Origin of the sequence: Celeribacter neptunius (assembly GCF_900113955.1) — a bacterium.
In the GTDB taxonomy this organism is placed as follows: Bacteria; Pseudomonadota; Alphaproteobacteria; order Rhodobacterales; family Rhodobacteraceae; genus Celeribacter; species Celeribacter neptunius.
The window spans coordinates 57672-112990 of the sequence record NZ_FORH01000009.1 but is presented as its reverse complement, the minus strand read 5'-3'; the positions used below and the strand labels follow the sequence as shown (position 1 = coordinate 112990).

At 61.9% G+C, this 55319-nt stretch carries 58 protein-coding genes (1 of these 58 only partly in view); 23 read left to right on the top strand and 35 right to left on the bottom strand.

What is annotated here, in order from left to right:
- A protein-coding gene (locus BM151_RS19260; protein ID WP_090062720.1) for an MlaC/ttg2D family ABC transporter substrate-binding protein crosses the window boundary here: on the bottom strand, positions 1–43 show its 5' end (the start). It extends 554 nt beyond the left edge of the window; the window shows 43 of its 597 coding nt (coding positions 1–43); it begins with the start codon at positions 41–43; the stop codon falls past the left edge of the window.
- The gene (locus BM151_RS19255) at positions 36–797 is read right to left on the bottom strand and encodes an MlaA family lipoprotein (RefSeq protein ID WP_090062718.1); all 762 of its coding nucleotides are present in this window, start codon (positions 795–797) and stop codon (positions 36–38) included. Before BM151_RS19255 ends, BM151_RS19260 begins: the two co-directional genes overlap by 8 nt.
- Positions 798–1056: 259 nt before the next feature.
- On the opposite strand from BM151_RS19255, the gene BM151_RS19250 reads away from it, so the two are divergent.
- The 7 genes from BM151_RS19250 to BM151_RS19220 all read left to right on the top strand — a co-directional run bounded on the left by BM151_RS19250 (position 1057) and on the right by BM151_RS19220 (position 7761).
- The gene (locus BM151_RS19250) at positions 1057–2796 is read left to right on the top strand and encodes a type I secretion system permease/ATPase (protein ID WP_090062716.1); all 1740 of its coding nucleotides are present in this window, start codon (positions 1057–1059) and stop codon (positions 2794–2796) included.
- Positions 2793–4100 carry an HlyD family type I secretion periplasmic adaptor subunit gene (locus tag BM151_RS19245; protein ID WP_090062713.1) on the top strand — a complete coding sequence of 436 codons (1308 nt, stop codon included), beginning with the start codon at positions 2793–2795 and terminating at the stop codon, positions 4098–4100. The genes BM151_RS19250 and BM151_RS19245 overlap by 4 nt, the downstream gene beginning before the upstream one ends.
- Before the next feature lie 42 nt (positions 4101–4142).
- A complete protein-coding gene (locus BM151_RS19240; RefSeq protein WP_090062710.1) occupies positions 4143–4610 on the top strand; it encodes a RidA family protein in 468 nt (155 codons plus the stop codon).
- Positions 4610–5368: a glycerophosphodiester phosphodiesterase family protein gene (locus BM151_RS19235; protein WP_090062707.1), complete on the top strand. Its 759-nt coding sequence runs from the start codon at positions 4610–4612 to the stop codon at positions 5366–5368. The genes BM151_RS19240 and BM151_RS19235 overlap by 1 nt, the downstream gene beginning before the upstream one ends.
- 69 nt (positions 5369–5437) lie before the next feature.
- On the top strand, positions 5438–6625 hold the full coding sequence (locus tag BM151_RS19230; protein WP_090062705.1) for a GNAT family N-acetyltransferase: 1188 nt from the start codon (positions 5438–5440) through the stop codon (positions 6623–6625).
- On the top strand, positions 6618–6920 hold the full coding sequence (locus BM151_RS19225) for a 4a-hydroxytetrahydrobiopterin dehydratase (RefSeq protein WP_090062702.1): 303 nt from the start codon (positions 6618–6620) through the stop codon (positions 6918–6920). The genes BM151_RS19230 and BM151_RS19225 overlap by 8 nt, the downstream gene beginning before the upstream one ends.
- Entirely contained in the window at positions 6913–7761 is an 849-nt protein-coding gene (locus BM151_RS19220) for a mechanosensitive ion channel family protein (protein WP_090062699.1), read from the top strand. The genes BM151_RS19225 and BM151_RS19220 overlap by 8 nt, the downstream gene beginning before the upstream one ends.
- A 58-nt stretch (positions 7762–7819) precedes the next feature.
- Here BM151_RS19220 and BM151_RS19215 read toward each other — a convergent pair whose 3' ends face one another.
- Entirely contained in the window at positions 7820–8308 is a 489-nt protein-coding gene (locus BM151_RS19215; protein ID WP_090062697.1) for a peroxiredoxin, read from the bottom strand.
- Positions 8309–8407: 99 nt separating this feature from the next.
- On the opposite strand from BM151_RS19215, the gene BM151_RS19210 reads away from it, so the two are divergent.
- The 3 genes from BM151_RS19210 to BM151_RS19200 are packed head-to-tail and all read left to right on the top strand — an operon-like array spanning position 8408 to position 10832.
- Positions 8408–9613, top strand: coding sequence for an NAD(P)/FAD-dependent oxidoreductase (locus BM151_RS19210; RefSeq protein WP_090062695.1), 1206 nt, complete (start codon positions 8408–8410; stop codon positions 9611–9613).
- The gene (rsmD, locus tag BM151_RS19205) at positions 9613–10173 is read left to right on the top strand and encodes a 16S rRNA (guanine(966)-N(2))-methyltransferase RsmD (RefSeq protein WP_090062692.1); all 561 of its coding nucleotides are present in this window, start codon (positions 9613–9615) and stop codon (positions 10171–10173) included. Before BM151_RS19210 ends, rsmD begins: the two co-directional genes overlap by 1 nt.
- Positions 10170–10832: an HAD family hydrolase gene (locus BM151_RS19200; protein ID WP_245781269.1), complete on the top strand. Its 663-nt coding sequence runs from the start codon at positions 10170–10172 to the stop codon at positions 10830–10832. The genes rsmD and BM151_RS19200 overlap by 4 nt, the downstream gene beginning before the upstream one ends.
- A 60-nt stretch (positions 10833–10892) precedes the next feature.
- Here BM151_RS19200 and BM151_RS19195 read toward each other — a convergent pair whose 3' ends face one another.
- The 3 genes from BM151_RS19195 to sfsA all read right to left on the bottom strand — a co-directional run bounded on the left by BM151_RS19195 (position 10893) and on the right by sfsA (position 13843).
- Positions 10893–11990, bottom strand: coding sequence for a TRAP transporter substrate-binding protein (locus tag BM151_RS19195; protein WP_090062690.1), 1098 nt, complete (start codon positions 11988–11990; stop codon positions 10893–10895).
- Positions 11991–12223: 233 nt separating this feature from the next.
- Positions 12224–13072, bottom strand: a complete 849-nt coding sequence (map, locus tag BM151_RS19190) for a type I methionyl aminopeptidase (RefSeq protein WP_090062687.1) — start codon at positions 13070–13072, stop codon at positions 12224–12226.
- Positions 13073–13138: 66 nt separating this feature from the next.
- Complete coding sequence (sfsA, locus tag BM151_RS19185; protein WP_090062684.1) at positions 13139–13843, bottom strand: DNA/RNA nuclease SfsA; 705 nt, start codon at positions 13841–13843, stop codon at positions 13139–13141.
- A 48-nt stretch (positions 13844–13891) separates the two neighbouring features.
- On the opposite strand from sfsA, the gene BM151_RS19180 reads away from it, so the two are divergent.
- Genes BM151_RS19180 through BM151_RS19170 form a run of 3 tightly spaced genes read left to right on the top strand, consistent with a single transcriptional unit; the run spans position 13892 to position 16329 of the window.
- Positions 13892–14632 carry a competence/damage-inducible protein A gene (locus BM151_RS19180; RefSeq protein WP_090062682.1) on the top strand — a complete coding sequence of 247 codons (741 nt, stop codon included), beginning with the start codon at positions 13892–13894 and terminating at the stop codon, positions 14630–14632.
- 3 nt (positions 14633–14635) lie between these two features.
- A complete protein-coding gene (locus tag BM151_RS19175; RefSeq protein ID WP_090062680.1) occupies positions 14636–15373 on the top strand; it encodes a GNAT family N-acetyltransferase in 738 nt (245 codons plus the stop codon).
- On the top strand, positions 15370–16329 hold the full coding sequence (locus BM151_RS19170; RefSeq protein WP_090062677.1) for an OmpA family protein: 960 nt from the start codon (positions 15370–15372) through the stop codon (positions 16327–16329). Before BM151_RS19175 ends, BM151_RS19170 begins: the two co-directional genes overlap by 4 nt.
- 98 nt (positions 16330–16427) lie before the next feature.
- Here the strand turns inward: BM151_RS19170 and BM151_RS19165 are convergent, their stop codons facing one another.
- The 5 genes from BM151_RS19165 to BM151_RS19145 all read right to left on the bottom strand — a co-directional run bounded on the left by BM151_RS19165 (position 16428) and on the right by BM151_RS19145 (position 21822).
- Complete coding sequence (locus BM151_RS19165) at positions 16428–17333, bottom strand: LysR family transcriptional regulator (RefSeq protein WP_090062675.1); 906 nt, start codon at positions 17331–17333, stop codon at positions 16428–16430.
- A gap of 424 nt (positions 17334–17757) precedes the next feature.
- Positions 17758–19776 carry an NADPH-dependent 2,4-dienoyl-CoA reductase gene (locus tag BM151_RS19160; RefSeq protein ID WP_090062672.1) on the bottom strand — a complete coding sequence of 673 codons (2019 nt, stop codon included), beginning with the start codon at positions 19774–19776 and terminating at the stop codon, positions 17758–17760.
- Between the two features lie 82 nt (positions 19777–19858).
- Positions 19859–20248 carry a hypothetical protein gene (locus BM151_RS19155; protein ID WP_090062669.1) on the bottom strand — a complete coding sequence of 130 codons (390 nt, stop codon included), beginning with the start codon at positions 20246–20248 and terminating at the stop codon, positions 19859–19861.
- Between the two features lie 27 nt (positions 20249–20275).
- Positions 20276–21049: a DUF6478 family protein gene (locus tag BM151_RS19150; protein WP_090062666.1), complete on the bottom strand. Its 774-nt coding sequence runs from the start codon at positions 21047–21049 to the stop codon at positions 20276–20278.
- A 146-nt stretch (positions 21050–21195) separates the two neighbouring features.
- Positions 21196–21822, bottom strand: a complete 627-nt coding sequence (locus tag BM151_RS19145) for a hypothetical protein (RefSeq protein ID WP_143093132.1) — start codon at positions 21820–21822, stop codon at positions 21196–21198.
- A gap of 174 nt (positions 21823–21996) precedes the next feature.
- Here BM151_RS19145 and BM151_RS19140 point away from each other — a divergent pair, with 174 nt between their 5' ends.
- From BM151_RS19140 to BM151_RS19125, 4 genes are all read left to right on the top strand, one after another.
- On the top strand, positions 21997–22902 hold the full coding sequence (locus BM151_RS19140) for a CPBP family intramembrane glutamic endopeptidase (protein ID WP_090062661.1): 906 nt from the start codon (positions 21997–21999) through the stop codon (positions 22900–22902).
- 76 nt (positions 22903–22978) lie between these two features.
- Positions 22979–23926 carry an acetyl-CoA carboxylase, carboxyltransferase subunit beta gene (gene accD, locus BM151_RS19135; protein WP_090062659.1) on the top strand — a complete coding sequence of 316 codons (948 nt, stop codon included), beginning with the start codon at positions 22979–22981 and terminating at the stop codon, positions 23924–23926.
- 35 nt (positions 23927–23961) lie between these two features.
- Positions 23962–25197 carry a bifunctional folylpolyglutamate synthase/dihydrofolate synthase gene (locus BM151_RS19130; RefSeq protein ID WP_090062912.1) on the top strand — a complete coding sequence of 412 codons (1236 nt, stop codon included), beginning with the start codon at positions 23962–23964 and terminating at the stop codon, positions 25195–25197.
- Between the two features lie 97 nt (positions 25198–25294).
- Entirely contained in the window at positions 25295–26323 is a 1029-nt protein-coding gene (locus tag BM151_RS19125) for an LLM class flavin-dependent oxidoreductase (RefSeq protein ID WP_090062657.1), read from the top strand.
- Positions 26324–26376: 53 nt separating this feature from the next.
- Here the strand turns inward: BM151_RS19125 and zapE are convergent, their stop codons facing one another.
- On the bottom strand, positions 26377–27480 hold the full coding sequence (gene zapE / locus BM151_RS19120; RefSeq protein WP_090062654.1) for a cell division protein ZapE: 1104 nt from the start codon (positions 27478–27480) through the stop codon (positions 26377–26379).
- A gap of 127 nt (positions 27481–27607) precedes the next feature.
- Here zapE and BM151_RS19115 point away from each other — a divergent pair, with 127 nt between their 5' ends.
- Positions 27608–28861 (top strand): MFS transporter, encoded by a 1254-nt coding sequence (locus BM151_RS19115; protein ID WP_090062651.1) that lies wholly within the window; start codon positions 27608–27610, stop codon positions 28859–28861.
- Here BM151_RS19115 and BM151_RS19110 read toward each other — a convergent pair.
- Genes BM151_RS19110 through mbfA form a run of 3 tightly spaced genes read right to left on the bottom strand, consistent with a single transcriptional unit; the run spans position 28853 to position 30950 of the window.
- Complete coding sequence (locus tag BM151_RS19110; protein ID WP_090062648.1) at positions 28853–29476, bottom strand: HAD family hydrolase; 624 nt, start codon at positions 29474–29476, stop codon at positions 28853–28855. The genes BM151_RS19115 and BM151_RS19110 overlap by 9 nt on opposite strands.
- Positions 29473–29931 (bottom strand): YaiI/YqxD family protein, encoded by a 459-nt coding sequence (locus BM151_RS19105; RefSeq protein ID WP_090062646.1) that lies wholly within the window; start codon positions 29929–29931, stop codon positions 29473–29475. Before BM151_RS19105 ends, BM151_RS19110 begins: the two co-directional genes overlap by 4 nt.
- Positions 29932–29972: 41 nt before the next feature.
- Positions 29973–30950, bottom strand: coding sequence for an iron exporter MbfA (gene mbfA, locus BM151_RS19100; protein WP_090062643.1), 978 nt, complete (start codon positions 30948–30950; stop codon positions 29973–29975).
- A 271-nt stretch (positions 30951–31221) separates the two neighbouring features.
- On the opposite strand from mbfA, the gene BM151_RS19095 reads away from it, so the two are divergent.
- From BM151_RS19095 to BM151_RS19085, 3 genes are all read left to right on the top strand, one after another.
- A complete protein-coding gene (locus BM151_RS19095; RefSeq protein ID WP_090062639.1) occupies positions 31222–31845 on the top strand; it encodes a TetR/AcrR family transcriptional regulator in 624 nt (207 codons plus the stop codon).
- Complete coding sequence (locus BM151_RS19090; RefSeq protein WP_245781267.1) at positions 31845–32135, top strand: I78 family peptidase inhibitor; 291 nt, start codon at positions 31845–31847, stop codon at positions 32133–32135. Before BM151_RS19095 ends, BM151_RS19090 begins: the two co-directional genes overlap by 1 nt.
- A gap of 315 nt (positions 32136–32450) precedes the next feature.
- Positions 32451–32810: a DUF2794 domain-containing protein gene (locus tag BM151_RS19085; protein ID WP_090062636.1), complete on the top strand. Its 360-nt coding sequence runs from the start codon at positions 32451–32453 to the stop codon at positions 32808–32810.
- Positions 32811–32827: 17 nt separating this feature from the next.
- Here the strand turns inward: BM151_RS19085 and BM151_RS19080 are convergent, their stop codons facing one another.
- The 3 genes from BM151_RS19080 to BM151_RS19070 form a co-directional block, all read right to left on the bottom strand.
- Positions 32828–33649 (bottom strand): C40 family peptidase, encoded by an 822-nt coding sequence (locus tag BM151_RS19080; protein WP_090062633.1) that lies wholly within the window; start codon positions 33647–33649, stop codon positions 32828–32830.
- A 9-nt stretch (positions 33650–33658) separates the two neighbouring features.
- Positions 33659–35041, bottom strand: a complete 1383-nt coding sequence (locus BM151_RS19075; protein WP_090062631.1) for a leucyl aminopeptidase family protein — start codon at positions 35039–35041, stop codon at positions 33659–33661.
- Positions 35042–35329: 288 nt separating this feature from the next.
- Positions 35330–35707: a hypothetical protein gene (locus BM151_RS19070; protein ID WP_245781266.1), complete on the bottom strand. Its 378-nt coding sequence runs from the start codon at positions 35705–35707 to the stop codon at positions 35330–35332.
- A 166-nt stretch (positions 35708–35873) separates the two neighbouring features.
- Between BM151_RS19070 and BM151_RS19065 the strand changes: the two genes are divergently transcribed.
- Positions 35874–36521 (top strand): carbonic anhydrase, encoded by a 648-nt coding sequence (locus tag BM151_RS19065; RefSeq protein ID WP_090062627.1) that lies wholly within the window; start codon positions 35874–35876, stop codon positions 36519–36521.
- 3 nt (positions 36522–36524) lie between these two features.
- Here the strand turns inward: BM151_RS19065 and BM151_RS19060 are convergent, their stop codons facing one another.
- From BM151_RS19060 to BM151_RS19030, 7 genes are all read right to left on the bottom strand, one after another.
- Positions 36525–36824, bottom strand: coding sequence for a hypothetical protein (locus BM151_RS19060; protein ID WP_090062625.1), 300 nt, complete (start codon positions 36822–36824; stop codon positions 36525–36527).
- A 36-nt stretch (positions 36825–36860) separates the two neighbouring features.
- Complete coding sequence (locus BM151_RS19055; RefSeq protein ID WP_090062622.1) at positions 36861–37076, bottom strand: hypothetical protein; 216 nt, start codon at positions 37074–37076, stop codon at positions 36861–36863.
- A gap of 366 nt (positions 37077–37442) precedes the next feature.
- The gene (locus BM151_RS19050) at positions 37443–39092 is read right to left on the bottom strand and encodes a mucoidy inhibitor MuiA family protein (RefSeq protein ID WP_177213230.1); all 1650 of its coding nucleotides are present in this window, start codon (positions 39090–39092) and stop codon (positions 37443–37445) included.
- Between the two features lie 122 nt (positions 39093–39214).
- Positions 39215–39415 (bottom strand): hypothetical protein, encoded by a 201-nt coding sequence (locus BM151_RS19045; protein WP_143093131.1) that lies wholly within the window; start codon positions 39413–39415, stop codon positions 39215–39217.
- A gap of 342 nt (positions 39416–39757) precedes the next feature.
- A complete protein-coding gene (locus tag BM151_RS19040; protein ID WP_090062613.1) occupies positions 39758–40780 on the bottom strand; it encodes an aspartate-semialdehyde dehydrogenase in 1023 nt (340 codons plus the stop codon).
- Positions 40781–40850: 70 nt separating this feature from the next.
- Positions 40851–41990, bottom strand: a complete 1140-nt coding sequence (locus BM151_RS19035) for a capsular polysaccharide export protein, LipB/KpsS family (RefSeq protein ID WP_090062610.1) — start codon at positions 41988–41990, stop codon at positions 40851–40853.
- Between the two features lie 79 nt (positions 41991–42069).
- A complete protein-coding gene (locus BM151_RS19030; RefSeq protein WP_090062607.1) occupies positions 42070–43266 on the bottom strand; it encodes an MFS transporter in 1197 nt (398 codons plus the stop codon).
- A gap of 263 nt (positions 43267–43529) precedes the next feature.
- Between BM151_RS19030 and BM151_RS19025 the strand changes: the two genes are divergently transcribed.
- On the top strand, positions 43530–43739 hold the full coding sequence (locus tag BM151_RS19025) for a hypothetical protein (protein ID WP_090062605.1): 210 nt from the start codon (positions 43530–43532) through the stop codon (positions 43737–43739).
- 169 nt (positions 43740–43908) lie between these two features.
- Here the strand turns inward: BM151_RS19025 and BM151_RS19020 are convergent, their stop codons facing one another.
- The 10 genes from BM151_RS19020 to BM151_RS18975 all read right to left on the bottom strand — a co-directional run bounded on the left by BM151_RS19020 (position 43909) and on the right by BM151_RS18975 (position 55151).
- Entirely contained in the window at positions 43909–44595 is a 687-nt protein-coding gene (locus tag BM151_RS19020) for a YjbF family lipoprotein (protein ID WP_177213229.1), read from the bottom strand.
- An 8-nt stretch (positions 44596–44603) separates the two neighbouring features.
- Positions 44604–46730 (bottom strand): YjbH domain-containing protein, encoded by a 2127-nt coding sequence (locus BM151_RS19015; protein WP_090062600.1) that lies wholly within the window; start codon positions 46728–46730, stop codon positions 44604–44606.
- Positions 46731–46827: 97 nt separating this feature from the next.
- Positions 46828–48726: a polysaccharide biosynthesis protein gene (locus tag BM151_RS19010; protein WP_245781265.1), complete on the bottom strand. Its 1899-nt coding sequence runs from the start codon at positions 48724–48726 to the stop codon at positions 46828–46830.
- 129 nt (positions 48727–48855) lie between these two features.
- Positions 48856–49470, bottom strand: coding sequence for a sugar transferase (locus BM151_RS19005; protein WP_090062904.1), 615 nt, complete (start codon positions 49468–49470; stop codon positions 48856–48858).
- An 88-nt stretch (positions 49471–49558) separates the two neighbouring features.
- On the bottom strand, positions 49559–50389 hold the full coding sequence (locus BM151_RS19000; protein ID WP_090062597.1) for an energy transducer TonB family protein: 831 nt from the start codon (positions 50387–50389) through the stop codon (positions 49559–49561).
- Positions 50386–50817 carry an ExbD/TolR family protein gene (locus tag BM151_RS18995; protein WP_090062594.1) on the bottom strand — a complete coding sequence of 144 codons (432 nt, stop codon included), beginning with the start codon at positions 50815–50817 and terminating at the stop codon, positions 50386–50388. Before BM151_RS18995 ends, BM151_RS19000 begins: the two co-directional genes overlap by 4 nt.
- Positions 50818–50820: 3 nt before the next feature.
- Positions 50821–51195 (bottom strand): ExbD/TolR family protein, encoded by a 375-nt coding sequence (locus BM151_RS18990; protein WP_090062592.1) that lies wholly within the window; start codon positions 51193–51195, stop codon positions 50821–50823.
- A 3-nt stretch (positions 51196–51198) separates the two neighbouring features.
- The gene (locus tag BM151_RS18985) at positions 51199–51879 is read right to left on the bottom strand and encodes a MotA/TolQ/ExbB proton channel family protein (protein WP_245781264.1); all 681 of its coding nucleotides are present in this window, start codon (positions 51877–51879) and stop codon (positions 51199–51201) included.
- A 154-nt stretch (positions 51880–52033) separates the two neighbouring features.
- Complete coding sequence (locus tag BM151_RS18980) at positions 52034–53980, bottom strand: MacB family efflux pump subunit (RefSeq protein ID WP_090062587.1); 1947 nt, start codon at positions 53978–53980, stop codon at positions 52034–52036.
- 1 nt (position 53981) lies between these two features.
- Positions 53982–55151, bottom strand: coding sequence for an efflux RND transporter periplasmic adaptor subunit (locus tag BM151_RS18975; RefSeq protein ID WP_090062585.1), 1170 nt, complete (start codon positions 55149–55151; stop codon positions 53982–53984).
- Positions 55152–55319 lie beyond the last annotated feature (168 nt).

The following is a 55319-nucleotide window of genomic DNA, read 5'->3' as shown; positions in this document are numbered from 1 at the left end:
GCCCGGTCAAGACACGGCGGCGTGTGAACCCGAAATCACTCATAGAAATCCTCATACAGGTCGTAAGTTGTCGTCTGATCCGCGGTCTCGGCACCGGCCACGATGGGCGTGCCGAGCTCATAGCGGCGATTGTCGAGATAGCTCAGACGCATCTGAGCGTAGCTGTCCGCGCTGTCATACAACACCGATTCATAGAGATCCGAATAACGATAGCGTGTGTCCGCCAGATCCGCGACCTTCAGCCCGGTCTTGTAGCTCGCTTCCGGGTTGCCAAGCAGATTGCCCACCGGATCGAGCACGATATCCACCACGACCCCCAGCGCATCGCGCTCGGTCGAAGGACCGTAAACCGGCAGCACCACATAGGCGCCTTCGCCCACCCCCCAAGTGTAGAGCGTCTGGCCAAAATCGGCATCGCGTTCCTCGAGCCCCATACCCGTGGCCGGGTCGAACAACCCGCCCAGACCGATGGTCGCATTCACCGCGAAACGCGCGGTATTGTGAAGCGCATCGCCGAGCTTGAGCTGTAGCACATCATTGACCACGACACCGGGGATGCCCAGCGTGTCGGAGACATTCGATAGCCCCTTGCGCACCGGATCGGGCACCACGGTGCCATAGGCCGTGGACACCGGTTTGATCACCGCCTTGTCGAGGGCGATATTGGTGTCATGCCAGCCGCGGTTCACCTCTTCATAGGGATCGTTGATCCCGTCGGGGCCAGGTGCGGCGGAACAGCCGGCAAGCGCCAGAAGCGCAACCAGGGCAAGGGGCCGGGACAAGTGAGCAGCAAGCATATCGAAAGACTTTCCAAACGGGCAGGACAGGACGGATCAAACGGGCGGGACAGATGGCACAGAGCAGATGAAACGGAACAGGCGGTGACAGGAGGAAATCAGCCCGCTATACCGCCAGATAATATTCCCCGGGCCAAAGCCCAATATAAATGCAATTTCTGATATCATCCTGTGACATAGATTCAACATATCTCAACCTGCCCACCCGAGAAATCCGGGCAGCCGTCACATTGTTCAGAAACCGAGTTAAGACACCGCCATGACACAGGAAGACACCCGTCTCGGCCAGAGAGAACTCTCCGGCGCCCGCCGCAAATCCCGCAGCCTGTTCTGGGCCGCCGGATTATTCTCGATCTGCATCAACATTTTGATGCTGACCGGGCCGCTGTTCATGTTGCAGGTTTACGACAGGGTGCTGGGCTCCGGCTCGGTCGCCACCCTGGTGGCCTTGTTCTCGATCGTTGCCTTTCTCTACCTGATGATGGGGCTCCTGGACGGGGTCCGGGCGCGCATCCTGTCGCGCATTGCCGCCCGTTTCCAATCCTCGCTCGAGACCCGCGTGTTTCACGCCGCGATGGTCAATGCCGCCCGCAAGCCGCGCGATCTCGGCAAGGCGCGGGCCCTGGACAATCTCACCGCGATCCGCCGTTTCTTCGGCTCGCCGGCCCTGGCCGCGCTGTTCGATCTGCCCTTTACGCCGTTTTTCCTGTTCGGCATCTCGCTGTTCCACCCCTACCTGGGCATTCTCGCGCTTTGCGGCGGTGCGGTGCTGGTCCTCGTCGCGCTGTTGCACCGTTCGGCCGCCAAGCCGGCTCAGGACGCCGTTATGCGCGCCGAATCCGAAGCCGCCCAGACCGCCAGCCGGATGACCAACGCCGCCGAAGCGCTCGCGGCGCTCGGGATGAAAGATGCCGCCTATCGCCGCTGGTTACGCCTGCGCAGTGCGGCGCTGGAGAAATCCGTGGCGAGCGAAGATACCACCCACGGCTTCACCGCCGCCTCGCGCGCCCTGCGTCTGTTTCTGCAATCCTCGATGCTGGCGCTCGGCGCCTGGCTCGTGCTGCAACATGCGGTCAGCCCCGGCGCCATGATCGCCAGTTCGATCCTTCTGGGCCGCGCCTTGCAACCGGTGGACACGCTGATCGGTCAATGGAACCTGTTGCAACACGCTCAGCGCGGCTGGGGCGATCTCGCCGAGCTTCTCGGCGCCAACCCGGCCGATGCCGTGCATACGGAATTGCCGCGCCCGAAAGCCGATCTGAAGGTACAACAGCTTTCCGTCGTCCCGCCCGGACAGCAGCAGGCCTCGCTGCGGATGATCTCTTTCGAGCTCGCCCCGGGCGAGGCTCTGGGCGTCATAGGGCCGTCCGGATCGGGAAAATCCACACTGGCGCGCGCCCTGACCAGCGTCTGGGCCCCGGCCAGTGGCACGATTCGTCTCGATGGTGCGAAACTCAGCCATTACGACAGCGAGGCGCTCGGCAGCTATATCGGCTACCTGCCGCAACAGGTGCAGCTGTTCGACGGCACGATCGCCGAAAATATCGCCAAGCTGGCGCTGGCCCCGGATGCCGAAGCGGTCGTCGCCGCCGCGAAAAAAGCCGATGCCCACAACATGATCCTGTCGCTGCCCGACGGCTATGACACGCCGGTCTCCTCGGCCGGCGGGCTGCTCTCCGGCGGGCAATTGCAACGCATCGGACTGGCCCGTGCCTTCTTTGGCGCCCCGGTGCTGGTGATCCTCGACGAACCCAATTCCAACCTCGACAATGACGGCTCCAAGGCATTGAACGCCGCCATTCGCCGTCACAAGGAAGAGGGCGGATCGGTGCTGATCATGGCCCACCGGCCCTCGGCGATTCAGGAGTGCGAAAAGCTTCTGGTGCTCGATGGCGGCGCCCGCCGAGCCTTTGGTCCGCGCGATGCGGTTCTGGGCGAGATGGTCAAGAACTCCAAGGAAATCCTGCGCGCCGCCCCCGGCAAAGGAGGCATCCAATGACCCCCTCCACGCAAGACTGGTCTGCCAGCCGCTATATCTGGTTCGGCGTCTTTTGTGTCGCGCTTTTGTTCGGCGGCTTCGGCGGCTGGGCGGTCCTTGCCCGCATCGATGGCGCCGTCGTGGCCTCCGGTCAGGTCCAGGTCGAACAGAACCGTCAGGCGGTGGCCCATCGCGACGGCGGCGAAGTCGCAGCGGTCAATGTGGCCGAAGGCGATCAGGTGGCGCGCGGCGCATTGCTGATCGAGCTGTCCGGCGAAGATGCGCGAAACGAAATCGCACAGGTGGAAACCCAGCTTTACGAATACCTGGCCCGTGCCGCCCGGCTCGAAGCCGAACGCGACCAGGCCGATGCGATCCTCCTCTCAGACGAGCTGAGCGCCCGCATGGCCGAGGACCCGCAGGTGGCCCGCTCCGTCACCGGTCAAAAGGATCTGTTCACCGCGCGGCAGGCCACCGCCAAGGCGGAGATTGCCCAGCTCGACAAACAACGCAGCCAGATCGAGGTCCAGATCGACGGTCTCGCCGCCCAGAAAGCCGCGCTCAGCGAACAGCTTTCCCTGCTGGAGGAGGACCTCACCGCCCAGACCGCACTTCTCGATCGCGGGTTGACCCAGCAAAGCCGGGTCATCGCCCTGCGCCGCGACGCGGTTCAGATTTCCGGCGAGATCGGCCGGATCGACTCCGCCGAAGCCCAGGCCCAGGTGCAGATCACCGAGATCGAATTGCAGATTCTCAAGCTCGGCAGCGACCGGCGCGAGAGCGCGATCACCGAGCTGCGCGACATTCAGGCCAATATCAGCAACCTGCGCGAACAGCTGGCAGGGCTCAACGCCCGGCTCAACCGTCTGGACATTCGCGCGCCCGTGGCCGGCATCGTCTATGGCCTCTCGGTCTTCGGCCCCGGCGCGGTCGTTTCGCCCGCACAGCCCGTGCTCTATCTGGTGCCCCAGGACCGGCCGCTCATTGTCACGGTAAGGATCAACCCGACCCATATCGACAAGGTCTATCCCGGCCAGCCGGTGCGCCTGCGCTTCACCACCTTCGACCGCCGCTCCACCCCGGAGCTTGAGGGCGCGGTCACCCGGATCTCGCCCGATGCCTTCATCGATGAGGCGACAGGGGCGAGTTACTATCGCGCCGACATCCACATCCCCGAAGAGCAGCGCGCCCGCCTGCCCGAAGGCGCGGTGCTCATTCCCGGCATGCCGGTAGAGACCTATATGTCCACCGGCGAGCGGTCCCCCCTTGCCTATCTGACAAAACCGCTTACGGATTACTTCAAACGCGCTTTCCGCGAGGATTGAGCGACCACCCCCTTAGCCTGCCCCATGAAGAGGACTGCCACGATGGCTCTCACCGATCTTTCCGCGAAACTTGCCGAACTTGGCTTTGACTTGCCCGAGACCCCCGCGCCCGCCGCCAATTACGTGCCTTTCGTCAAAACCGGCCAGCAGCTGTTCATCTCAGGTCAGATCTCCAACGGGCCGGACGGGCTGATCCTCGGCAAACTGGGTGCCGATATGACCACCGAAGAAGGCGCGAAAGCCGCCCAGACCTGCGCGCTGGCGCTTCTGGCCCAGGCCAACGCTGCCGTGGGCGGTGATTTCTCGAAAGTGGTGCGTCTGGTGAAACTCGTCGGCTTCGTCAATTCGACGCCCGAGTTCTCCGAACAGCCGAAAGTCGTCAACGGCGCCTCCGATCTGATGGTCGCGGTGCTGGGCGAGGCCGGACGCCACGCCCGTTCCGCCGTCTCCGCCGCCGCCCTGCCGCTGGGCGTGGCCGTCGAAATCGAAGCGATTTTCGAGCTCGCGTGATGCCGCAATTGCCAGAGGCCTTTCTCAAGGCACCGATCGCCCATCGCGCCCTGCATGATGGCAATGTCACCCGTGTGGAAAACAATATCGCCGCGATCGACGCCGCGATTGCCGCGGGGTTCGGGATCGAGATCGATCTGCAGCTTTCCGCCGATGGCGTGGCCATGGTGTTTCATGACTATAGTCTCAACCGCCTGACCGAAGGCTCCGGCCCTTTCGCCCAGCGCAATCTCACCGAATTGTCCGAGCTGCGGTTCAAAACCGGCGAGCGCGGCGTGCCGAGCTTTGCCGAGGTGCTGGAACTGGTCGACGGTCGCGCTCCGCTTTTGGTCGAGGTCAAGGATCAGGACGGTGCCATGGGACCGAATATCGGCGCGTTGGAGCACGCCGCAGCCCAGGCTGTCGCGGGCTACCAAGGGCCGCTGGCCTTCATGTCCTTCAACCCGCATTCCGTGGCCCGTCTGGCCGAGCTTTGCCCCGAGATCCCGCGTGGCATCACCACGGCGTCCTGGGAAGGGATCGACGAAAAGCTGATCCCAGCGCCGCGCCGCGCCGAGCTCAAGGGCATTTCGGATTTCGACCGCGTCGGCGCCACGTTCATCTCGCACCAATGGGACGATCTCACCGCACCGCGGGTGGCCGAGCTGAAAGCCGCAGGTGCCCATATTCTGTGCTGGACCGTCAAGAGTGCCGAGGACGAACGCGTTGCCCGCGACATCGCCGAGAATATCACCTTTGAGGGTTATCTCCCGACTTGACCTCTGAGGCAATTGGCCCAGCTACTTGGGAAAGCATCCGAAAACAGATGCGCAGCAAGGGACCGAGACGTGAGCGAAGAGATCGAGATCAGCCTTTTGACCACGATCTCCGGCATCGCGGCGGAAGATTGGGACGCCTGCGCCGCGCCGGCAACGCCCCCCGGGGAGCGGCCCGAGGACCCTTTCGTCAGCCACCGCTTTCTCCTGGCGCTGGAGCGCTCCGGCTCGGTCGGAGCGGGCACCGGCTGGTCACCGCGCTATCTCGTGGCCCGTGCGGGTGGCGAGGTGATCGCCACCGCGCCGCTCTACGCCAAGAGCCACAGTCAGGGCGAATATGTCTTCGACCACAACTGGGCCCATGCCTATGAGCGCGCCGGTGGCCGCTACTATCCGAAGCTGCAGATCGCCGTCCCCTTCACCCCGGTCACCGGGCGCCGCCTTCTGACCCGACCCGGCCATGAAGAGATCGGCATGGCGGCCCTGGTGCAGGGCGCGGTCGAGGTGGCCACGCAGAACCAGCTCTCCTCCCTGCACATCACCTTTTGCACCGAGCAAGAGGTCGCGGCGGGCAAGGCCATGGGCCTTCTGCATCGCACCGGACAACAGTTCCACTGGGACAATAACGGCTACGCGCATTTCGACGATTTCCTCGCCCAGCTGTCCTCGCGCAAACGCAAGAACATCCGTAAGGAACGCGCCCAGGCACAGGGATTTGGCGGCAAGATTCTCCAGCTCACCGGCGACGACATCCAGCCCGAGCATTGGGATGCGTTCTGGACCTTTTATCAGGACACCGGCGCCCGAAAATGGGGCTCGCCCTATCTGACCCGGGCGTTTTTCGACGAAATGCACGAGACCATGCGCAAGGATGTGCTTCTGGTGCTGGCGCTCCGCGACGGTGTCCCGATCGCGGGCGCGCTCAACATGATCGGGCGCGACCGGCTGTTCGGCCGCTACTGGGGCTGTACCGAATTTCACCCCGGGCTGCATTTCGAACTCTGCTATTATCAGGCCATCGATTACGCCATCGCCCACGGCCTCAGACGGGTCGAGGCCGGCGCGCAGGGCGAACACAAGCTGGCGCGCGGCTATCTGCCCAACACCACGCATTCGCTGCATTGGATGGCCGATCCGGGTTTTGCCCGCGCCGTCGAAGACTATCTCGAAGCCGAACGCGCCGCCGTGGCCGAGGAGGTCGAGGTGCTCACCGCCTACGGCCCGTTCAAATCCAGCCCAGAGGAGGAAGATCATGACTGAACTTCTGAAAGACCCGGAAAAAGCCACCATCCTCGCCCCGCTTCTGGCCAATGGCTGGTCGGAAACCGAGAGCGGCGCGGCGATCGCCAAACATTTCCTGTTCGCCAATTTCGTCGAGGCTTTTGCCTTCATGACACGGGTTGCGCTCATCGTCGAAAAAATGGATCACCACCCGGACTGGAGCAATGTCTACCGCTCCGTTGATGTCATTCTGTCGACCCATGATGCCGGCGGGGTGACGCTGAAAGACGTAAGACTGGCAGAAAAAATGGACGAGGCCACAGCACATGTTTGAACAGATCCTGAGCTATGAAATTTACAACGGGCATACGGTGGGCGACTACCTGTCGCTGGAATTTCTGGTGGGGATAGCCGGATCGATCCTCGGCGCGCTGGCGCTTCTGATCATCGGTATGATGATCTCCGGCTGGGTCGGGCGGCGCATTCGCGCCATCGGGTTGAAATACGAAAACCTCGACGACACGCTGTTCAACTTCCTCGCCAATATCGCGCGCTATGCGGTGCTGGGCTTTACCGTCCTGATCGTGCTCAATACTTTCGGCATTCAGACCACCTCGATCGTCGCCGTCATCGGTGCCGCCGGTCTCGCCATCGGTCTGGCTTTGCAGGGCACCCTGTCCAATATCGCCGCCGGGGTGATGATCATCCTGTTCCGGCCGTTCAAGATCGGCGATTTCGTCGAAGTCGCCGGGAAAATGGGAACGGTCAAGGACATTTCCCTGAACTTCACCGAGCTGGCGGATCTGTCGAACGTGCAGGTGATCGTCCCCAATTCGCAGGTCTGGGGCAATATCATCACCAATTTCTCGACCAATGGCACCCGCCGTGCCGAATGGACATTCGGGGTCGGCTATGGCGCCAATCTGAAACTGGCCGAAGAGGTGATCCGCAAGACCATTTTCACCGATCCGCGTGCGCTTCCCGATCCGGAACCCTTCATCCAGGTCAACAATCTCGGCGATTTCTCGGTCGATTTCCTGGTCCGGGTCTGGGTCAGGTCTCCGGATTACTTTGGCTTCACCACCGATATGAAACGCGCGGTGAAGGAAGCGCTGGACGAGGCCGGGGTCGAGATCCCCTTCCCGACCCGGACCGTGATCAACGCTGCCGAATGACAAAACGCCCGGGACCAGCGCCCCGGGCGTTTTCATTTCGAGACATACGGATCAGAGATCAGATTTCCGCCAGAAGCGATTCTCCCGAGGACACGGTGCATTGGCCGCCGTCCTCTTCGAGGTGGAAAACCTTCACCACCCCGTCCTCGGCATAGAGCGCATAGCGCGAGGAGCGATTGATCAAGCCGATGGCAGGTGCGGAGAAATCCAGCCCCAGCGCCTTGATGAACGTCGCTTCGGCATCGCCCAGAAGCCGTACACCGGCCGTGTCGGCCCCGGACTCCTTGGCCCAGGCGCCCAGGACAAACGGGTCATTATTGGAGATACAGACGACATCATCGACGCCTTTTGCATCGAATTGCGCTTTGGTGCGAATGAAACTCGGCAGATGCGCGGTGCTGCACGGGCCGGTAAAGGCCCCCGGCAACCCAAAGAGCGCCACCTTGCGGCCCTTGAACAGCATGTCGAGATCGATCGCCACCGGACCCTCTTCTGACATTTCAAGTACCGTGCCACCCGGCAGCGTATCTCCAACCGAAATCGTCATATCCGTGTTCCCCTTCTGCGTTTCTGAACATTTCTGTGCGTTGTCATTCTATTCCTCAACGATATAGGGTCAGGGCGTTTTGCGACCAGAGGAAAGATCATGAGCCATTTCATCGTCATCGGCGCGGGTCAGGCCGGCCAGAGCATCGTCACCACCCTGCGAGGTCAGGGATTCGACGGCCAGATCACCCTGATCGGCGATGAACCCGTGCCGCCCTATCAGCGCCCGCCGCTGTCAAAGGCCTACCTTCTGGGCGAAATGGAACTCGATCGGCTGTTTTTACGCCCAGAAAGCTATTACGCCGAGGACGGGATCACCCTGCGCACGAACACCGAGGTCACCGCCATCGATCCGGTCGCCAAGACCGTGACGCTCGGCGATGAGACCCTCACCTATGACAAGCTGGCATTGGCGACCGGCTCGGCGCCGCGGCTCCTGCCCGCGGCCATCGGCGGGGCGCTCGAAGGCGTCTATACCATGCGCACTCTGGCCGATGCCGATGCGATCGAGCCGGAGTTCCGGACCGGGGCTTCGGTGCTGATCATCGGGGGCGGCTATATCGGGCTGGAAGCCGCTGCCGTCGCCGCCAAGAAAGGCCTCAAGGTCACGCTGGTCGAAATGGCGGATCGGATCTTGCAGCGCGTCGCCTCTGAGGAAACCTCCGACTATTTCCGCGCCCTGCACAAGGCCCATGGCGTCGATCTGCGCGAGGGCGTCGGGCTCGTGAAACTCACCGGAGACAGCCACGTCACCGCCGCCGAACTGACCGATGGCAGCACGCTCGACGTGGATTTCGTCATTGTCGGTGTCGGCATCACCCCCGGCACGGCGCTGGCCGAGGCCGCCGGCCTGACGCTCGAGAACGGTATCATGACCGATGCCATGGGGCATACCTCCGACCCGGACATCTATGCCGCGGGCGATTGTGCCTCTTTCCCTTGGCAGGGCGCACAGATGCGGCTCGAATCCGTCGGCAATGCCATCGATCAGGGTGCCGTGGTGGCCAAGAACATGCTCGGCCAAGCGGTGAACTACACGCCCAAGCCGTGGTTCTGGTCGGATCAATATGACGTCAAGCTACAGATCGCAGGTCTCTCTACCGGCCACGATCAGGTGGTCATTCGCGAGGCCGACGGCACCCGGTCGCATTGGTATTACAAAGACGGACAGCTCATCGCCATCGACGCGATGAACGATCCGCGCGGTTATATGGTGGCCAAGCGGCTGATCGAGAGCGGCAAGACGGCGGACCCGGCGCTGGTCGCCGACCCCGCGACCGATCTCAAAGCCCTGATGCGCGGCTGATGCGGATCATCGCCGGAAAATATCGCGGGCTGGCCCTGGCCGCCCTTGGCAAGGGCGATGCCGGCGCGCATCTGCGCCCGACCACCGACCGGGTGCGCGAAAGCCTGTTCTCGGTTCTGGTGGCCGGCAAATATGGCGATGCGGTCGAGGATGCCCGCGTGCTCGATCTTTTCGCCGGCACCGGTGCGTTGGGCTTGGAAGCGCTCTCCAGAGGTGCTGACTGCGTCACCTTTGTCGATGACGGGCGCAAGGCGCAGGGGCTGATCGCCGAGAATATCGCCAAATGCAAAGCGCAGGATCTCTGTACCCTGATGCGCGCGGATGCCACGCGGCTGCCCGTGAACCCGTCCGAACCCTATGACCTGATCTTTCTCGATCCGCCCTATGGCAAGGCTCTGGGGGAAAAGGCCATCGCCGCCGCCCTCAAAGGCAATTGGCTCACCAAACGCGCGCTCGTGGTGTGGGAAGACAGCGCCGCGATCACCCCGCCGGAGGCGCTCACCCTCCTGGACACCCGCCGCTATGGCGACACGAAAATCAACTTCCTGGAGCCGAAATGAGTGTGACAGACATGCCGCCGAGATTGGTGATCTTTGATTGCGACGGTGTGATCGTCGACAGCGAACCGCCGCTGCTGGAGTTCCTGCGCGATGAGTTCGCCCGCTTCGGCCTGAACATCTCTCTCCACGAACTGGAAACCAAATACGTCGGCGGCACCATGGCCACGGTCGGCGACCGCGCCCGGGCCGCGGGGGCCAAGCTGCCCGAGGATTGGCAGGTCGAGGTCTATCCGCGGGTCTTCGAGATGCTGCGCTCCGGCGTGCCGCTGATCCCGGGGATCGAGGCGGCATTCGATGCGCTCGACGCGGCGGGCATTCCCTATTGCGTCGGCTCGAACGGGCCGATGGAGAAAATGGACGTGACCCTAGGCGCGCATCCGGCAGTGTTCGAACGGCTCAAGGGCCGCATCCATTCCGCCCACACCCATGGCGTGGCGAAACCCGATCCCGGACTTTTCCTGATCGCCGCCGAGAGCATGGGCGTGGCGCCGGAACATTGCCTGGTGATCGATGACAGCCCGTCGGGCTGTATCGCCGCGCGGCGGGCGGGCATGCGCTGCTTTGGCTTCGACCCGCATGGCGATGGCACGCGGCTGATCGCTGAGGGCGCCACGCATCTCACCGATATGTTTGATCTGCCGCGCCGCATCGGGGTGTGACATCAGCCGAACAAAAAGCCGCCCCGAAAGGCGGCTTTGATTTTTCTGAGAACTGAGAGCTTACTGCCCGGCTAGATACCCAGCAGAGGCGCCCTGCACGTCGATCCAGGGCCCGCGGTCGATCGCCTCGACCACCATCGCCTTGGCATCCGCCACCAAGGCGGCGCCGTCATAGCCTTTCTTGCTCATCTCGGCGATCCAATCGGCTTCGACCTCGGCGCCGACGGCTTTGATCTTGGCGGTTTCCTCTTCGCTCAGAACCGCGATCTCATTGTCGGAGGCGGCAATCACCTTGAGCCCGTCCTCATCGCCCAGATCATAGGCGGCACCGGCCCATTGCGAGGCCATGAGCCCGGAATTGCGGTCGATCACGGCCTTCAGATCCTCGGGCAGGCTGTCATAGCGCGCCTTGTTCATCGCCCAGATGAAATAGAGATTGTAGAAGGAGCGGTCGCCCGCGACATCCGTGTGACTGTCGGTCAGCTCGTCGAGCTTCAGAGACGGTGCCATTTCATAGGTGATCACACCACCATCCAAGACGCCCTTGGCCAGGGCCTCCGGGAAGGCCGGAACCGGCATGCCCACCGGCACCGCGCCGAGCTTGTCCAGAAGCAGCGTCGAGGTCCGGGTCGGTGCGCGCAGTTTCAGCCCGTCGAAATCCTCGACGGTCTTGAGCGGCGCGCCTTTCTTGTGCACCAGCCCCTCGCCATGCATATGCGCGGCCAGAACATGCACATCCCTGAAATCATCCATCAGATATTTCTGGGTGAAATTCCACGCGGCGATCGAGGCCAGCTCGCCGGATTTCGGCATCATGAAGGGCAGTTCGAGCGCCTCGGTCTCCGGGAAACGCCCCGGCTGATAGCCCGGAATGACCCAGCCGCCATCGATGGCACCGTCGCGGATCAGGTCGTATTGATCCGGCGCTTTGCCGCCCAGCTGCATCAGCGGATAGAGCTCGATCTTGATCCGCCCGCCGCTGTCTTTCTCGATCTTCTCGGCCCAGGGCTCCATGAAATACATGGGCGAGCCGGAATTGGGCGAAACGAAATGTTGGAAACGAAGCGTCACCTCCTGCGCGAATGCTGTCGTGCCGATGGATGTGACAAGGAATGTGGCAGCGCCGATGAGCGCCGCCCGCGTAAGGGTCGATTTCATAGGTGTCCCCCTCGGGCTTGCAAAGGTCCGGCGCTCGAACAAGCCACGCATGAACGCCGTTGGACAAGAGGCAAGGGCCCTCAGGTCAGCCGGAGCGGCGAACTGACTACCTTGGTAGAGCTTCGCCCGGCTTCGCGCAAGCCTGCGCCCGGGACAGGTGCGACAAACCGGCAGGAGCCCGAGGCCCCCACCGGTCAGATTCGCGAAAGAAAAGCTGACGCGCGCCGCGCGGCTCAGACCTCGTAGGTCGGATAGAACTTCCCGGCCGGGGACAGGGTGAAGATCTCGCACCCGGTCGCGGTAACGCCGATGGAATGTTCGAACTGAGCCGAAAGCTTCTTGTCCTTGGTGATCGCGGTCCAGTCGTCGCTCAGGACCTTGGTCTCCGGACGGCCGAGGTTGATCATCGGCTCGATGGTGAAGAACATGCCCTCTTCGAGCACCGGCGCGCTGTCGCCCGGACGACGATGCGGCACGTAGTGCAACACGTTCGGCGGGGCATGGAACACCCGGCCCAGCCCGTGGCCGCAAAAATCGCGCACCACCGACATGCGGTGTTTCTGTGCATGTTCCTGAATCGCGCGGGCAATATCGTCGAATGTGTTGCCGGGCTTGACCTGTTCGATGCCGAACATCAGGCAATCATGGGTCACTTGCACCAGACGTTCGGCGAATTTCTTCGGCTTGCCGGCGAAATACATCCGGCTGCTGTCGCCGAACCAGCCATCCTTGATCACGGTAACGTCGATATTGATGATGTCGCCATCCAGCAGCTTGTCATCCTTGTGGCCCGGGATTTTCGAACCGGGAATACCGTGACACACGACATAATTGGTGGAGATGCACGAGGCGTGTTTGTAGCCCTTGTAACCGATGGTCGCCGAGGTGGTCCCCAGCTCGGTCACCCGACGTTCGATAAAGGCGTCGATCTCTTCGGTCGTCGCGCCGGGCACAACCAGCTCGGCCACCTCATCGAGGATCTGCGCCGCGACCTGGCCGGCCGCCTGCATGCCGGCAAAATCGGCGTCCTCGTAAATCCGAATTCCGTCTTTGGTGATACGGCCGCGATGCGTCTCGTCCAAGGGTCCACTCCATTGTCTTTGGCCCCGATATAAGGACTTTGAGCGCAAAGGGCCAGAGCGCAAGGGTTAGATCTGTTGCAAGGGTCGGGGTACAAAAACGACCCGCCCCGGGGACAGCTTTGGCGTGATTTCCACCGGATAGACCATGATCTCGACCCCGGCGGCGCGCGCCGCGGCCTCTGCTTTCGCATAGGTCGGGTCGATATCACCGGCGGGCGCAAAGCCGATGCAATCGTCACGCGACACGAGATAGAGCATCACCGCCCGATCGCCCTTGGCCACCTGATCCGCGAGCACCGAGAGATGTTTCGCACCCCGTGCGGTCTTGGCATCGGGAAATTCCGCGCGGCCTTTCTGACGCGACAGGGTCACGGATTTCACCTCGACCCAGATCCTCTGCCCGTCTTGCATCACGAGAAAATCCGCCCGGGAATTCTCGCCATATTTGACCTCGGCCTTCACTTCGCCCGTGAGCCCCGGCACCTCTTGGGCCCAAAGCGCTTCCTTGACGACACGGTTCGCCACCCCCGTGTCGACCACCACCATGGCGCCGTCCGCCTCGACGATCCTGAGCCCGTATTTGAGCTTTTTCTTCGGGTCGTCATTCGGCTCGACCCAGACCCGAAGCCCCTCGTCCGCAAGCCCCATCATCGAGCCGGGATTGGGGCAATGGGCGGTTACCTCGCACCCGTCCTCGAGTCGGATATCGGCGAGGAAGCGTTTGTAGCGGCGCAAAAGCGTGGCGGGGATCAGTTCAGTTTGAAAGCGCATGAGACGAGGATTATACCGAAGGGAACAGCCGCTCAAGGAGGGCCCGAGATGACCACGCCGAATCCCACCGCCGCCATTCTGATCATCGGGGACGAGATCCTGTCGGGACGCACCCGCGATGCGAATATGTATCACCTCGCCGGCGAATTGACCCGGATCGGCATCGATCTCAAGGAATCGCGTGTCGTGTCGGATGATCGCGAGGCGATTGTCGAGGCGGTTCGGGCGCTCTCGGCGAAATACACCCATGTCTTCACCTCCGGTGGCATCGGACCGACCCATGACGACATCACCGCCGATTGCATCGCCGCCGCCTTTGATCGCTCGATCGGGGTGCGCGACGACGCCAAAGCGCTGCTGACGGCGCATTACGAAGGTCGTGGCGTGGAATTCAACGACGCCCGGATGCGCATGGCCCGCATTCCCGAGGGGGCGGAGCTGATCGACAACCCGGTCTCGATCGCGCCGGGGTTCTCGGTCGAAAACGTGCATGTCATGGCCGGTGTGCCCAATATCTTTGCCGCCATGGTGGCGGGGCTCTTGCCGCGGATCACCGGCGGCAAACCGCTCCTGTCCCAGAGCTATCGCATCAACCGCCCCGAGAGCACCGTGGCCGAACCGCTGGGCGATCTTGCCAAACGCTATCCCGACCTGTCGATGGGCTCCTACCCGTTCAACCGCGACGGCGCCTTTGGCACCAATATCGTGATTCGCGGTCAGGATGGTGCCATGGTCGAGGCGGCCCTGATGGAACTGGCGACACTGTTCCCCGCCGAAGAGCACAGCTGAGCTATGCCCGACAGCGACGCAGTTTTCGCCGCTTTCGAAGCAACCTGGCCGCCCGCGAATCGCACCCAAATCGGTCCGTTCACCTATCGCGACGGCGCGGGCGGAGGCAGCCGGGTTTCCGCCGCGACGCTCGACGGGGCTTTCACCCCGGAAGCGCTGAGGCTGATCGAGGCGCGGTTTGCCCGGGACGGCCGTGATGCCCTGTTTCAAATCCGCACCGATGAGACGGCCTTCGATCAGGAACTGGCCCGACGCGGCTACCGGGCCTTCGATCCCGTGGCCTGCCTGAGCTGTCACCTGAACTCTTCTTCCGCGCTCCTGCCTGCGGCCGATCCGACAATGGGCTACATGACCTGGCCACCGATTGCGATCCAGCGCGAGATCTGGGCCGAGGGCGGCATCGGGGCAACCCGGCTGGCGGTGATGGAGCGGGGTGCTGGGCCGAAATCCTCGGTTCTCGGTCGCCTGAACGACACACCCGCAGGCGCCTGTTTCATCGCCATTCACCAAGGCATTGCCGCCCTTCATGCGCTCGAAGTCAGCCCCACCGCACGCCGGCACGGGCTGGGCCGTGCGATGATGGCCTTGGCCGTGGACTGGGCACGCCGGCAAGGCGCCGAAACTCTGGCATTGCAGGTCACCCGCGCCAACCAAGGCGCGCTGGCGCTCTATTCTTCGCTTGGAATGACCGAGGTCGGGCAGTACCACTACAGGACCAAACCCGTCTCAGAGGCCCCATGATCCGCACGTCCACCTTTGCCACTGGCATCCTCCTTTGCCTCGCACAGATTGCCCTGCCAGACCCGATGCACGCGCTCGATCTGCCCGGGGCCGCGGTGGAGAGCGGGCGGACGCTTGAATTCGCCTCGGCGGAACCCTTCCCCTCGGGGCCCTATCAGGGCGAGAATACGCCGCGACTGATGGCCGAGGGCGATGTCGAACAAAAGGCCTACCGGCTCACCGGCACCTCGCTCACCAGCCTTCAGATGATCACGCCTGTGAAAACCCAACTCGAGGACGCCGGGTTCAACCTGTTGTTTTCCTGTGCCGATACCTTCTGTGGCGGGTTCGATTTCCGCTATCTTCTGGATCTTCTGCCGGAACCGATGATGCATGTGGATCTGGGCGATTTCCAATATCTTCTGGCCCGCCATCCCGATGGGCGCGTGGTCAGCCTGCTGAGCAGCAAAGCGCAAGAGACGGGATTCATCCAGATCAGCACGGTCACCCCGTCGGACGACGCTATGGTTGGCACCGATGTCACCCTGACCCCGGCCCCGACCGCCACGGTGCCATCGCCGCTGAGCGGGGCCAGTGATCAGGGCCTCACCGACCGGCTCGCCGCCCGTGGCCGCGTGGTGCTGACCGATCTGAGTTTCGAAACCGGTTCCTCGAGTCTCGGCTCCGGTCCCTTTGCCTCGCTGCAGAATCTGGCCGGCTATCTTTCGGCTCATCCCGGGACAACAATCGTTCTGGTCGGACATACCGACAACACCGGTGCGCTCGAGGCCAACACCGCACTCTCGCGCAAACGTGCCGAAGCGGTTCGGGAACGGTTGATTTCGACCTATGGCATCGCGCCCGCACAGATCAGCGCCGAAGGTATCGGCTATCTCGCGCCGCTCACCTCGAACAGCAGCGAAGAGGGCCGGATGCAAAACAGAAGGGTCGAAGCGGTGATCGCCTCGACCCAGTAGGTCGCACCCTCATTCGGGCACCTCTCTCCACGAGATTTTAAAATCGGCTATGGCCCATCACCGGCGTCCGTCACCAGAGGCCTGTCACCAAGGCTCCATCACCAGCTGTCCGGTCCCTTGTCGGCGAAGGAATGCACAAGGAAATCGATGAAAGCCCGGACTTTCGGCTGGGTGAACCGCCCCGGCGGGTAGACGGCATAGATGCCCTGGGTCTCCGGCGGCAGATCCGGAATTGCCTCTTCGATCAGGCCTTTGTCCATAGCCTCGGCATAGAGAAAGGACGGCAGATAGGCGATGCCAAGCCCGGAGATACAGGCGTTCAGCAACGATTGCCCGTCATTCACGGTAAGCCAGCCGGCGGTGCGCACCTGACGCTTTTCACCGGACGGCGCGGTGAGTTTCCACACGGCGCCATTCGACTGGTTCGAGTAATGCAGGAGCTTGTGTTCGTTGAGATCGTCGATCTTCTGCGGGCGACCGTATTTCTCGAAATAGGCGGGGGCACCGACCATGCGTTTGGTGGTCTCGGTGAGCTTGCGCGCGCGCAGCGTGCTGTCTTCCAGCTCGCCGATACGCACCGCCATGTCGAACCCTTCGGAAATCAGCTCCACATAGCGGTTGTTCAGAACCATATTGACCTGAATTTCAGGGAATTCAGAGAGGAATTCGCCCAGAACCGGCGACAGGTGATTGACGCCGAAATCCGTGGCCACCGAAATGCGCAACAGCCCCGAAGGCGCCGATTGCATCGAGGTCACCAGCGCGTCGGCCTCGCCGGCGTCGTTGAGAACCCGGCGCGCACGATCATAATAGGCCAGACCGATCTCGGTCGGCGACACCCGGCGCGTGGTACGATTGAGCAGGCGCGCGCCCAGACGCGCTTCCAGCGCTGACACATGCTTCGAAACGGCGGATTTGGAAATCCCCATCTTTTTCGCCGCATCCGTAAAGCCCCCTTGATCCACAACTGTGGCGAAGGCCTCCATTTCAGTCAGTCGGTCCATATAATCATACCTACGTCTTTGCCCCTATCGGATGGTATCGCGCCCAAATCGGGCAAGAATGCGGAAGTTGGGGGACAATAGCGTGGTGTTTCGAGGATCGTTTTAGGTCCGGAAACAGGGAAACAATCGAGAATGACGGGCCGTTTCTGGCCGAAGATCGGTCGGAATGAGCCCAGAGGGGACATTTGGATACAGAGCGCCAGCGCTGGCCCGTGGGTGAGCGCTTTGACCTCTGTGGTCGCCGCTTTATGCTCGCCAGATCCGTGCAGGATCAATCCGTTGAGCGCGGCTGAGAATGCGCTCGCCCGCCGGAACGGGCCAGCGCAGGCGCGGCGGCTTCGCCTTGTTCCGCGCCGAATATCTCTTTGTTCAAATGGCAGCTAAGTCCGCCAAGCGAGCATTCACCTGAAGCCCGCCGCGAAGATCACAACCGAGCCGCCAGCCTTGCCCCCTGATCGATCGCGCGTTTGGCGTCCAGTTCCGCCGCAACATCGGCGCCGCCGATGACATGACAGCGCTTGCCTTGGGCCTCCAGCACGTCGGCGAGATCGCGTTGCGAAAGCTGCCCGGCACACAGCACGATCGTGTCGGCTGCGATCAGCTTCTGTTCGCCGTCCTTGGTGATCAAAAGCCCCTCCGGGGTGACCTCGTCATAGCTGACGCCGCCCATCATCTTCACCCCCTTCATCTGCAGGGTCGCACGGTGGATCCAGCCGGTTGTCTTGCCCAGCCGCTTGCCGGGCTTCTCGGCCTTGCGCTGCAACAGCGTGACCTGACGCGCCGCCGGCTCCGGCTGCGGCCCGGAGCTGGCAAGCCCGCCCCGGTCCTGCACCGGGTCAGTGATCCCCCATTCCTTTTTCCATTCGGCAAGGTTCAGCGTCGGGCTTTCGGTCGTGGTCAGATATTCCGCCACATCGAAACCGATGCCGCCAGCGCCAATCACCGCCACCCGCGGGCCGGCCACATGGACGCCTTTGAGGATGTCGAGATAGCTGACGACATTGCCGAAATCATTCTGACCCGGGATCTCAGGATCGCGCGGGATGACGCCGGTGGCGATCACCACCTCGTCGAACGGCGCAAGCAGCTCCGGCGTTGCCTCGGTCTCGAGCTTCACCGCGACCCCGGCTTGCGCGACCATGGTCTTGAGCCAGTCGACGAGGCCAAAGAATTCCTCCTTGCCCGGCACCTGCTTCGCCATGTTGAGTTGACCACCAAGCTCGGACGCCTTGTCGAAAAGCGTCACGTTATGACCGCGCTGACTGGCGACAATGGCGCTCATCAGACCGGCCGGACCCGCGCCGACCACGGCAACGGTTTTCGCCGCCTGCACCGGCGCATAGTCGAGCTCGGTCTCATGACAGGCCCGCGGATTGACCAGACAGGAGGTCAACTTGCCGGAGAACGTGTGGTCGAGGCAGGCCTGGTTGCAGGCGATACAGGGCGCGATCTCGTCGGCCCTGCCCTCTGCCGCCTTGGTGACAAAATCCGGATCGGCCAGGAAGGGTCGCGCCATCGAGACCATATCGGCACAGCCCTCGGCGATCACGTCTTCGGCCACCTGCGGGTGATTGATGCGGTTCGAGGTGATCACCGGGATCGACACCTCGCCCATCATCCGCCTGGTCACCTCGGAAAAGGCGGCGCGCGGCACAGAGGTGGCGATGGTCGGCACCCGCGCCTCGTGCCAGCCGATGCCGGTGTTGAGGATCGTCGCCCCTGCGTTTTCAACCTCTTTCGCGAGTCGCACCACCTCGTCCCAAGAGGAGCCATTCGGCACGAGATCGATCATCGAGATGCGGTAGATCACGATGAACTCCGGTCCGACCGCTTTGCGCACTCGCTTCACGACCTCGATCGGAAAGCGCATGCGGTTCTCATAGGAGCCCCCCCAGGCGTCCTCGCGCTTGTTCGTGTGGGTGACCAGAAACTGGTTGATCAGATAGCCTTCGGAGCCCATCACCTCGACCCCGTCATAACCCGCCGCTTTGGCGCGCACGGCGGCGGTGGCGTAATCGGCGATCTGTTTCTCGATCCCGGCCTCATCCAGTTCGGTCGGCTTGAAGGGCGAGATCGGTGATTTGATCGCAGAGGGCGCGACACAGTTCGGGCCATAGGCATAGCGACCGGCATTGAGGATCTGCATGGCGATCTTGCCGCCCTCGGCATGGACCCGATCCGTGACCAGCCGGTGGTTGGCAATGTCCTGATCGGAGAAAAGCCCCGCCGCCCCCGGGTAGACCCCGCCCTCGGCATTCGGCGCCATACCGCCGGTGACGATGATCCCGGCGCCGCCTCTGGCACGGGCGGCGTAAAAGGCGGCCACGGCCTGCCAATCGCCACGCTCCTCGAGCCCGGTGTGCATCGACCCCATCAGGGTGCGATTGCGCAATGTGGTGAAACCGAGGTCCAGCGGGGCCAGAAGATGCGGATAGTGGGTCATGTCAGTGCCTCCCTTTGCCGCGCCAAGATGCGCAAGCAACGGCACAGATGTCATCCGAAACGCCGCGTCAGATCAACGCCGCTTAATTCGCCCCGGTATCGAGGCAATGCCGACGGAAGGCGCGTTTGAGCATATCGAGTTCCTGCCGCAGGAGATCCATTTCCGCCCGGATGTCATCGGCCAGGGCCTCGCCTGCGATCAGGGTGAGCGAATTGAGCACCGCCCCCGTACCCCGGTCGGAAAAGACAAAGGTCTGCACCCCGTCCCCCAGCAACTCACCGGGCACCGCGAAGCGAAAGAACCACACGCCATCGCGCTCCGGGTCCTCGCTCAGCGTATGACCGCCGGAGACCGGCTGATCGAGATGGGTCACCTCGATTTCCGGCAGGGGCGCGGCCTCGCCGGAGACATGCAATTCGCCTTCCCAGATCCCGGCCTGAAGCCGCGTCTTGACCAGTGTCACCTCATCCATCGTTTTTCTCCGTCAAACGTTTCACTGTCAAAGCTCCGCACGCGGATGGCGCGACAGGGTCAGATCCCTGATCTCGATCTGGTTCATCTCGGGATCTTCGAAAATCAGATCGACCCAGAGTTTCTCCACCCGTTTCTCGTTGAGCTTGGTATAGGCGAGGTCGAATTCCACAAAGCCTTCATCCGTGTGAAGCGGCAATTCACGCACCACCTGCTCCAGATTGGGACCATGCTTGACGTTCAGCCGGGCAAAAATCTCGATGCTTCTTTCAAGCTCCACCGTGTAGCTCAGGCGCATCAGATGCCGGCGGCTCAACCCTTCGCAGGCATGATCCGGCGTCTCGACCGAGAGCGACAGGAACGAGCCGTCAAAGCGGAACACATCGAGCCGCAGCCCGAAGGGGGCCAGATCCTCTTCCGAAGTGTTGCGCACCTGCCGAAAGCTCAGTTCGGAAATGTCACAATCGTGATACAGCACGGCCTCGGATCCGATCGCGGTCTTGGTCGACACGGCCGAAGCCCCCGGCGGCGAAATGGGTCCGCGCCAGATCTCCGGTCGATGGGACCAATCGGTATAGAGCGGCAATTGCATCGCGTTCGAGCCGATCAGCGGCAGGGCCAGCCGCCCGTCGGCCACGAACAGAAACCGATCCAGCTCCCACCGAAGCCCGCGGGCAAAGCCCCGGAAACGGCGCAAAACCGGCAGGGGCATATGCTCCGCCGCATTGGCCCGGCGTGCCCAACGACGGATCGCCAGGGAATTGACCTGCTTTTCAATCAAGTTCTTGAACCGACGCCGCATTCCGGAAGCAACCTTTTCTTTCTCTTCAGAGTCTTACTACGACTATCAAGAGGTTCTACTCAACAAACCAGCTTAAAATCCAAAATTTGGTCCCATTTGCGCAACAGTCCTGTTCGAAGGGGCCGGACCGTTTCACGACATCCTGTTCATGACATCGTGCGATTGCGTCGTTTCAGCTCTGCCACAAAGCGGCTCAGCACCCCGCGCAACTGCGCTTCCGGCATCGGCGCCTCTGCAAAGGGCGTGGCGGTGGCGGTGACCAGACGCCCGTCCAGAAGGAACAAGGCACGCCAATATTCCGCCCCTTGCCCCGGCAGGGCCCCGGGCGCGGAGTCCCGGGCATGGAGCCACAGGGTTTCCGCCTCGGGCGCACTCTCGATCACGGTGACGGTCCGCGCCGCTCCGGCGCGCGACAGGGTCCGGCGCCCGGCTTCCGAACGGAAGAACGCCTCGAGACTCGGCGTGTCGAATTGTTCCGGGTCCTGCATCGGCGCGGTCACCGAAAGGGTGAGCATCGCGGTCTTGCCCTTGAGCGCCGGATTTGACCTGCCGCTCAACCCGCCGCAATTGCCCAAAAGGACGAAGCCCCCCTCCGGCGTGTCGCGGATTGAGCCGGGATCGACACAGAAGCCGCTCGGCCCGGCGACGGAGACATTGCTTTGCGACAGGGTGACACTGCGCGGTGGCGGGGCCACGGAAGAGGACGGCAGCTCCATCTCACAGGCGGACAGCCCCAGCACCAAAAGCCCCGCGATCCCCATCCGTACACGCATCATCGCCCCCTCTACCAACGGTTGGCGCTCCGCATAACGCGGTTGCGCGCGGCTTCCAAGCCGGGGAGCGGTCACATTGCCGGGTCATCGGCAAGTTCCCGCGCTTTTCCGGCGCTTTCCCCTGCCTGCCCTGCATGCTAACGCTGCAGAGTACCGGTTGGGAACTCTCGCATCATGGCTCAAAACCAGCTCAAGACACATCCTTACGCGCCGATCATCGCCTCGGCATTGCGCCGTCCGGAGCTTTGGCGCGTCGGTGTGATGATTCTGGGCGCGCTTTTGATCGGCAGCGTGCTGACACCGCTGTCTTTCGCGCTCATCGGCCGCATCGCCCCCAATCTCATGCCGTTTCATCTCGGCCCGGAAGAGCTGATGATCGGCACCACCCCCGGCGGCATGTTCGTCATCCTCGCGAGTTTCGCCCTTTTGCTCATGGGGTCGATAGAAATGGCCAAACGCCTGCACGGGCGCAGCCTGCGCGACCTGACCGGCCCGGCGGCCCTGATGCGGGCACAATTTCGCGTGACCTTCAAATGGATCGCGGTCTTCACCCTGCTGAGCTTCCTGTTGCCCTGGGACGAGGGGCCGGAACCGGTCGCTCAGCTGTCCTTTGGCACATGGCTGTTCTGGATGCCCTTCGCACTCCTGGGCCTGATCATTCAGGTCAGTGCCGAAGAACTGTTCTTTCGCGGCTATCTGCAAAGCCAGATCGCGGCCAGCACCGGCTCCTACCCGCTGGGTCTCGCCGCCGCCTCGGTGCTGTTCGGACTGGCCCATCTCAACGGTACGAGCGAAGGTCTCGCCGCACTTTTCCCGGTGCTCTGGGCTATGGGATTCGGCGTAATCGCCGGTGATCTGACCATGCGGGCCGGAACAATTGGGCCAGGGATCGCCCTGCATTTCGTCAACAACATCTCGGCGGTTCTCTTTGCCCCGCAACAGAACACCATGTCCGGTTTTGGCCTTTTCGCCCAAACCACCGCCCCGGAAACGCTCTATTCCGATCCCAAGATCATGGTGATGCAAGCGCTCTTGCTGCTGGTGAGCTGGTTGGTGGCTCGTCTGGCGCTCAGGCGTTGATTGCAATTCACGGCCCGGGGGATTATCTGAACCCTCAAGAACCGACCCAAGTCACGTAACGTTCAAAGGCCCGCGCATGAACTGGATCTCCAACTACGTCCGTCCGAAGATCAATTCGCTGTTCTCGAAACGCGACACTCCGGACAACCTTTGGACCAAATGCCCGGAATGCGGCACCATGCTGTTCCACCGGGAGCTGGCGGACAATCTCAATGTCTGCACCACATGCGACCATCACATGCATATCACGCCGCGCGACCGGTTCACGGCGCTGTTCGACGGCGGGATCTTCTCGGAAATCGCGGTGCCGGACCCGATCGAGGACCCGCTCAAGTTCCGCGACCAGAAAAAATATCCCGACCGCATGCGCGCCGCTCAGAAAGCCACGGGCGAGAAAGAGGCAATGCTGGTCGCCGAGGGCGAAATCGGCCGCACCCCGGTCGTCGCCGCGGCACAGGATTTTTCCTTCATGGCGGGCTCCATGGGCATGTATGTCGGCAACGCCTTCATCGCCGCTGTCGAGCGCGCCATCGCGTTGAAACGCCCCTTCGTGATGTTCTCCGCCGCCGGTGGCGCCCGCATGCAGGAGGGCATTCTCTCGCTGATGCAGATGCCGCGCACCACCGTGGCAATCGAGATGCTGAAAGAGGCGAATCTTCCCTATATCGTCGTCCTGACCCATCCGACCACCGGCGGGGTCACCGCCTCCTATGCCATGCTGGGCGACGTTCAGATCGCCGAGCCCAACGCGCTCATCTGCTTTGCCGGGCCGCGGGTGATCGAACAAACGATTCGTGAGAAACTCCCCGAGGGCTTCCAGCGCGCCGAATATCTTCTGGATCACGGCATGCTCGACCGCGTCACCCATCGCATGAAGATGAAAGACGAGTTGGTCACCATTCTGCGCATGCTGGGCAATCTTTCTCCGGCCGTGGCCGGCGATCTTCCCGCCCCCGCGCCCGAAAAGGCCGCCCCGGAGGCTGAAAACGCCGAAGCCAACAGTGCCGAGGAAGCCGATAAGTGAACAGCCAGAATTCGGACATCATCCTTGACCGGTTGATGGCCCTGCACCCGAAGATCATCGACCTGGTGCTGGATCGCGTCTGGCGCCTGCTGGACGCGTTGGATCACCCCGAGCGCAGCTTGCCGCCGGTGATCCATATCGCCGGCACCAATGGCAAGGGCTCGACCCAGGCAATGATCCGCGCCGGGCTCGAGGCCGCCGGCAAAAAGGTCCACGCCTATACCTCGCCGCATCTGGCACGGTTTCACGAGCGTATCCGCCTCGCCGGCGAACTGATTTCCGAAGACGCCCTGATGCAGGTGCTCGAGGAATGCGAACGCGCCAACGGTGGCGAACCGATCACCTATTTCGAGATCACCACGGTCGCCGGGCTTCTGGCCATGGCGCGCACGAAGGCGGATTACACGCTGTTGGAAGTGGGGCTCGGTGGCCGGCTGGACGCCACCAATGTGATCGAGACGCCGGAACTCACGATCATCACCCCCATTTCCATCGATCACACGCAATTCCTCGGCGAAACGCTGACCGAGATTGCCCGCGAGAAAGCCGGGATCATCAAGCGCGGTGTCCCCTGTATCGTCGGTCCGCAACCGGATGAGGCGCTCGACGTGATCGAGGCCACCGCGGCCCGGCTCGGCGCGCCCTTGCTGCGCTATGGTCAGGAATGGCACGTCTGGGAAGAAAATGGCCGGCTGATCTATCAGGACGAGCGCGGATTGCGGGACCTGCCGCTGCCACGGCTCATTGGACATCACCAAATCCTCAACGCCGGCGCCGCCATCGCCGCCCTGCGTCATCTCGGCTATGACGATGTATCTTTCGAGGCGGCGCTCACCGATGCCTATTGGCCCGCACGGATGCAGCGGCTCAAGACCGGGCCGCTGATCGAAGCCGCGCCCGAGGCGGAGCTTTGGCTCGACGGCGGGCATAACCCGGCGGCGGGCGAGGCACTGGCCGAAGCTCTGGATCGCCTGCCCCAGCGCCCGACCTATATGGTCTGCGGCATGCTCGGCACCAAGGATGTCGGCGGCTACCTGCGCCCGCTGGCGCGCCACTGCCAAGAGCTCATCGCCGTGTCGATCCCGGACTCGCAAGCGACACTTTCGGCCGAGGAAACCGCTGAGTTCGCCCGCGCCGAAGGGTTCAATGCGATCGAGGCGGATTCCGTTCTGACCGCCGTGCGCAGCATTGTCGCCAATGCCCCCGAGGCCCGGATCCTGATCTGCGGCTCACTCTATCTCGCGGGCCATGTGCTTCAGCTGAACGGTTGAGCCGCGCTTTGCACAACAGTCTCTGTGCGCCGGTGCGGGTTTGTAAACGGCACCGGCTTGCGTATCTGTGAGGCTCACTTACGAGGAGCGCACAGAGATGGCTTTGGAATTCGGCGTAGATACTTTTGGCGATGTCACCTGGGACGAGAATGGCAATGACCTGCCGCAGGGTCAGGTCATCCGCAATGTCGTCGCAGAGGGCGTTCTAGCCGATCAGGTCGGGCTCGATGTCTTTGGCCTCGGCGAACATCACCGTCCGGATTTCGCCGTCTCCGCCATCGAACCGGTGCTCGCGGCCATTGCGGCGCAGACCTCCCGTATCAAGCTCACCTCGGCCGTCACGGTGCTGTCCTCCGACGATCCGATCCGGGTATTTCAACGGTTCTCGACGCTGCAGGCGATCTCAAAGGGACGCGCCGAGATCACCCTCGGGCGCGGGTCTTTCACCGAAAGCTTCCCGCTCTTCGGTTTCGATCTCTCGGATTACGAAATGCTGTTCGAGGAGAAATTCGACCTGTTCAAACGCCTGACCACCGAGGACAAGGTCAGCTGGTCGGGCCGTCACCGCACGCCGTTGAAAAATCAGGTGGTTTATCCGCGCCCGGAAAGCCCCATCCCGGTTTGGATCGGCGTCGGCGGCACGCCCGAATCGGTGGTGCGCGCAGCGACGAACGATATTTCCATGGCACTGGCGATCATCGGCGGCAGCCCCGCCCGGTTCAAACCCTTTGCCGATCTCTATCGCGATGTGCGCTCGAAAATGGGCGCACCGATGCTGCCCCTGGGCGCGCATTCTCCGGGCCATATCGCAAGCACCGACGCCGAGGCGCGCGACCGTTATTTCGAAGGCTACCGGATCATGCATCAGCGCATCGGCCGCAGCCGTGGCTGGCCGCCGCTGTCGCGTGAGGCCTTCGAGCACGAGGTCGAGAATGGCGCGCTTTTCGTCGGCTCACCGGAAACCGTGGCGCAGAAGATCGCCGCCACCGTGTCGGTGCTGGGTCTCGATCGCTTCGATCTGAAATATTCCGCCGGCCCGGTGAGCCATGAGGGCATCATGGACACGATCAGGCTCTACGGCGAAGAGGTCGCGCCGCGCGTGCGCGAGATCCTGACAGAAGGATAGGGTTCAGGCCTTATTCTCAGGGTGTCCGGGGCTCCGCCCGTTCGCTGCCGAAATCAGTCCCCCGGACCGATTTCCGAGCGCTCCTCACCCCATGTCGCATCCTGCATTTCCCGAAGGCGCGAGGCGGTGCGTTCGAATTCGAACGCACCTGCCCCCTCGATATAGAGCCGCTCCGGTTCGTCGACAGCGGTGCAGACCAGCCGCACCTTGGCCTCGTAGAGCGCATCGATCAGGGTGACGAAACGTTTCGCCTCGTTGAAATTGTTGCGCGTCAGGCGCGGGATGTCCTCGAGGATCAGAAGCTTCACCGCATCGGCGATCACCAGATAATCGCCGGGGCCGAACATCTGACCGCAAAGATCCCAGAAGGTCGCACGCGCAATGCCATTGTGGAACTTCCGCAGCACCACGTCGCGGCCCTTGACCTTGAGCGTCAGGCTCTCACCGGCATTGCCCGTAAGATCGGACCAGATGTCATTGATCGTCGCCCGCACATCGCCCGTCACCGGATGGAAATAAACCGGTGTGCCGGTCAGCCGGCCCTGACGATAGTCGACCGGCGAATGCAGGTGATGCACCTCGAGTCGCTGTTTGATAATCTCGATGAAGGGCAGGAAGAGCTGGCGATTGAGCCCGTCCTTGTAGAGATCGTCCGGCACCCGGTTCGAGGTGGTGACCACGGTCACCCCCTTGGCAAACAGCCCCTCGAACAGCCGCCCGACGATCATCGCATCGGCGATGTCGGTGATCTGCATCTCATCGAAACACAACAACCTGATGTCGCGGGCGATCTTCTCCACCACCGGCGCGATGGCATCGGCCGTCCCTGCCTGGCGCGCGGTATTGATGCCGTCCTGCACCTCCTGCATGAAAGCATGGAAATGTACCCGGCGGGCCGGTACCGGCGCGTGATCGTAGAACAGATCCATCAGCATGGATTTGCCGCGCCCGACCCCGCCCCAGAGGTAAAGACCACGCACCGCCTCGGGGCGTTTCAGCCCGCCAATGAGGGAAAACAACCCTCTCTTGCCGGAAGGTTGATTGGCCAGATCGGTGCGCACCCGGTCCAAAAGCGGCAACACGGCCTCTTGCGCCGGATCGGCGCGCAGGCTGCCCTCGGCCACCTGGGCCGCGTAGATATCCATCAGCGTTTTCATGTCTCGTCCTTACTGCGCCGCAGCGGATATGAAAAGTGCGCATAAGGAAAGGTGATGTGCACCATCTCGATCATTCGATTGACCTGATGGGCAAATTGGCGATGATCTGCGCCAAAGGAGACCGCAGATGTCCCAAACACGCACCCCGCTCATCACCCCAGTGCTTCTGGCCGGCTGCATCGTCATCATCGTCAGCTTCGCGATCCGCGCCTCTTTCGGCGTGTTTCAGATCCCGATTGCCACGGAATTCAACTGGCCCCGCGCCGAGTTTTCTCTGGCGATTGCCATTCAGAACCTGTTCTGGGGCATCGGCCAGCCGATCTTTGGCGCGCTGGCCGAACGGATCGGCGATCGCAAGGCGATCATCCTGGGCGCGCTGATCTATGCTGCAGGTCTGGTTCTGTCGTCCCTCGCCGTCTCGCCCACAGCGCACCAGCTTTACGAAACCCTGGTCGGTTTCGGCATCGCCGGCACCGGGTTCGGCGTCATTCTCGCGGTCGTTGGCCGGGCTTCTTCGGATGAAAACCGCTCCATGTCGCTGGCGATTGCCACCGCCGCCGGCTCCGCCGGGCAGGTGTTTGGCGCACCGCTGGCAGAATGGCTTCTGGGGATGATGTCCTGGCAGAATGTCTTTCTGCTCTTCGCCGCCGCAGTGTTGGCCACGCTGGCCGTCCTGCCGATGATGCGCAGCCCGGAGAGCGCCAGCAAGGCCGAGCTGGAAGAGAGCCTCGGCGCCATTCTCGGCAAGGCCTTCCGCGATCCGAGCTACACGCTGATCTTCCTCGGCTTCTTCTCCTGCGGCTATCAGCTCGCCTTCATCACCGCGCATTTCCCGGCACTGGTGACCGAGATGTGCGGCTCGATCGATCCCTCGGGCACCTTGGCCTCTCTCGGCGTGTCCTCGACCTCGGCCCTGGGCGCGATCTCGATCTCGCTCATTGGCCTAGCCAATATCGGCGGCACTTTGATGGCCGGCTATCTCGGCAATCGGTTCTCAAAAAAATACCTGCTCTCGGGCATCTATGTCGGGCGCACGCTGGCGGCGGCGATTTTCATCGCCCTGCCGATCACGCCGACTTCGGTGCTGGTCTTCTCCGTGGTCATGGGCGCGCTCTGGCTTGCCACCGTGCCGCTGACCTCGGGCCTCGTCGCCCATATCTACGGGCTGCGCTACATGGGCACGCTGTACGGCATCGTGTTCTTCTCGCACCAGCTCGGAGCCTTCCTCGGCGTCTGGCTCGGCGGGCGGCTCTATGATCTCTACGGCGATTACACCATGGTCTGGTGGGTCGGCGTCGGCATCGGGGCGTTTTCGGCCATCGTGCACCTGCCGGTGAAAGAGATCCCTCTGGGCAAACGCGCTGAACGCGCCTTAGCCTGAGATCTCAGCCCCGCTGAGCAGGCCTTCCGACACAAGACGCTCAGCCCAGCCTTCGGGCCCCTCGAACAGATGTGTCTGCCAGCCCCTGCTGGCGGCCATGTCGATGTTGTCCTGCCGATCGTCGGTGAACAGAAGCTTCTCCGGCGCGATCTTGCAATCGGCCTCGACCATTTCATAGATCAGCGAATGCGGCTTCACACAGCCCATGCGGCCGGAGACATAACGCCGGTCGAACTCCATCAGGAACGGGTATTGCGTCTCGGCAAACTCGAAACTCTGGATGCCGAAATTGGTGAGCGCGAAAACCGGCACGCGCTTGGCCCGCAAAGCCCGCAACAGCGTCACCGAACCGGGGATCGCGGGCGTCGCCATCCTGATCCAGTCGAAATACCACATGCGAATGTCGTCCCGGAACTCCGGGTATTGATCCGCCGCCGCCTCGATGGTCGCACGGAAATCATGGCCCTGATCCACCAGATCGTTCATCGCGTGCAAATCCACAGCCTCGAACATCGCCCGACGGCGTGCCTCGCCGATCACCGCATCGTAATGCCGCTCAGGCTGCCATTCGATCAGCACATTGCCGATGTCGAAAATTACCGCTTCGATTGTCATGTCGCATCCCTTTTTGCGCCCTGAACGGCGCGTTCCAGCGCATCGAGAAAGCGCGAGCGATCGGATTTGGAAAACGGCTTGCCACCACCTTGGCGAAACGGATCGGCGGCGCGCAGATCATACATCAGATCGCGGGTCGCCAGCGCATTGCCGATATTCGAGAGGGTGAAGGCCTCGCCATCATGTTTGAGCGTGCGCGCACCGGCCTCGACCGTCTTGGCGGCCAGCGGGATATCCGCCGTCACCACCACATCGCCCTTGCCGGCCCGCTCGGCGATCCACATGTCGGCGACATCCGGCCCGTCGGGCACGAAGACCAGCTCGACATACGGATTTTCAGAAGGGCGCAGCCCGCCGTTGCAGACCAGTAGACATGGGATCTTGTGCCGCGTGGCAACCTTTTCCACCTCAGCTTTCACCGGGCAGGCATCGGCATCGACATAAATCTTGGTCACGAGGAGGTCCTGAAGTTCGTTCTGCGCGTTTCGAAACGCCCTCAGCCACCGCCGATGAGCGCCCCGGCAGCGAACACCAGCACGCCGCCGAGCACAACCTGAAATGCCGCGCGGAGGAACGGCGTTTCCATGTATTTGTTCTGAATCCAGGCAATCGCCCAAAGTTCGATGAACACCACGGCAAAGGCGATAAAGGTTGCGGTCCAGAAGTCCGGAATGAGATAGGGCAGCGCATGTCCCAGGCCACCGACCATGGTCATGATCCCGGAGGCAAAGCCGCGCTTCACGGGAGAGCCGCGACCGGAGATCACCCCGTCGTCATGAGCGGCTTCGGTAAAGCCCATGGAGATCCCGGCGCCGACCGACGCCGCAAGACCGACGAGGAAGGTCGTGTGGGTGTTCTGTGTGGCAAAGGCGGTGGCGAAGATCGGCGCCAGAGTGGACACCGAGCCGTCCATCAGCCCGGCGAGCCCCGGCTGCACCCAGGTCAGCACGAATTGCCGATGCGCAGTCTTTTCCTCTTCGGTCCGGCTGTCCTCGTCGAGATACTCGGCGGTCAGCTCCTCCGCCCGCATGTCATGGCCCGCCTCTTCGGCGGCCAGACGGCCCAGAAGCGCCCGGGTGTCGGCATCCTGCGTCCGCTCGGCAGCCTTGCGGTAAAAGGCTTCCGCGCCCTGTTCCATCGCCCGGGCCTCGTCGCGGATACGCTCGAGCCCAAGGTTTTCCACCAGCCACACCGGCGTGCGCGAGAAATAGCCAGAGACATGTTCGCGGCGGATCAGCGGAATGACATCGCCGAACCGTTGTTTATGCAGATTGATCAGAGCTTCGCGATGCCCGTCCTCTTCGACGGCCATACCATCGAAAACCTTGGCGCTGTCCGGGTAGTCGCCGCGCAGACGTTCCGCATATTGCCGATAGATCCGCGCGTCGTCCTCTTCATTCGAGATGGCAAGCGCGAGAATTTCCTGCTCTGACAGGTCGGAAAACCGTTTGCGGTTGGCGAAACTGGGGATCATGTCGGACCTCTGGTTTAGAATGGTTCTAAGTTAAGCCGCCTATGCTTTGACTTCAACCGACAATTCTGCCGCAGGCAAGGGCAATTCTCAGAAAGGCTTGCGAATATGAACTGTTCAGTTTAGTTTATTTTTCGGTCGCTTTGTCGTGCGACCTCGATCGACATCCCTGTCGAGCACTGGGCAGGTCCTCGCGACCTGCCTTTTTTCTGCCATTGGCCCCGGCGGATGAAGTGAGTAAGTTCAAATGACACCGAGGCCCCACGGAGGTCCCATGGCGCAGTCACATCCCGGCATCAAAAAAGGCCGCAAATACGATCAGGTCCTTGCCGGCGCACGCACCGTCTTTCTCAGAGACGGGTTCGAAGGCGCCTCGGTCGACGACATCGCCCGCGAGGCCAATGTGTCCAAGGCGACGCTCTACAGCTATTTCCCGGACAAACGCATCCTGTTTCTGGAGATCGCCGCGGTCGAGACCACGCGCCAGGCCGATGCTTTCACCGAGCAAATGGACGAAAGCCAGCCACCGGAAATCCTGCTGAAATCGGCGGGCCGCCAGATCCTCGATTTTCTGCTCTCCGATTTCGGCATCGCGGTGTTTCGCATTGCCGTGGCCGAAAGCGCAAGATTCCCCGAGATCGGCCATAGATTCTACGACAGTGGCCCCGGTCTGGTGAAAACCCGCCTGTCGCATTATCTCGCCGCCTGTGTCGCCCGTGGCGACTTGCGGATCGACGACATCGATCTGGCCGCGGAACAATTCGCCGAGCTCTGCAAGGTGCGGCTGATCCCGGCCCGTGTCTTTCAGGCCGCCCCCGGTTTTGACGACACCCGGAAACAGAAAATCATCGACAGCGCCGTCGAGATGTTCCTCGCTCGCTATGGAGTCCAGACCTGATGAAACGCCTTATGATCCTCCCCCTTCTGACATTGATGGCCTGTCAGGACGAAACTGTCACCGCCGAGACCACCGATCCGGTGCAGCCCGCGCCCGCGGAACAAAGCTGCGCCCTCGATCTGGTCAGCCCGCTTGTTGGAGAGCTGCAGGAAGCGCTTGAAACCGTCGATATCCCTGACCCTGTGCGGGTGCTTCTCCCCGGTATGATGATGACTGAAGACTTTCGCCCGGACCGCACCAATATCGACATCGGCGAAGACGGGCGCATTGCCCGCGTCTGGTGTGGCTGAGGTCCACCACGGCGCCACTGACATTCGTGAAACAAAGGAAAAGCCGAGACAGGCAGTCAGCTGTCTCGGCTTTTGCAGTTATTTCAGAGCGAGATCCCCGGCGCCGCGAACTGGGTGGGGGCTGTTAAACCGCGACACCGGGGCAAAGCGTTCTCGCTCTAGCATCCGTTTTGCCTTGAGAACCCGGCCAAATGACGAAGCAAAAAAGAAAAAAACCGGACATCTTTGCGCCGCAAATAAGGCGGCCATACCGGCATCGCCCAGATAAAACGGAGATATCTTGATTTGGGGCGGATTTACCCCCACTCTCGGGATATGACCGTACAAACGCCGACGCCCTTTCCAGGCAATTCGCAGACCTCCCCGTCACAACCGGACAAGGTCGTTTTCGACCGCCATGAACTTGGCGCCATTATGGGGCTTTACGGTCGCATGGTCGCGGCCGGTGAATGGCGCGACTACGGGCTGTCCTTTCTCAGGGATCTTGCGGTTTTCTCCGTCTTCCGACGCACGGCGGAGCACCCGCTCTACCGGATCGAGAAACGCCCGAAACTGCGCGGCAAGCAAGGCATGTACGCGGTGATCGGCATGGATGGCCAGATCCTCAAACGCGGGGCAGACCTGAAAACCGTATTACGGATTTTCGATCGCAAACTGATCCGCCCCGTCGACTGAATTCCGAGATCTCAGGATCAGAGCCGCCGCGCCGCCAGAAGCCCGCCGTCGCCCTGCGCCTCGATCCGCGAAATCGCCCGCTCAATCGGCTCATAGGCCACCGCCATATGGTGGGCATTGGCGTGGATCATGACCTCCGGGTCGACGCAGAGCGCCACATGGCCCTTCCAGAACAAAAGATCGCCGCGCTGATAGGCGCCCGTGACCGGCGCCCCCAGCCCCATCTGCATGTCGCTGTCCCCGGGGCAGGCGACACCACAGGCCAGAAGGCCGGCCTGCGCCAGACCCGAGCAGTCGATGCCAAAGGCGGAATTGCCGCCCCAGAGATAGGGCGTGCCGAAAAACAGCTGGGCGATGGTCACCGGATCGGAGAAAGGCCGGTCGACAGGCCTGATATGGGCTTTCGGTACGAACAGCCCGCCTTCGATCTCCATGAACTTCTTGCGCTCGTCGACCACCCGGACCTGCGACCCGAAAGACAGGCTGGTGACGGCCTCGGTCTTGAAATCGTCACGCGGATAGAGATGCGTGGCCCGGGCCGAAATCAGGTGGGTCACCTCATGATCGGGGTCGAGATCGGCCTCCTCGATATAGCCGACATAGCCATCGCGGGCGGCGATGCCAAAGGCCCAGCCGTCGTGGATCTCCAGCACATCGAAGGCCTCGCCCCACAAGAGCTGCCGATCCCGTGCCCCACCGGGCGCACGACGCAGATCGCTCACCGGCAGCGACACGCGATAGCGGCTCGGCGTGACTTCTTTTTGCCCGTCCGAGGAATAGCCCGCGAGAGCAACCCGAGCATTGGCGGGTGTCAGGCGGCGGCCTTTCGACTGATCCATGTTAACCTCTTAAAGCTTCAAAAGCGTGGGCAAGGCTTCGAGAATCGCCCGCGCCCCCTGGCCGGCCCCACCTTTCGGACGCGCCGGTTTGGCGGAAGGGTTCCAGCCATAAATGTCGAAATGCATATAGCGCGGAGTCGCGGTGACAAAGCGGCGCAGGAACAGCGCCGCCGTGATCGCACCGGCCATGCCGCCCGAGGGCGCGTTATCAAGATCGGCGATCCCCGGCTCGATCATTGCCTCGTAGGGCTCCCAATAGGGCAATTGCCAAACCGGATCGGCAACCTTCGTGCCCGCAGCCGCAAGGGACGCCGCATCGGATGGTTCCGTGGCAAAATAAGGCGCCAGATCCGGCCCGACGGCCACCCGTGCCGCGCCCGTCAGCGTCGCCATGGAAATCAGCAGATCGGCGGGGGTCTCGTCGGCCAGCGCCAGGGCATCGGCCAGCACCAGCCGCCCCTCGGCATCGGTGTTGTTGATCTCGACCGTCAGCCCCTTGCGCGAGGTGAGAATATCCTGCGGCCGGAAAGCAGACCCGCCCACGGCATTCTCCACCGCCGGGATCAGCACCCGAAGCTGCAGCGGCAGATCCAGAGCCATGATCATTTTCGCCAGCCCCAGAACCGTGGCCGCGCCGCCCATGTCCTTTTTCATCAGCCCCATCGACGCACCGGGCTTCAGGTTCAGCCCCCCCGTGTCGAAACAGACCCCCTTGCCCACGAGCGTCAGGGTCGGGCCGGCATGGCCCCAGCGCAGATCCATGAGACGGGGCGCCCGCGGTGAAGCCCGCCCCACGGCATGGATCATCGGGAAATTCTCATCCAAAAGCGCCTCGCCGGTGACAACGGAGACCTCAGCGCGATGCGCCGCGGCGAGCTCCCGCACCGCCGCTTCCAGCTCCGCAGGCCCCATGTCATTGGCCGGTGTGTTGATCAGATCACGGGTCAGCACCTCGCCCGCCGCGATCGCCTCGAACCGGGCGGCATCGACCCCGTCCGGGGCCAAGAGCATCGCCTCGGGCGCGGATTTTTTGGCATATTTATCAAAAATATACCCGGAAAGCAGCCAACCGAGAACCTGTTCCTCCAGTGCCTCACCGGTCAGCTCGGTGTCCAGATGATACGTGCCGGCGGGAAGTTTTCCGCGTATGCCTCCGAGCGTGAAACGCTCGCGCCGACGTTCCTTTGCAGAGCCGAGCCCGGCCAGAACGCCCGCGATCCCATTGGCTCCCGGCAAGACACAGACCGTCCCGGCTGCGGCCTTGAACCCCTGCGCCCTGGCCCAGGCGAGCTGCCCTGCATCAAGACGTGAAAAAGCCGTTTCCAGATCATCGGAAGCAATCAGATGAAGTGGCAAAGAGGGCGTGCCGGGCGCGGCAAAACGAAGGGGCATGGACGGGCCTTTCTTGACGGGTCAACCTTGAGGGTTCGGCCAAGACTAGAGGCTTTTCCGCCAAGATTGAATCACCCATCGCATGAAAACACGCACAGGGTCTTCGCAGCGGCGCGAGGCGCTCGGATCGTGCTTCGATCCGCCGCTTTTGCACCTTCCGTGGGCAGAAACAGAAAGCACGTGTTCGGGACCGAACCTGAGACAGGTCAATCCCGAGAACACGTGCAATCTACCACTCACATTGGCATGGGGTTCGCCCATTCCGGACGCCCCCGTTCCAGAACAAGATCAGAGCGAGGCGCCCTGCAGATCCCAGATCGCCAGGAGGGAATTCTCCCCGATCCGCATCAGCCGCTCGACACAGGCCGCCAGCGCCGCCGAATCTTCGGACAGCGCCAAAGCCGACACATCGCCCGCCACACGGGCAAAGGTCACCATGCCGATCTGATCGGAAATCGCGACCATCGAGCGCGCCGCCCGCTGCATTTCGTCCAGGTTCCCCTTGCGAAAGCAGCTCTCGACCTTGCCGAGACGCACCGCCAGTTCTTCCATGGCACGCGACACAACCCCATCGGCACTGGAGGTTCCCAGTTGCTCATAGAGTTGGTCCAATCGTTCACGGTCAACCTGGACCTTGCCCTCCGGCCGTAATTTAGCCACCACCATTTTCATACCCCAAAGTTCTATGCGCCCCCACGCGCGATGACTGATCTTTGACAGATGAGCCTCAAGAAAAGGTTTAATCGATGTCGGTTTTTCTCTCGAATTCCCGAAAAACTCTCATTACATTCCCCGTGACAAGCCGTCGAAGTCCCCAAGAGAGTTCCGCAGCATGAAATACGCACGCCCCCTCCCCACCTATATGGTTCAACGCTACCAGGGCTGGAAAGCCACCACGTTTTCCGAGAACCGGTCCTGGTACAAGCGCCTCGCAGAGGAGGGGCAACGCCCCCGTGCCTTCATTATCTCCTGCTGTGATTCGCGTGTCCACGTGACATCCATCTTTGGGGCCGATCAGGGTGAATTTTTCATTCACCGCAACATCGCCAATCTCGTTCCGCCCTTTACCGATGATGGCGACCACCACGGCACCTCTGCGGCGGTGGAATACGCTGTCACCGCCCTGAAGGTCGCGCATATCGTGGTGCTCGGTCATTCCAACTGCGGCGGGGTCCAGGGCTGCTACGACATGTGTTCAGGCCAGGCGCCGGAACTCGAAGAGAAATCCTCGTTTGTCGGTCGCTGGATGGACATCCTTCGCCCCGGCTACGAGCGGGTCCTCGAAATTCCCGAAGCGGAGCGCAAACGCGCGCTGGAAAAAGAATCCATCCTGATTTCGCTCGAGAACCTGATGAGCTTCCCCTTTGTCCAAGATGCCGTCGAAAAGGGCGATCTGACGCTGCATGGGCTGTGGACGGATATCGGTGAAGGCGACCTTCACCAATACGATCCCGAGACCAAGAGCTTCGTCCAGGTCTGAGCCTCAGGCGGCCAGACGCATCACGTTTTCGATCGCATCTTCTGCGGTCAGAATGAGCGGGGTGTTCGCAGCCTCTTCGACATTCGGCGCATCGATCATCGCACGGGCCATCGTTCCGGCGCGCACGGAAGAGGAGCGCACGAACATCGGCTTGCTCATCTCGTTGATGGTGCGGCGGCTGGACCGACGGTCCTGGGCAGCGACATCCTCGAACTCTTCCGGAAAGAACATCACGGAACCGCTCTGGCTCTGGCTCAGTGCGATGGTGCGGCCTTGGCGGGCTTTGGCGATATAGTCGGTCATGATTTTATCCTCTTGATGTCTGATGGGTCCGGGCCTTCAGGCCGCCAGTGCAAGACGGGCGCCGAGATCGGGGCGGAAGTCCGGGTTGGATGAGTGCCCGCCCAGAAGGACGACATTGGAGCCGCGCGCCTCATGGGTCAGGTTGTGGTTTGCCGGGCGCACGGAAGCCAAGGTGGCTTCCATGTCACCATTGAAAAGGATCGCCGCTTTGGCGGCTTTCATGTCGCCTGCGGATTGTACCAGCTTGATCATGTTCTCATCCTTTCGTTCCGTGCCCCCGGAACCCTTGAGAGCATGGGAGCACAGGGGGTCAGAGAGCGGAATCTAAGCATGGAAACAATTTGATATATCTCCGAGGTTTCTACTTCGAAGAAAAACAATAATCTTTAGATCTCAATAACCTAAAGCTTCGTTAAGAGGGTGTTTTCAAAAGTTAAAATTCATTTCATCGCGGATAGCATGGTTAATTTGCCTTGAGATCCGTGGCGCCCGTCTGACCCGGCTGCGGCAGCTTTGAGGCGGCTTTATGGCACCAAAATTTTAGCGCTAACAATCACGCGAATCACCCTCGCAACCTTCCCTAAGGGAAGGCTGAGAGGGTTCCCTTGCGTCACCGGCTCAGCGCAACTCCTGCCCCTCGGGCCAGCGCAGGTTCTCGCTCAGGCGGATCTCCCGGCTGGCGCCCGATGCCAGGTCGAAATGCCAGGCCAGAACCCCGCGTTTGTCGTCGAGCCCCTCGACATCCGGCATCGGATCGGCGCTCCAATCGACCTTGAGATCGTCCTGCTCGGAGACGGAGACACGATCTACCACCTCGATCGGCCAGCTCTTTTCCGTCAGGTTGCTGAGTTCGATGCGCCATTCATCCCCGGTCTCGTTGGATTTGGAAATCACCCCCCGATCGCCCTCGTTGCGGCTCAGAAGTGTGCGCGTCACCTGAATGCCCTGAACCTCACCAAAGGCCAGCTCGGCTTCGTCACCATTCACCACCGTGGCAAGCGCCGTCTCTCCAAGGCTCACGCCATCCCGGATCAGCTGCACCCTGCCCGGCACCAGCATCTCGCCCGCGTCATTGGTGAAAGAGGCCATCAGATAGCCGCGCTCCTCATAGAGCGGCACGGCGCGCACGGCGATCTCGGGCGCAAGCGTCACGGAAGACAGCTCGAACACGCTGCCCGCCTCATCGGAATAGAGCCGAACAGGGTTCGGCGCGACATAGGTCTGGCTCAGCCCGGCAATCTGCATCGTGGCGGCGTCTTCGAGGACCACCGGCGCAGTCTCGAACACCGGCTCGGCATACCCCGCCGCCTTTTCGCTCGCCATGGTTCGCATCAACGGCTCCACCGGGCGCGGCTCGTAGATCCGGCGGACGTGCTCGTAGACCTCCTGCGGCTCGGGGTTGCGGTTCGGATCGTCGGTGGCAAAGCTCAGCGCCACATCGAACCACGGCTCCCCCGTGTTCTGAATCGCCAACACCGAGCGGGTCAGTTCAAGCATTTCGGACTGCGTGTCGAGCCGGGCGGTGTAGAGCGGCACCCACTGGGCCTGAGCCGCCATATAGGTAAAGGTGACATGCACCTCTCCCGGCTGTGTCAGCGTCACCGGCAGGGTGACGGCGAGCCGGTCCTCCCGCGACGGCACCAGACGATCGAGCGCGATCTGCGCCTGACGGATGTCCTCCTGAAGACTGTCCAACGCCTCTTCGGCCACCTCCGCGCGGCGTTCTGCATCTTGTTTGGCCAAACGTGCGGCGAGGGATTGTTCCCGGATCATCTGCGCTGTCGCCGCCTTTGCCGCGGCATCCGCCCCCTCCGCATCCGCCAGCCGCCCGAGATAGGCGAGCGTATCGCCGGCCGCCAGCGCCTCGAGCCGGATCGCCGCGACACTGCTCTCCCGGTCCCTCAACTCCGCCTCGAGCGCATCGAGACGCGCCTTGGCCGCGAGCTCTGCCTCGGACCGGTAGAGCTGCGCATCGGAGGGCTTCTCGACCGCATAGGAGAGCGGCCCAAGCGCGGCGCCCTCGACACGGGTCTGCAACGTCGCGCGCAGGGCCTCGGCACCATAGACCATCGGAATATCGGCAAAGGCGATCTCATGCGCCCCGGCAGGCAGGGTCACGCTGGCCTCGCGGGTAATCATCGCCCCGCTCGGGTAAAGCGTCGCCGCGGTCACGAGGCTCTGCGCCTCGAACCGCTCTGCAAAGGCCGGAACAGCGACAAGCGCGCTGCAGGCAAAGAAAAAAGATTTGGAAACAAAAGTCGGGAACATGTTTTCCTCCTGAACATCTGGAGGAAAGGTCCCTTGCATCAGACCCGGGCGCAAGCGCTATTGCGAGAATTCGCCCGCCAAGGGCAGCGTCGCGGCGGAACCCCGCCGAAGGTCACGAGCGATCAGGCGACGGTCTTGTTATTCCTGTTGCAGCCATCCCGGAGCTTGTCCTTGAAAGTCTGGCACAGGTCTTCCTTGGTCAGCGTCGGATGCGGCTTTGCCAACTCATCCGCCCAGTCTCCCAACCGGCGAGCATCCAATTCCGCTTCTTGCAGCTTCACGTCATGCGAGAGCGCACGAATATTGATTTTCACACGAAACATCACCCCACCCCTTTGCATGGCTCTGTTGTCTCAGCGAATTGAGCATAGCAGCGCCATAGTTTCGCCGCGCGGATGAATAAAGTTTAAAGTTAATGTAGAGAAACCCAGGCAAGAACCTGAATTTTTCCATTAATTTCATAGATTTGACCTCATAAAGACGGGTGATTTTTGATCCTTAAATTTGGCCATATCACGCGTTTCAAACTGAGAATGCGGCATGAAATCGGCAAGATGGCCTCAAAATGACCATGAGCAGACGAATCGGGACAACAAAAAAGGGCACAATCAAGTGCCCTTTTGTTAAGAGTTTAGTTACCTTGACCTAGCGTCAAGAAAAGGCGTTCAGCCCTTCTTGAGCACCCGGCGCCCCAGGAGCTCGGCGATCTGCACCGCATTGAGCGCCGCGCCTTTGCGCAGGTTGTCGGAGACACACCACAGGTTCAGACCGTTCTCGATGGTCACGTCCTGACGAATGCGCGAGATGAACGTGGCGAAATCACCGACGCTTTCCACCGGCGTGACATAGCCACCGTCTTCGCGCTTATCGACCACGAGAATGCCCGGCGCGGTGCGCAGGATTTCGCGAGCTTCGTCCTCGTCGAGGAAGTCTTCGAACTCGATGTTGACCGCTTCGGAGTGACCGACGAAGACCGGCACACGCACGCAGGTCGCGGTGACCTTGATCGCGGGATCGACGATCTTCTTGGTCTCGGCGACCATTTTCCACTCTTCCTTGGTGTCTCCGCTGTCCATGAACACGTCGATATGCGGGATCACGTTGAAAGCGATCTGCTTGGTGAATTTCGACGGCGCGACTTCCTGACCCGGGACATACATGCCCTTGGTCTGGTCCCAAAGCTCGTCGATACCTTCCTTGCCGGCGCCGGAGACGGACTGGTAGGTGGAGACCACCACGCGTTTGATCTTGGCACGGTCATGCAGCGGCTTGAGCGCAACGACCATCTGTGCGGTGGAGCAGTTCGGGTTGGCGATGATATTCTTGTTGGAATACATCTCAATCGCGTCCGGGTTCACCTCCGGCACGATCAGCGGAATCTCCGGGTCGTAGCGGTACAGAGACGAGTTGTCGATCACGACACAACCGGCAGCGGCCGCCTTCGGTGCATATGTCTTGGTTGCCTCGGAGCCGACCGCGAAGAGCGCCATGTCCCAGCCCGCAAAATCGAACGCGTCGAGATCCTGGGTGGTCAGGGTCTTGTCGCCAAAGCTCACTTCGGTGCCGAGAGACTTGCGCGATGCCAGCGCAGCGATCTCATCGACAGGGAACTCGCGCTCGGCGAGGATGTTCAGCATTTCGCGGCCCACATTGCCCGTGGCGCCCACGACGACGACTTTATAGCCCATTTGGCACTCCTTTTAGTCTCAATGACTGGCGCGGAGCCTTACAAGAAAGGGGCTTGGGAGAAAAGAGGGATTAGTGTCCCAGACCCGCACGGGCGGCCTGAATACGCATCTTTGCGGCATTTTCATCGATCCTCACCGCGCTATCTGGGTCCACCGATACGCGTGGGAAATGCACCTCATCAAGATAGCTCATGAATGCAGCGCGCAGCGAGGCATCGAAAGACAGTGATTCCGCCTCTTCCATAAGCTGGGCGAGATCACCGATCCCAGCTGCCGAACAGACCAGACCGGGCAGAACGAAAAAGGCCTCTCCCAAGGTAATCACCGGCTTGTCGTAGAAGAAGGCCTGCAACCCGACCGAGGAATTGATGGTGATCACGCCGCGGCTGGCGCGGACCTGTTCGAACGTGTCGGTCAGGTTGTCGACGATCAGCCGTCCTTTCGAGGTGGCGACGGCCTGCGCCAGAGGTTCGGCCAGAGAGGTTTTCGCCGAGGGATGTTCCTTGATCCGGATATGCCAGCCATCGGGCAGGGATTTGGAGACCTCTGCCAGAACGGCAAGCATATTCTCGACCGACCCGACCCAGCCGGAGAACATGGTGATCTGGCTGTCATTCGGCACTTGCAACGGCACGAATAGGAACTTTTCACCGGCGAGATCTTCCCCGGAGACCTGCCCGACATCCGAACGCCGCGACGCCCGTGCGGTCAGGTTGGCGCCAAGAGCACGCCAGCCTTCGCCGAGACGTTCCGGCCGCCCTTCGGCCCAGGACAGGTAGAATCTCGGGTCACGCGGCAGGGAGCCGCGCGCATTGACCCCCGTATGATCGAGCTGCATCCGCCCGGGGAAAGGCGCCAGCTCGGCATGAAGCTTCGAGACGCCGGCATCGCGCGCCCCCTCCATGAAGACCCGTCGCGAGCCGGTCATCCCGTTCCAACACAGGGCAAGCGTCCCGGAATGACGCGCGAAATAGCGTCGGGACCCATTGTACTGCAACCGAATCAACAGCCGCTTGAGCCGACGTCCCGCCGCACCTTTCGGTTGACGTTTCGCCACTTTCAACGCCGCGGCGACCCGCGCCTCGGTTTCCGGAAAGTCACGCAGTGACAAAGGGATGGTCCAAAGAGCCCGCCCGCCGCCATCGGCCTGCGCCACGGAGGACATGAAACTGTCCTTCTTCTTCGAGAAACCCTTGAGATAGGTGATCATCTGCCTGTCTTTCGCTACGGTCCCCAACCCGTTGTTCCTATGCCAACGTCTCGGATCGGACAAGCAGGCACGGCGCCACTCATCCCTCACCCGGCTTCGGATCCCGCGCAAAAATGAGATAAATGACGAGGCAGAGCAACAATGTCAGCGAAAAATAGCCGAAGACCGCCGCATAGCCGGCGGTCAGAGAGGTTTCTGAGGCATGCGCGAAAAGCCGTGCCGTCACCAGTTGCGACAGGCCCACGCCGCCGATGGAGAACAGGTTGATCAGGGTCACACCGCGCCCGACCAGCTCCGGCGGGATCAGGCTGCGGCCATGGCTCATCACCTGCGGATAGCTCGAGGCAAAAAAGCCGATCACGACGAAAAGCCCGACGGCCGCGGGGAAAGACTGCGCACCATATCCGGCCCAGAGCAACAGCAGCGGCAGCAGCGTCAGAAACGCCGCCGCGGACACGATCGCCTTGTGACTTCGGATCAACCGGTCAATCGGCCCGAAAGCGAGACTGCCCGCGATCATCGCCAGAGCCATCCAAAGCGCCCCGCCGCCAACGCGGTCCATTCCCGCCCCCAGCATGTCGGAGAGAAAACTGCCGATCCAACTGCCCCGCAGCCCGGCTCCGGGGGCATAGGCCACCAGCGCAATCAACAGAATCGGATAGAGAGCCCTGAGGCGCAACAACTCTCCCAAGCCTGCCCGCGGTGCCGTAACATCATGTTCGATATGCGGCGGATCCTCGACAAAACGATAGAGCGCGAGCGCAACCAGAGCCGATAGCCCGGCCAAGCCTACCATGGTCCAACGCCAGCCGATCGCCTCCAGCGACAGCGCAAGCGGCGTTGCCGCGGCGACATTTCCCAAGGACCCGAGACCAAGGACCAGCCCGGTGAAGGTTCCAAACCGATCTGCCGGCGCCGAGCGCGCGATAATGTAGAGGGAGGCCATCAGCACCGGGGAACACCCCATGCCGATCAGCGCCATGGATAATTTCACCGCACCAGGCCCCTGCGCCAGAGCAAAGGTCAGCGCACCGAGACCGCCCCCCAATGCCAGAAGCCCGGCCGCCGTTGCTTTCGGCGAGCGATGATCCAGAAGCCAGCCCACGGGAATTTGCATTGCCGCAAAAACCAGAAACCAGATCCCGAGCGCGGCCGACACATGATCTGTCCCCAGACCGATCTCGATTTTCAGAACCGGCGCAAACACGGCGAGACATGCGCGATAAAACTGACTGAGCCCATAGGCCACAATCAGCCAGAATATTCCCTTGACCATTCGCTCCCCCCGAGCGCTCCTCCGAATCCTCGAACAATCTGTGCCAAATTGTCATGTTTTATGTGGCAATTGACTGCTCCTTCAGCCAAAATATTTAAACGCAGCCTGAAAGTGACACCTCAAAACAACGGTCTACCGGATTCTCCGAGTTTCCTGCCCATGGCGAAACTCAGGGCTTTTCTGAAAATACCGTTTTGTGCATAATCGATATGGAACTTGACCGTGATGGTCGAGTGCAATTGCTCGTAACGGAGATTCCTACGATGAAAAAAGTTATCCTTGCTTCTGCGCTTGCTATCGCGACCGCATCTGCCTCTTTCGCTGGTGGCTATTCCGAGCCGATCATCGACACCGCTCCGGTCGTCGTCGAAGATTCCGGTTCTTCCGCTGGCTCCATGGGCAGCAACGCTCTGCTCCTGCTCCTCGGCGCTGCGGTCATCGCCGCTGCTGTGAGCTCCTCGGACGACAGCTGATCGCTCCGGAAAGAGTTACATTCTTTCGAACGGCGGCCTTTGGGCCGTCGTTTTTTTTTCGCGAAACAAAGTTTTGCACCCCAAAAGTGCTCGCACTCACACAGGCCGGGGCCCACAGAGCCGCAACTCACCCCTGCGGGAAGCCTTCTATTCGATGAATGAGCGAGCGTTACCAGCGGAGGCGGCGGAAGATAAGGACACCGTTCTTACTGCCGGCCCATTGAACCGACTGAACCACGCGGCTTGAACCATCGACCCAATAGGTGTTGGTGAACTTGAATGTGCCCATGCGGCAGGTTTCGCGAACCAGCTGAGCAGAGGTCGAGATCTCCCCGGTCTGCACCGGCTGCAGCTCACCCGGCACAATCTCACAATTCAGGATCAGGCGATTGGTTCGGTCCTGCCCATCAAGGAAACGGTAGGTCTTTTGCACGGATCCCGCGCGCCGCGCGGTGATCATCCGAACCGCGCCGCCATCCTCGACGGACATCAGATCGTTTCCGAAACCGCGCGTGGCCACCAACATGCCCTGTTTCAAGCTGAAACTGGTGAGATCATGCGTGGCCCAGGTCGTGACAGGGCCATTTTGGCCATAGATTGAAGCGATCCCATAAGCGCCCGTCTTTTCGCGCAAGGCGAACATCAAGGGCTCCCCCTCAAAAGTCTTCAGCGTGTTGGCGATCATAACATTCGGATCGGCGGGCGCACTCGGCGCCGCCTTTTTCCCAACGACCGTCTTCGCCAAACCACTCAATTCCTGAAGTGTCGCCTTGCTGCGCTGGCCGGTCGCGTCATTGCCGCAGCCGGCCAAGATGAGTACGGACGCTGCCAGGAGCGTGGATAAAAAAGAGCGCATTGTAGATCTCATCTCCAGAACCGTCCCCAACGGTCTTCGAGCTTCTCCTGTTGCGCGTTGCGCACCTGATCATAGAGCCGACCCTCGAGGTTGAGCCGCGCCCCACCATCTCGTGCCAGAGACTTGATATCGAGATCGCGCACTTCGGTCGACGGTGTGCCGATGAACCAATCCACAGGCAGGGAAATCCGAATACCCTTGTCGAAGGAGCCTTCGCCAAAATCATCAAAAGGTACATCGGTCAGTGTCGCATAGGCCCCGACCCGCCAACCATTGTTGAATTCGCGATCGAGCGACAGCGTGCCGCCCCAGTCACCGGCAAGATAACGGCCGAGATCGAGCTGACCATGGAAGCCATTGCCGAAATCGTAATAGCCGGAGACATGCCCCGTCACGACCTCGTAATCCAGAAACGCAAATGGGTCGTCATATTCCCGTTGCGCCACGTAGGCGAGTTCCGCCCCCAAGGCGAAGGCCGTATTCGGCTTTTTCCAGAGCACCTCCCCGGCAACCCCACCGAACATGCGCTCGAGATAGCCGACCGACACGCGGGTAAAGACATTTTCTGCTGGATGCGCATACCAATTGGCCGCCAGGTTTTCCAACTGCACCCGATTGGCATAGGCGGCCGCATCCGAACGCACCGTTTGCAGGACATTCTCGGTCTTGTCGTCGGTGATATCGGCGCCATCGACATTCCCCGTCACTTTGAGAGAGGTCGCACTGGTCAGTGAAAACCCGGGGGCGATCTCATAGGCAAAGCGCCCGCGCAACCCCACATCGGCGCGCACCGGGCTGTCCGGGTCGAACAGGGTGGCCTCGAGATAAGGGCTCAGAGACCATTTGAACCGGGGATAGGCCTCATCCACAGGAACCAGCGGGTCGGATACGATCGCTCGCGGGTCTGCAAATTGCGTCGAGGCAAGCATGTCTCCCGCCGGCGCGAATTCGAGCTGCTCCAGCGCGGAGCGACGGATCACACTCGACTGAACCGGCACGCCCTTGACCACTTCCGTCATCACGAATGTTTCGACCGAAGGCGGGAAGGCACGCGAGGCCAATCTGGACAGGCGGCCCAGCGCCTGCGCGTGCGACGGGTAGCGATTATTGCGGAACTGAATCTCGGCACGCGTTGCGGTGAGCGACATCGCTTCCAGCTGCAGGCCTTCCTTTTTCATCGCTGCGGCGAGCGCCTTGCGAATTCCAGGGGCATCGGTGCCATCCTCGATCCAGGCCCCGGACCACCCCAGAGCATCGGCCGATCGGGACGGGCGCTGCTTCACCGGCAAAGGTGCGGTCTCCATGCCTCCGACAACAGTCGGATCTTTCGGATTCAGATGTCCGGTCACAGCAAACCCGACCATATCACCATAGAGATAGGAGGCCGTCAGCGAGATATTCGGGCGGATGGCATAGGACAGACCGACATTGATCGGAGATGCGTGATCAACGACCCCGCGCGCGACTTCCTTCACATAGGCATCCGAAGAATATTCCGCCAGAAGTGTGAGCTTGTCATTGAGCTCATAAGTCAGCCCGCCGAAAGCCCCCATCGCCCCACGAAACCACTGTCCGGTGTTCAATGTACCGCCGGTGTCGCGATAACTCGTATCCCGCGTTCCGAAAGAGGCAATTGTATTTTCACTGCCCAGCCGTCCCCAGCCGAGCCCGGCGCTGACGCGCAAACGCTCCCCGAAGGATTTCGTCGCCACGACATACTCACTGCTCAACACCCCGGTGCCGATGAAGTCGCGCAGGCCCACGGCAATCGCAGGCCGCAGATCGCCCTCATCAAAGAGCTGATAAGCGATGTCGAAAGACCGGTCCCAGTAGACGTCGTAGTTATCCGACAGATTGTCCGTACCGACATATCGGAAACTGCCGGAAAGTTTCGGCGTGATCTGAAACGACAGCGTGGTTCTGCGGGTTGGCCCGAAACGCGAATGCGACAGGCTCAGATCCGCATCCGGGGCCACCTCGGCGGTCGGCATGTCGAGAATGCCGGCACTGCCATAGAGCCCGAAGCGCTTGGACAGCAGCTCATCCCCGAAGGCGACGCCCGCCGCAACACAGCCGCTACAAACGAGAAGCGTACGCATCATCATACGCGCGGCCGGTTTCACAGCTGGTCCCATATCGTCTTTCCTCTCCCCGGATACTCTCTTGATCCGCCGACTACTACACTGTCAAAGCCGCACACCGAGTATGGAACCACAATTCCATGGCGGGCAGTCACGCCTCGCGCTTGACCCCTACCGATGGTTGGTACCCGTCCACGCGCTTCAACACAACATTTCGTAGAACCTGTGGATCAGAAGTGTTGATCGCCGCCTGAATTTCCCGCAACAAGGCCGCCACTTCGATCTGACTGAGCATCGCCTCTTCAGCGCGCATGATCTTCGGGTGCGGCGTCTTGCGCAGATTGTCGAAATCGGCCAGCAATTCCTCGAAAAGCTTCTCACCCGGACGCAACCCGACGATCTTGATCTCGATCTCGCCCTCGCCGGTTTTCGGATCCAGAACCCGACGCCCCGAGAGCTGAATCATCTTGCGCGCCAGTGATATGATCTTCTGCGGTTCTCCCATATCGAGAACGAAAACATCGCCCCCTTCCGCATAGGCCCCGGCAAGCAGCACCAGCCGCGCCGCCTCGGTGATCGTCATGAAATAGCGGCGGACCTCGGGATCGGTCACCGTCACCGGGCCGCCAGCCTCGATCTGGGCCTGAAACAATGGCAACACCGATCCGGAAGATCCCAGAACATTGCCAAATCGCACCATCGCGAATTTGGTGGCCGGTGCGCGTGTCTGAATGTCCTGAATGACCAGCTCGGCAATCCGCTTGGTCGCCCCCATGACGCTGCTCGGCCGCACCGCCTTGTCCGAGGAAATCAGGATGAAGCGCTCGACCCCTTCCTCGACCGCAATTTCAGCGGCGACCTTGGTGCCGAGCACATTGTTCCGCGCCCCCTCGAGCTCATTCTCCTCGATCATCGGGACATGTTTATAGGCCGCGGCGTGCAATACGATCTCGACCCCCTCGCTGCGCATCACATGACGCAGACGATCGGGATCGGTCACCGAGCCGAGGCAGGAAACCAGCCGCACGTTGCGTTTCAACGCCCGCGGTTGAAGTTCCATATCAGCCGCATAGAGATTGTATTCACTTTGCTCATAGAGCACGATCTTGGCCGGGCGACAGTTCAGCAATTGCCGACACAGCTCCGACCCGATCGAGCCGCCCGCCCCAGTCACCATGACCACCCGGCCGGCATAGCTCTTGGCCACTTCCGGCGTGTCCAGATCCACCTTACCGCGCCCCAGAAGCTCATGAGGATCCACCGTCCGCAATCGGGCACTGCCGCGATCCGCAAGAAGATCAAAAAAGGATGGCAGGATCTGCACTTCAATCCCCGCCTGATCGCATATTTCCACGATCGCGTTGCGCCGCGCCCGGGCATGATCCGGCAGGGCCACCACCAATTTCGAAATCGAATGACGGAAAAGATCCGCGACCAATTGCGAGGGGGACCAGACCGGCACGCCGCCGATTTCCATTCCCTGCATGGTCGGATTGTCGTCAAAAAAGGCCGCCACCCGCATATCAGCAGACTGGTTCAGCGCCGAAGCAAGCTGAATGCCGGCTGCCCCTGCCCCGAAAATCGCCACATTCTGTCGCTTGTGCAGGTAGCCACGCAGATGGCCGAGCGAAGCCACCGCGAGCGATCGCACCCCAACCATTCCGGCGAAAGAGAAAATGCCGAACACCACCACACGTTGAGCGACATGCGCCTCATCCAGGATCAAGCTCACCACAAGAAACGACATCGCCATCATGAAGCTGGCTCGGGCGATATTGAGAATATCGCGCGAATTCAACATCACCAGCTTGATCCGGTTCAACCGGAACGCAATGATCCAGCACGTATCGATCGCAATGAGCAGCGGATAGATCCACAGAGCGCCCGCCGACCAGCTCGTCAGGAACAGCAGGTCCGCGATCAGCAGCGATACAAGGGTAATCGCAATATCGGTCCCCATGAGAATGGCGCGCACGACATCGCGTGGCAGAGAGGTCAACCCGACAATCAGGACTTTCTTGTACAAAGGTTTGCTACCTTCAACGTGCATTGCGCCGCCCAACCGGCTGACCGCAAGTGGGCTAACGTGAGAGAGTCTAAAACTGAGGCAACAACGAGTCCAGCCATCGCCAGCCCGAAACGGGCATCCGCGCCGCGTTTCGGCGGAAGCCCTCCTGTCTCAACCGCTGCGGTGCAGCATAGCCGTAACCGTCTGAAACAGGATTTTCAAATCAAAACAGAGGTTTGAATTTTCCTGATAGATCAAATCCAAATGTGCTTTCCGGGGCACACATCGCTGGCAATAAATCCGCTCCGCCTCCTCGGTCGAACGGCATGAGGACATCAGAAGATCCTCATGCGCATGAAACCGCAAAGTCGCCAGCCCGGTGACCCCCGGCCGGTTGCGCAACACCGCCCCATAGGTCTCCGGAAATCGCTCGACATAGCGGCGCAACGGCGGGCGCGGCCCGACAAAGGACATATCTCCCATCAGGATGTTCCAGAGCTGCGGCATTTCATCGAGCCTTGTGCGGCGCAACAGATGCCCCGTCCGGGTGATCCGCATCGCCTTGTGCCCGCCCGAGGCGCCGCCATCGGAGGCATCCGGGGTCATGGTGCGAAATTTCACCAGCTGAAACCCGCGATCCGGCGCCCGCATCCGTTCGGACAGAAACAGCACCGGTCGCCCCTCCCGCAGCAAGAGGATCAATGCCAGCACCAGGATCAAAGGCAGGAGCAACACGGCCAGGATCAGCGCCAGAACAATATCGAAAAGCCGCTTTCCCACAGTCATCGCCACATCCATACCGTTTGCATCGGCCCAAAATGTCCTGTGGCACAGGCCAAGGTCAAGCTGTCATAGGACCTGTTCCCGGCCTGCCTCATTCGAAGCGCATCGGCAATCCGAAATCGAACCGCGTACCGCTCAGCCCCTTGGGCGCGGCGGGAAAACGCCCGACACGTTTCACCGCCTCGACGGCCGCAGCATCGAGGGACGCGTTTCCGGAACCACGCACGACCCGCACCGCCAGAAGCTTCCCGGACTCCGCAATCGAGATCTCGAGCAGCACCGCGCCGCGCCCCCGTACGGCGCGGGTCTTGCGGGCGATGCTGCGATTGATCTGCGCGCGCCATTGCGCCAGGGCCGATTGACGCTCTGCCCCGGAGAGGCTTCCCCCGGAGGCCGCGGCAGCGGATTGCCCTGCCGCCTGCCCCCCGCCGGCGCCGGCAGCACGACTGTCCTGACTGGCATGATCTGCGCCTGAAACGGCAGGGCGTGTCTGCGCTGTCCGGGTTTCTGGCTTCGCCTGTGCTTTCGGCTCTGGCGCCGCAGGCGGTGGCACGCTCGGGGCGCTCGGGGCGGTAAAGACCTCCGCGCCCGCCGATTGCTCTGACGTCATCGGAACGGCAAGCGCGGGCAGCTCCGGCACGACATCGACCTGGGGCAAGTCTATCCCGACATCGGCCTTGGGGATTTGCGGCACACCCCGCTGCGTCGCCAGCGTCTCGATCGGCGCCGCAACCGGGCGCTGCCATTGCGCCACCATGTCCGCCACCGCAAGAGTGCTGGCTTGGAGCGACAACGCCGCCTCACCACCTTCCCCCGCCGCCGAGGCACCATCGGCCCCGCTCCGAAAAGCGACCGCGGCCAGCGCCAGATGCGCGCCCAATGCCAGCGACAGGAAGAGCCCGGCTGTCAGGACACGGGTCACTGGCCGCCTCCCTGCCGGGTGATCACCTCGACCCGTTGAAAGCCGAGCCGTGCCAGTTCCGGCAGAAGCGCGGCGACCGTCCTGGCCGCGACCTCGCGATCGGCATGCAAGGCCACTCTGGGGCCCGTCTCGTCCGGACAGGCCGCCGCCGTGGCACAAAGGGTCTCGCGAGCCTCGCTCAGCGCTTTGAGCGCCGCTTCGCGCCCCTGCGCATCACGAAAGGCCAATGTCCCGTCGCGTCCGAGGTAAAGCGGCAATTCGGCCTCGACCTCGGTCAGGCCCGCCGCCTCCGGCAGATCCACATCGAGCGCATCCGGCGGCGCGATCCGGGCCGCCATCAGGAAGAAGATCAGCAGGAGAAACACCACGTTGATCATCGGAACAACGCTTTCGACCGGGGATTTGCGGGGCGGTTCGGAGAACTCCATCGCTCACTCCACCAGCACGAGATTGCCATAGCCCGCCGTACCGAGCCATTGCATCACCGCCATCAGCCGTTGCAGCGAGACGCCATCCCCGGCTTGCAACACGATCATATCGTCTTGTGTCGCGGTGAGGCCCGGCAGGGCGGCGAGCACCGCCTCTTGGCTTTGCCCCACCCCGTTCAACTCCAGCCCATCGGCCTCCACGGTAATGAGCCGGGCGGGACCGCTATAGGAGGCGGAGCCGCCGCCCAAGCTGAGCGGCACCTGTCCCGGCACGCCAAAACGCGAGGCCAGCATGAAGAACACCAGAAGCAGAAAGACCACATCGATCATCGGCGTCAGCGACATGCGATGCCGGCGTCTCGGCTCCCCGAACTCCATACCTCACTCCGCCGCCTGCGCCATCCGGGGCGCATGCTCGGCAGAGGGACGCGGGCGCAGAAAGACGCGGGTGGCCATGTCCTCGAATTCGTGGCGCAACCGGTCGGCCACCGCTTCGAACCCGGTGAAGGCGATCGAGGCGGGGATCGCCACCGCCATGCCGGCCGCGGTGGTCAGAAGCGCTTCCCAGATACCGCCGGCGAGCATCGCGGGATCGGCCTTGGCACCGGCGGTCTGCAGGGTTTGAAACGCCGCGATCATGCCCAGAACCGTGCCCAACAGCCCCAAAAGCGGTGCGATGGTCGCGATCAGTTCCAGCGGCCGCAGACCGCTTTTGGCGCGGGCCAGATGGTTCTTGGCGATCCGGGTGGTCTCAGACTCCGCCGCCGCAGCATCGAAGTCCTGCGACTGATGCGCCGCCATGGCAGCCCGGAGAAAGCGCGAGCGCAGACCGCGCCGCGACGCCAGAAAGTCCGTGGCAGCACTGACCTCGCCCTTGGCCCAAAGCTCGAGCGCGCGTTCCACGCCGGACATGCTGCGCCAGGCGCCAAGCGCCGAGAGGTCCCAGAGCTTCCAGAGGATCAACGCCATGGCCAGCACGGACAGAACAGCAATCGCCCAGATCGACGCCCCGCCTTTCGACAGAAACTCCAGAAGCGAAGAAAATACCTGCGCAGTGCCCATGAGCATGGTCCCGTGTCATTGCCGTGCCAGACAAGCCTCTCGTCCGGCCTTTGGCATGGCATAGGTCATCATGGGTGAGCGATCAAGAATAAGCGGGTCATGACCCTTGCGCCCCTGGCACGCATCGACGTCTCGCAGTGAGGAAGCGAAGGCCTTACTCGCGGCTCAGCGCTACCACCGGATCGAGCCGGGCGGCATTGCGCGCCGGCAGGTAACCGAAGGTAACGCCGATCAGCGTCGAGGACAGGAAGGCCACGACGACCGCCGTACTCGAGAAACTCAACCGGACATCGCTGGCGAATTCCTCGATCAGGAAACCGCCCGACAACGCCGCCGCGATGCCCAGCACGCCACCGACGAGACAGACCATCACCGCCTCGATCAGGAACTGGCTGACGATATCGGAGCGCCGCGCCCCGATGGCGATACGCACCCCGATTTCCTTGGTCCGCTCGGTCACCGAAACGAGCATGATATTCATCACGCCGATACCACCGACCACCAGCGAGATCACCGCGATCATCGCCACCAGATAGGTCAACGTCTCGGTGGTCGAGGTAATGGTTTCGCGGATCGTATCGGTATTTGTCAGGAAGAAATCCTCGGTGCCATGGCGTGCGGTCAAGAGCGCGGAAATCTCTGTCTCGGCCTGATCCATGTCGTAATCGTCTCGGACCCGCACGCCGATACTGTCGAGATAGTTCTGACCGGAGATACGCGCCATCGAGGTGGTATAGGGCACCCAGACATTGAGCGACGAGGGCCCGAAGGTGGCACCGGTAGAGCGCACGACACCGATCACCCGCACCGGCACATGGCCGAGGATCAGCACCTGACCCAGAGGATCGGTGCCATCCTCAAAGAATGTATCGCGCGTGTCCTCATCGATCACCCCCACCTGGGCGTAATCGGCGACATCCGTCTCGGTGAACACCGTGCCGGAAACCGTCTCATAAGCATGCACCGAAAAATAGTCGCCGGAGACCCCGCCGATCGTCGCCGAGGCCTCGGTGTTGCGGTAGAGCACGGAGGCTGCCGAGGACACGGCGGGCGAGACACTGTCCGCCAGATCCATCAGCGCCAGCGCATCGGCATCCGACGGCATCAGCGTTTCAATCCGCCCCTGATCGCGTGATCCGAAGCCGGACCCGGCCCGCACGGTGATCGTATTGGTGCCGAGCGAGCTGATATTCTCCAACACCTTTTCCTGGGTGCCATTGCCGAGCGCCACCACCAGCACCACGGAAGCGATGCCGATGATAATCCCGAGCATGGTCAGAAACGACCGCGTCCGATGCGCCAGCATGGCTTTGAGGGAAATGCTGAAGGCCTCGGACAAACGCCGCAGCATGGCGCCGGCACCATGGCTGTCCTTGAACGGACGTTCGGGTTGCACGGATTGATCCTTTTCCGGGGTCTTGCGCGTGTCGGAAACGATCCGCCCGTCGCTGATCTCGATGATCCGATGGGCATGTTCGGCGACATTCGGGTCATGGGTGACCATGACGATCGTGTGCCCCTTGGCATTGAGATCGCGCAGCAGCGCAATGAGATCCTTGCCGCTCTTGCTGTCGAGCGCACCGGTGGGTTCATCGGCGAGAATGACCTCGCCGCCATTCATCAGGGCGCGGGCGACGGAGACCCGCTGTTGCTGACCACCGGACAATTCGGTGGGGCGATGATCGAAACGGGTGTCGAGACCGAGCTGGGTCAAAAGCTCCTGCGCATGGGCGCGCCTTGCGCCGCGCGCCGCCCCGGCATAGATCGCCGGCACTTCGACATTTCCGACCGCATCGAGATCGGACAGCAGCTGATAGCGCTGAAAGATGAAGCCGAAATGCTCACGCCGCAATTGCGCCAATTCATCGTGTCCGAGATCGCTGACATCGCGCGCCCCGAAGGAATAGGTCCCCGAACTGGCCCGATCGAGACAGCCGAGAATGTTCATCAGGGTCGATTTGCCGGAGCCGGAGGCGCCGATGATGGCGACCATTTCGCCGGGGTAGATATCGATATCGACATCGCGCAACACGGTGATGGTCTCGTCACCGGCTTGGAAACTGCGGCTGATGCCGCGGGCGGAAATGAGAGGATCGGTCATCTTAGAACATCCCCGGAGGGCCCATGCGTTGATTGCTCGAGGACGAGGCAGAAGACAGGCTGGCGCCGGTCACGACCTGATCGCCCTCGGACAGGCCGGAGATGATCACGGCCGTCACCTTGTTGTTGAGCCCGACCTCGACCGGCTGCGGATGGCTCGCCCCGGTATCGGCCTCATAAAGCAAGACCATGTATTGCCCGTCCGACCCCGCGCTCAGCGCCGATGACGGCACCGTCAACACGTCCCGCGCCTCGTCCAGCACGATAGACACCTGTGTGGTCATGCCGATCCGCAACAGGTGCTCCGGGTTCGCGACCTCGAGGCGGCCATTGTAATAGATCGCCGCATCCGTGCTGATCGTATCGCTGTCCTCGATCTCCGAGGGGGCCGGTTCGACATCGCGCACGGTGGCGGAAAACGGATTGTCCGGCTCGCCCAGAATGGTGAAGCTGACGCTCTGACCGGCAGCGACATGCACCACATCGGCCTCCGAAATCTCAGCCTTCACGATCATCTTGTCGAGATTGGCGATTTTCACGATGGTCGGTGAGGTGGTGTTGGCATTCACCGTCTGGCCCTCATCGACCACCACGGCCACAACCGTGCCATCGATCGGCGCGGTCACCCGGGTGCGTTCGAGCGCGATCTTGGCGGTGGAGACGGTGACTTCGGCGGAGGATTTCTGCGCCCCCAGGGCCTCCAACTCGGCCTCATAGACCTGAAGATCGGCGGTGGCGCTTTCGACATCTTCCTGCGAGGCGTAGTTTTGCGCGCTCAACCGGGTCAGACGTTCGAGCGACAATTGCGCCTTTTTCAAAGACGCGTTCTTGGCCGCGATCTGCGCCTCGATATTGGCGAGATCGGCCTCGGCCTGCAGCACGTCGTTCTTCTGATCTTCGCTGTCGATCTGGGCGATGAGATCGCCGGCTGCGACCTCGTCGCCAAGCCCGACCGCCAGGGTTTCGATCTGACCCGAGGTGCGGGCGCCGACGCTGACGAGCTGCGAGGCTTCGATCACACCGGAGGCCAGAACCGTTTCCTGCACCGTGCCGCGCGTCACCTGGGCAGTCTGCGGCGGGGCCGCCTCGCCATCCGCGCGAAACTGGGCCCAGCCGACATAGCCGGCGACAGCGATCAAAGCGACAATCAGAAAACGGTATAAGAGTTTCATATCAGACCTTTCAATGACCCGGTCCGCAATATGTCGGGTCCATCCGAGAGCGGCGACTATGAGGGTGATACGCGGGAGCCCACGCATTCCGTCGCCGCAAAACTCTCGTGCGAGACCAACCCTGGACAGAGAAAACCGCCAAGCCCAGAGGCCCGGCGGTCTTCTCCC

Coding starts and splice junctions, on each gene's coding strand:
- BM151_RS19175 (WP_090062680.1), top strand. CDS start 14,636: ATGCCCGACAGCGACGCAGTTTTCGCCGCTTTCGAAGCAACCTGGCCG.
- BM151_RS19225 (WP_090062702.1), top strand. CDS start 6,618: ATGACTGAACTTCTGAAAGACCCGGAAAAAGCCACCATCCTCGCCCCG.
- BM151_RS19040 (WP_090062613.1), bottom strand. CDS start 40,780: ATGGGCTATAAAGTCGTCGTCGTGGGCGCCACGGGCAATGTGGGCCGC.
- BM151_RS19145 (WP_143093132.1), bottom strand. CDS start 21,822: ATGCGTGTACGGATGGGGATCGCGGGGCTTTTGGTGCTGGGGCTGTCC.
- rsmD (WP_090062692.1), top strand. CDS start 9,613: ATGCGGATCATCGCCGGAAAATATCGCGGGCTGGCCCTGGCCGCCCTT.
- mbfA (WP_090062643.1), bottom strand. CDS start 30,950: ATGATCCCCAGTTTCGCCAACCGCAAACGGTTTTCCGACCTGTCAGAG.
- sfsA (WP_090062684.1), bottom strand. CDS start 13,843: ATGCGCTTTCAAACTGAACTGATCCCCGCCACGCTTTTGCGCCGCTAC.
- BM151_RS19090 (WP_245781267.1), top strand. CDS start 31,845: ATGAAACGCCTTATGATCCTCCCCCTTCTGACATTGATGGCCTGTCAG.
- BM151_RS19200 (WP_245781269.1), top strand. CDS start 10,170: ATGAGTGTGACAGACATGCCGCCGAGATTGGTGATCTTTGATTGCGAC.
- BM151_RS19140 (WP_090062661.1), top strand. CDS start 21,997: ATGGCTCAAAACCAGCTCAAGACACATCCTTACGCGCCGATCATCGCC.
- BM151_RS19240 (WP_090062710.1), top strand. CDS start 4,143: ATGGCTCTCACCGATCTTTCCGCGAAACTTGCCGAACTTGGCTTTGAC.
- BM151_RS19015 (WP_090062600.1), bottom strand. CDS start 46,730: ATGGGACCAGCTGTGAAACCGGCCGCGCGTATGATGATGCGTACGCTT.
- BM151_RS19065 (WP_090062627.1), top strand. CDS start 35,874: ATGAAATACGCACGCCCCCTCCCCACCTATATGGTTCAACGCTACCAG.
- BM151_RS19165 (WP_090062675.1), bottom strand. CDS start 17,333: ATGGACCGACTGACTGAAATGGAGGCCTTCGCCACAGTTGTGGATCAA.
- BM151_RS18980 (WP_090062587.1), bottom strand. CDS start 53,980: ATGACCGATCCTCTCATTTCCGCCCGCGGCATCAGCCGCAGTTTCCAA.
- accD (WP_090062659.1), top strand. CDS start 22,979: ATGAACTGGATCTCCAACTACGTCCGTCCGAAGATCAATTCGCTGTTC.
- BM151_RS19005 (WP_090062904.1), bottom strand. CDS start 49,470: ATGACTGTGGGAAAGCGGCTTTTCGATATTGTTCTGGCGCTGATCCTG.
- zapE (WP_090062654.1), bottom strand. CDS start 27,480: ATGAAAACGCTGATGGATATCTACGCGGCCCAGGTGGCCGAGGGCAGC.
- BM151_RS19195 (WP_090062690.1), bottom strand. CDS start 11,990: ATGAAATCGACCCTTACGCGGGCGGCGCTCATCGGCGCTGCCACATTC.
- BM151_RS19085 (WP_090062636.1), top strand. CDS start 32,451: ATGACCGTACAAACGCCGACGCCCTTTCCAGGCAATTCGCAGACCTCC.
- BM151_RS19030 (WP_090062607.1), bottom strand. CDS start 43,266: ATGGTCAAGGGAATATTCTGGCTGATTGTGGCCTATGGGCTCAGTCAG.
- BM151_RS19115 (WP_090062651.1), top strand. CDS start 27,608: ATGTCCCAAACACGCACCCCGCTCATCACCCCAGTGCTTCTGGCCGGC.
- BM151_RS19075 (WP_090062631.1), bottom strand. CDS start 35,041: ATGCCCCTTCGTTTTGCCGCGCCCGGCACGCCCTCTTTGCCACTTCAT.
- BM151_RS18985 (WP_245781264.1), bottom strand. CDS start 51,879: ATGGGCACTGCGCAGGTATTTTCTTCGCTTCTGGAGTTTCTGTCGAAA.
- BM151_RS19180 (WP_090062682.1), top strand. CDS start 13,892: ATGACCACGCCGAATCCCACCGCCGCCATTCTGATCATCGGGGACGAG.
- BM151_RS19255 (WP_090062718.1), bottom strand. CDS start 797: ATGCTTGCTGCTCACTTGTCCCGGCCCCTTGCCCTGGTTGCGCTTCTG.
- BM151_RS19055 (WP_090062622.1), bottom strand. CDS start 37,076: ATGATCAAGCTGGTACAATCCGCAGGCGACATGAAAGCCGCCAAAGCG.
- BM151_RS19220 (WP_090062699.1), top strand. CDS start 6,913: ATGTTTGAACAGATCCTGAGCTATGAAATTTACAACGGGCATACGGTG.
- BM151_RS19045 (WP_143093131.1), bottom strand. CDS start 39,415: ATGTTTCGTGTGAAAATCAATATTCGTGCGCTCTCGCATGACGTGAAG.
- BM151_RS19245 (WP_090062713.1), top strand. CDS start 2,793: ATGACCCCCTCCACGCAAGACTGGTCTGCCAGCCGCTATATCTGGTTC.
- BM151_RS18975 (WP_090062585.1), bottom strand. CDS start 55,151: ATGAAACTCTTATACCGTTTTCTGATTGTCGCTTTGATCGCTGTCGCC.
- BM151_RS19080 (WP_090062633.1), bottom strand. CDS start 33,649: ATGGATCAGTCGAAAGGCCGCCGCCTGACACCCGCCAATGCTCGGGTT.
- BM151_RS19215 (WP_090062697.1), bottom strand. CDS start 8,308: ATGACGATTTCGGTTGGAGATACGCTGCCGGGTGGCACGGTACTTGAA.
- BM151_RS19035 (WP_090062610.1), bottom strand. CDS start 41,990: ATGATCACCTATCTCAAGGGTTTCTCGAAGAAGAAGGACAGTTTCATG.
- BM151_RS19210 (WP_090062695.1), top strand. CDS start 8,408: ATGAGCCATTTCATCGTCATCGGCGCGGGTCAGGCCGGCCAGAGCATC.
- BM151_RS19250 (WP_090062716.1), top strand. CDS start 1,057: ATGACACAGGAAGACACCCGTCTCGGCCAGAGAGAACTCTCCGGCGCC.
- BM151_RS19160 (WP_090062672.1), bottom strand. CDS start 19,776: ATGACCCACTATCCGCATCTTCTGGCCCCGCTGGACCTCGGTTTCACC.
- BM151_RS18990 (WP_090062592.1), bottom strand. CDS start 51,195: ATGGAGTTCGGGGAGCCGAGACGCCGGCATCGCATGTCGCTGACGCCG.
- BM151_RS19010 (WP_245781265.1), bottom strand. CDS start 48,726: ATGCACGTTGAAGGTAGCAAACCTTTGTACAAGAAAGTCCTGATTGTC.
- BM151_RS19235 (WP_090062707.1), top strand. CDS start 4,610: ATGCCGCAATTGCCAGAGGCCTTTCTCAAGGCACCGATCGCCCATCGC.
- BM151_RS19060 (WP_090062625.1), bottom strand. CDS start 36,824: ATGACCGACTATATCGCCAAAGCCCGCCAAGGCCGCACCATCGCACTG.
- BM151_RS19095 (WP_090062639.1), top strand. CDS start 31,222: ATGGCGCAGTCACATCCCGGCATCAAAAAAGGCCGCAAATACGATCAG.
- BM151_RS19150 (WP_090062666.1), bottom strand. CDS start 21,049: ATGCGGCGTCGGTTCAAGAACTTGATTGAAAAGCAGGTCAATTCCCTG.
- BM151_RS19155 (WP_090062669.1), bottom strand. CDS start 20,248: ATGGATGAGGTGACACTGGTCAAGACGCGGCTTCAGGCCGGGATCTGG.
- BM151_RS19025 (WP_090062605.1), top strand. CDS start 43,530: ATGAAAAAAGTTATCCTTGCTTCTGCGCTTGCTATCGCGACCGCATCT.
- BM151_RS19125 (WP_090062657.1), top strand. CDS start 25,295: ATGGCTTTGGAATTCGGCGTAGATACTTTTGGCGATGTCACCTGGGAC.
- BM151_RS19020 (WP_177213229.1), bottom strand. CDS start 44,595: ATGCGCTCTTTTTTATCCACGCTCCTGGCAGCGTCCGTACTCATCTTG.
- BM151_RS19170 (WP_090062677.1), top strand. CDS start 15,370: ATGATCCGCACGTCCACCTTTGCCACTGGCATCCTCCTTTGCCTCGCA.
- BM151_RS19130 (WP_090062912.1), top strand. CDS start 23,962: ATGGCCCTGCACCCGAAGATCATCGACCTGGTGCTGGATCGCGTCTGG.
- BM151_RS19070 (WP_245781266.1), bottom strand. CDS start 35,707: ATGGTGGTGGCTAAATTACGGCCGGAGGGCAAGGTCCAGGTTGACCGT.
- BM151_RS19050 (WP_177213230.1), bottom strand. CDS start 39,092: ATGTTCCCGACTTTTGTTTCCAAATCTTTTTTCTTTGCCTGCAGCGCG.
- BM151_RS18995 (WP_090062594.1), bottom strand. CDS start 50,817: ATGGAGTTCTCCGAACCGCCCCGCAAATCCCCGGTCGAAAGCGTTGTT.
- BM151_RS19110 (WP_090062648.1), bottom strand. CDS start 29,476: ATGACAATCGAAGCGGTAATTTTCGACATCGGCAATGTGCTGATCGAA.